62 protein-coding genes (2 of these 62 cut by a window edge) are annotated in these 56,200 nt (G+C 58.1%); 18 read left to right on the top strand and 44 right to left on the bottom strand.

The window, feature by feature from the left end; genetic code table 11:
* A protein-coding gene (locus ACA071_RS28130; protein ID WP_497642043.1) for an OmpW/AlkL family protein crosses the window boundary here: on the top strand, positions 1-628 show its 3' portion. 71 nt of this gene lie to the left of the window's left edge; 628 of the gene's 699 nt are visible here — the last part of the coding sequence; its start codon lies off the left edge, out of view; the stop codon is at positions 626-628.
* Between the two features lie 97 nt (positions 629-725).
* Here the strand turns inward: ACA071_RS28130 and ltrA are convergent, their stop codons facing one another.
* From ltrA to ACA071_RS28145, 3 genes are all read right to left on the bottom strand, one after another.
* A complete protein-coding gene (ltrA, locus tag ACA071_RS28135; protein ID WP_497642044.1) occupies positions 726-2,042 on the bottom strand; it encodes a group II intron reverse transcriptase/maturase in 1,317 nt (438 codons plus the stop codon).
* Between the two features lie 566 nt (positions 2,043-2,608).
* Positions 2,609-3,538 carry a UDP-N-acetylglucosamine epimerase PgnE gene (gene pgnE / locus ACA071_RS28140; protein ID WP_497642046.1) on the bottom strand — a complete coding sequence of 310 codons (930 nt, stop codon included), beginning with the start codon at positions 3,536-3,538 and terminating at the stop codon, positions 2,609-2,611.
* Positions 3,531-4,415, bottom strand: a complete 885-nt coding sequence (locus ACA071_RS28145) for a sugar nucleotide-binding protein (RefSeq protein WP_133837495.1) — start codon at positions 4,413-4,415, stop codon at positions 3,531-3,533. Before ACA071_RS28145 ends, pgnE begins: the two co-directional genes overlap by 8 nt.
* Positions 4,416-4,643: 228 nt before the next feature.
* Between ACA071_RS28145 and ACA071_RS28150 the strand changes: the two genes are divergently transcribed.
* Complete coding sequence (locus tag ACA071_RS28150; RefSeq protein ID WP_497642047.1) at positions 4,644-8,960, top strand: DEAD/DEAH box helicase; 4,317 nt, start codon at positions 4,644-4,646, stop codon at positions 8,958-8,960.
* Positions 8,961-9,077: 117 nt separating this feature from the next.
* On the opposite strand, the gene ACA071_RS28155 is transcribed toward ACA071_RS28150, so the two are convergent.
* The gene (locus ACA071_RS28155) at positions 9,078-11,198 is read right to left on the bottom strand and encodes a mechanosensitive ion channel family protein (RefSeq protein WP_497642049.1); all 2,121 of its coding nucleotides are present in this window, start codon (positions 11,196-11,198) and stop codon (positions 9,078-9,080) included.
* Between the two features lie 283 nt (positions 11,199-11,481).
* Between ACA071_RS28155 and ACA071_RS28160 the strand changes: the two genes are divergently transcribed.
* The 5 genes from ACA071_RS28160 (at position 11,482) to ACA071_RS28180 (ending at position 16,853) form a co-directional block, all read left to right on the top strand.
* Positions 11,482-12,684, top strand: coding sequence for an MFS transporter (locus ACA071_RS28160; protein ID WP_497642051.1), 1,203 nt, complete (start codon positions 11,482-11,484; stop codon positions 12,682-12,684).
* Positions 12,685-12,867: 183 nt separating this feature from the next.
* Positions 12,868-13,794 (top strand): DUF72 domain-containing protein, encoded by a 927-nt coding sequence (locus ACA071_RS28165; protein ID WP_497642052.1) that lies wholly within the window; start codon positions 12,868-12,870, stop codon positions 13,792-13,794.
* Positions 13,791-14,588, top strand: coding sequence for an endonuclease/exonuclease/phosphatase family protein (locus ACA071_RS28170; RefSeq protein WP_497642053.1), 798 nt, complete (start codon positions 13,791-13,793; stop codon positions 14,586-14,588). The genes ACA071_RS28165 and ACA071_RS28170 overlap by 4 nt, the downstream gene beginning before the upstream one ends.
* Positions 14,585-15,877, top strand: coding sequence for a cardiolipin synthase ClsB (gene clsB, locus ACA071_RS28175; RefSeq protein ID WP_497642055.1), 1,293 nt, complete (start codon positions 14,585-14,587; stop codon positions 15,875-15,877). The genes ACA071_RS28170 and clsB overlap by 4 nt, the downstream gene beginning before the upstream one ends.
* Entirely contained in the window at positions 15,864-16,853 is a 990-nt protein-coding gene (locus tag ACA071_RS28180; protein ID WP_497642057.1) for a lysylphosphatidylglycerol synthase domain-containing protein, read from the top strand. Before clsB ends, ACA071_RS28180 begins: the two co-directional genes overlap by 14 nt.
* A gap of 91 nt (positions 16,854-16,944) precedes the next feature.
* On the opposite strand, the gene ACA071_RS28185 is transcribed toward ACA071_RS28180, so the two are convergent.
* The 3 genes from ACA071_RS28185 to ACA071_RS28195 form a co-directional block, all read right to left on the bottom strand.
* A complete protein-coding gene (locus ACA071_RS28185; RefSeq protein WP_497642059.1) occupies positions 16,945-17,703 on the bottom strand; it encodes an alpha/beta hydrolase family protein in 759 nt (252 codons plus the stop codon).
* Positions 17,693-18,802 (bottom strand): DUF3182 family protein, encoded by a 1,110-nt coding sequence (locus tag ACA071_RS28190; protein ID WP_497642060.1) that lies wholly within the window; start codon positions 18,800-18,802, stop codon positions 17,693-17,695. Before ACA071_RS28190 ends, ACA071_RS28185 begins: the two co-directional genes overlap by 11 nt.
* A gap of 272 nt (positions 18,803-19,074) precedes the next feature.
* Entirely contained in the window at positions 19,075-20,070 is a 996-nt protein-coding gene (locus tag ACA071_RS28195) for a GlxA family transcriptional regulator (RefSeq protein ID WP_497642061.1), read from the bottom strand.
* A 101-nt stretch (positions 20,071-20,171) separates the two neighbouring features.
* Here ACA071_RS28195 and ACA071_RS28200 point away from each other — a divergent pair, with 101 nt between their 5' ends.
* The 10 genes from ACA071_RS28200 to ACA071_RS28245 all read left to right on the top strand — a co-directional run bounded on the left by ACA071_RS28200 (position 20,172) and on the right by ACA071_RS28245 (position 29,489).
* Positions 20,172-20,720 (top strand): cysteine hydrolase family protein, encoded by a 549-nt coding sequence (locus ACA071_RS28200; protein WP_497642063.1) that lies wholly within the window; start codon positions 20,172-20,174, stop codon positions 20,718-20,720.
* Positions 20,721-20,989: 269 nt separating this feature from the next.
* A complete protein-coding gene (locus ACA071_RS28205; RefSeq protein WP_497642065.1) occupies positions 20,990-21,571 on the top strand; it encodes a YjfI family protein in 582 nt (193 codons plus the stop codon).
* Positions 21,572-21,595: 24 nt separating this feature from the next.
* Entirely contained in the window at positions 21,596-22,294 is a 699-nt protein-coding gene (locus tag ACA071_RS28210; protein WP_497642066.1) for a PspA/IM30 family protein, read from the top strand.
* 173 nt (positions 22,295-22,467) lie between these two features.
* The gene (locus ACA071_RS28215) at positions 22,468-23,031 is read left to right on the top strand and encodes a rhomboid family intramembrane serine protease (RefSeq protein WP_497642067.1); all 564 of its coding nucleotides are present in this window, start codon (positions 22,468-22,470) and stop codon (positions 23,029-23,031) included.
* Between the two features lie 46 nt (positions 23,032-23,077).
* On the top strand, positions 23,078-24,112 hold the full coding sequence (locus ACA071_RS28220; RefSeq protein WP_497642068.1) for an ion channel: 1,035 nt from the start codon (positions 23,078-23,080) through the stop codon (positions 24,110-24,112).
* Complete coding sequence (locus tag ACA071_RS28225) at positions 24,099-24,773, top strand: DUF2491 family protein (RefSeq protein ID WP_497642070.1); 675 nt, start codon at positions 24,099-24,101, stop codon at positions 24,771-24,773. The genes ACA071_RS28220 and ACA071_RS28225 overlap by 14 nt, the downstream gene beginning before the upstream one ends.
* A 14-nt stretch (positions 24,774-24,787) precedes the next feature.
* The gene (locus ACA071_RS28230; RefSeq protein ID WP_497642072.1) at positions 24,788-25,216 is read left to right on the top strand and encodes a DUF350 domain-containing protein; all 429 of its coding nucleotides are present in this window, start codon (positions 24,788-24,790) and stop codon (positions 25,214-25,216) included.
* Positions 25,217-25,236: 20 nt separating this feature from the next.
* Complete coding sequence (locus ACA071_RS28235) at positions 25,237-25,968, top strand: DUF1190 domain-containing protein (RefSeq protein ID WP_497642073.1); 732 nt, start codon at positions 25,237-25,239, stop codon at positions 25,966-25,968.
* Positions 25,969-25,980: 12 nt separating this feature from the next.
* The gene (locus ACA071_RS28240) at positions 25,981-27,138 is read left to right on the top strand and encodes a glutathionylspermidine synthase family protein (protein WP_497642074.1); all 1,158 of its coding nucleotides are present in this window, start codon (positions 25,981-25,983) and stop codon (positions 27,136-27,138) included.
* A gap of 146 nt (positions 27,139-27,284) precedes the next feature.
* Complete coding sequence (locus ACA071_RS28245) at positions 27,285-29,489, top strand: OsmC domain/YcaO domain-containing protein (RefSeq protein ID WP_497642075.1); 2,205 nt, start codon at positions 27,285-27,287, stop codon at positions 29,487-29,489.
* 70 nt (positions 29,490-29,559) lie between these two features.
* Here the strand turns inward: ACA071_RS28245 and ACA071_RS28250 are convergent, their stop codons facing one another.
* Both ACA071_RS28250 and ACA071_RS28255 read right to left on the bottom strand, forming a co-directional pair.
* The gene (locus ACA071_RS28250) at positions 29,560-30,093 is read right to left on the bottom strand and encodes a single-stranded DNA-binding protein (RefSeq protein WP_497642076.1); all 534 of its coding nucleotides are present in this window, start codon (positions 30,091-30,093) and stop codon (positions 29,560-29,562) included.
* 9 nt (positions 30,094-30,102) lie between these two features.
* Positions 30,103-31,500 carry an MFS transporter gene (locus tag ACA071_RS28255; RefSeq protein WP_497642077.1) on the bottom strand — a complete coding sequence of 466 codons (1,398 nt, stop codon included), beginning with the start codon at positions 31,498-31,500 and terminating at the stop codon, positions 30,103-30,105.
* A gap of 191 nt (positions 31,501-31,691) precedes the next feature.
* Between ACA071_RS28255 and uvrA the strand changes: the two genes are divergently transcribed.
* Entirely contained in the window at positions 31,692-34,526 is a 2,835-nt protein-coding gene (uvrA, locus tag ACA071_RS28260) for an excinuclease ABC subunit UvrA (protein ID WP_497642078.1), read from the top strand.
* Positions 34,527-34,601: 75 nt separating this feature from the next.
* On the opposite strand, the gene bfr is transcribed toward uvrA, so the two are convergent.
* The 35 genes from bfr to rpoC all read right to left on the bottom strand — a co-directional run.
* Positions 34,602-35,066 (bottom strand): bacterioferritin, encoded by a 465-nt coding sequence (gene bfr, locus ACA071_RS28265; protein ID WP_497642079.1) that lies wholly within the window; start codon positions 35,064-35,066, stop codon positions 34,602-34,604.
* A gap of 155 nt (positions 35,067-35,221) precedes the next feature.
* Positions 35,222-36,670 carry a catalase gene (locus tag ACA071_RS28270; protein ID WP_497642080.1) on the bottom strand — a complete coding sequence of 483 codons (1,449 nt, stop codon included), beginning with the start codon at positions 36,668-36,670 and terminating at the stop codon, positions 35,222-35,224.
* 241 nt (positions 36,671-36,911) lie between these two features.
* Positions 36,912-37,298, bottom strand: coding sequence for a 50S ribosomal protein L17 (gene rplQ / locus ACA071_RS28275; protein WP_007896790.1), 387 nt, complete (start codon positions 37,296-37,298; stop codon positions 36,912-36,914).
* 42 nt (positions 37,299-37,340) lie between these two features.
* The gene (locus ACA071_RS28280; RefSeq protein WP_003186012.1) at positions 37,341-38,342 is read right to left on the bottom strand and encodes a DNA-directed RNA polymerase subunit alpha; all 1,002 of its coding nucleotides are present in this window, start codon (positions 38,340-38,342) and stop codon (positions 37,341-37,343) included.
* A 22-nt stretch (positions 38,343-38,364) separates the two neighbouring features.
* The gene (gene rpsD / locus ACA071_RS28285; protein WP_003210056.1) at positions 38,365-38,985 is read right to left on the bottom strand and encodes a 30S ribosomal protein S4; all 621 of its coding nucleotides are present in this window, start codon (positions 38,983-38,985) and stop codon (positions 38,365-38,367) included.
* A gap of 18 nt (positions 38,986-39,003) precedes the next feature.
* A complete protein-coding gene (gene rpsK / locus ACA071_RS28290; protein ID WP_002555466.1) occupies positions 39,004-39,393 on the bottom strand; it encodes a 30S ribosomal protein S11 in 390 nt (129 codons plus the stop codon).
* Between the two features lie 30 nt (positions 39,394-39,423).
* Entirely contained in the window at positions 39,424-39,780 is a 357-nt protein-coding gene (gene rpsM / locus ACA071_RS28295) for a 30S ribosomal protein S13 (RefSeq protein WP_003186020.1), read from the bottom strand.
* A 130-nt stretch (positions 39,781-39,910) separates the two neighbouring features.
* Complete coding sequence (rpmJ, locus tag ACA071_RS28300) at positions 39,911-40,027, bottom strand: 50S ribosomal protein L36 (protein ID WP_002555468.1); 117 nt, start codon at positions 40,025-40,027, stop codon at positions 39,911-39,913.
* Positions 40,028-40,054: 27 nt separating this feature from the next.
* Complete coding sequence (gene secY / locus ACA071_RS28305; protein WP_077574735.1) at positions 40,055-41,383, bottom strand: preprotein translocase subunit SecY; 1,329 nt, start codon at positions 41,381-41,383, stop codon at positions 40,055-40,057.
* Positions 41,384-41,821: a 50S ribosomal protein L15 gene (gene rplO, locus ACA071_RS28310; protein ID WP_007896782.1), complete on the bottom strand. Its 438-nt coding sequence runs from the start codon at positions 41,819-41,821 to the stop codon at positions 41,384-41,386.
* A gap of 3 nt (positions 41,822-41,824) precedes the next feature.
* Positions 41,825-42,001 (bottom strand): 50S ribosomal protein L30, encoded by a 177-nt coding sequence (gene rpmD / locus ACA071_RS28315; protein WP_003186033.1) that lies wholly within the window; start codon positions 41,999-42,001, stop codon positions 41,825-41,827.
* A 2-nt stretch (positions 42,002-42,003) separates the two neighbouring features.
* Positions 42,004-42,504 carry a 30S ribosomal protein S5 gene (gene rpsE / locus ACA071_RS28320; RefSeq protein WP_007943782.1) on the bottom strand — a complete coding sequence of 167 codons (501 nt, stop codon included), beginning with the start codon at positions 42,502-42,504 and terminating at the stop codon, positions 42,004-42,006.
* 3 nt (positions 42,505-42,507) lie between these two features.
* Complete coding sequence (gene rplR / locus ACA071_RS28325; protein ID WP_003186037.1) at positions 42,508-42,858, bottom strand: 50S ribosomal protein L18; 351 nt, start codon at positions 42,856-42,858, stop codon at positions 42,508-42,510.
* A gap of 10 nt (positions 42,859-42,868) precedes the next feature.
* Positions 42,869-43,402 carry a 50S ribosomal protein L6 gene (gene rplF, locus ACA071_RS28330; protein ID WP_003176412.1) on the bottom strand — a complete coding sequence of 178 codons (534 nt, stop codon included), beginning with the start codon at positions 43,400-43,402 and terminating at the stop codon, positions 42,869-42,871.
* Positions 43,403-43,414: 12 nt separating this feature from the next.
* The gene (gene rpsH / locus ACA071_RS28335) at positions 43,415-43,807 is read right to left on the bottom strand and encodes a 30S ribosomal protein S8 (RefSeq protein WP_003186040.1); all 393 of its coding nucleotides are present in this window, start codon (positions 43,805-43,807) and stop codon (positions 43,415-43,417) included.
* 209 nt (positions 43,808-44,016) lie between these two features.
* Complete coding sequence (rpsN, locus tag ACA071_RS28340) at positions 44,017-44,322, bottom strand: 30S ribosomal protein S14 (RefSeq protein WP_003176414.1); 306 nt, start codon at positions 44,320-44,322, stop codon at positions 44,017-44,019.
* A 13-nt stretch (positions 44,323-44,335) separates the two neighbouring features.
* A complete protein-coding gene (gene rplE, locus ACA071_RS28345; protein ID WP_003176415.1) occupies positions 44,336-44,875 on the bottom strand; it encodes a 50S ribosomal protein L5 in 540 nt (179 codons plus the stop codon).
* A 20-nt stretch (positions 44,876-44,895) separates the two neighbouring features.
* On the bottom strand, positions 44,896-45,210 hold the full coding sequence (gene rplX / locus ACA071_RS28350; protein ID WP_003176416.1) for a 50S ribosomal protein L24: 315 nt from the start codon (positions 45,208-45,210) through the stop codon (positions 44,896-44,898).
* Between the two features lie 11 nt (positions 45,211-45,221).
* Complete coding sequence (rplN, locus tag ACA071_RS28355; RefSeq protein ID WP_002555479.1) at positions 45,222-45,590, bottom strand: 50S ribosomal protein L14; 369 nt, start codon at positions 45,588-45,590, stop codon at positions 45,222-45,224.
* A 23-nt stretch (positions 45,591-45,613) separates the two neighbouring features.
* On the bottom strand, positions 45,614-45,880 hold the full coding sequence (rpsQ, locus tag ACA071_RS28360; RefSeq protein ID WP_003176419.1) for a 30S ribosomal protein S17: 267 nt from the start codon (positions 45,878-45,880) through the stop codon (positions 45,614-45,616).
* 2 nt (positions 45,881-45,882) lie between these two features.
* Positions 45,883-46,074: a 50S ribosomal protein L29 gene (rpmC, locus tag ACA071_RS28365; protein WP_008030901.1), complete on the bottom strand. Its 192-nt coding sequence runs from the start codon at positions 46,072-46,074 to the stop codon at positions 45,883-45,885.
* Positions 46,074-46,487: a 50S ribosomal protein L16 gene (gene rplP, locus ACA071_RS28370; protein ID WP_045057467.1), complete on the bottom strand. Its 414-nt coding sequence runs from the start codon at positions 46,485-46,487 to the stop codon at positions 46,074-46,076. The genes rpmC and rplP overlap by 1 nt, the downstream gene beginning before the upstream one ends.
* A gap of 12 nt (positions 46,488-46,499) precedes the next feature.
* Positions 46,500-47,186, bottom strand: coding sequence for a 30S ribosomal protein S3 (gene rpsC, locus ACA071_RS28375; protein WP_003176422.1), 687 nt, complete (start codon positions 47,184-47,186; stop codon positions 46,500-46,502).
* Positions 47,187-47,199: 13 nt separating this feature from the next.
* Entirely contained in the window at positions 47,200-47,532 is a 333-nt protein-coding gene (gene rplV, locus ACA071_RS28380; protein ID WP_003103908.1) for a 50S ribosomal protein L22, read from the bottom strand.
* A 13-nt stretch (positions 47,533-47,545) separates the two neighbouring features.
* On the bottom strand, positions 47,546-47,821 hold the full coding sequence (gene rpsS, locus ACA071_RS28385) for a 30S ribosomal protein S19 (RefSeq protein WP_002555486.1): 276 nt from the start codon (positions 47,819-47,821) through the stop codon (positions 47,546-47,548).
* A 16-nt stretch (positions 47,822-47,837) separates the two neighbouring features.
* A complete protein-coding gene (rplB, locus tag ACA071_RS28390) occupies positions 47,838-48,662 on the bottom strand; it encodes a 50S ribosomal protein L2 (protein WP_003210080.1) in 825 nt (274 codons plus the stop codon).
* Between the two features lie 14 nt (positions 48,663-48,676).
* Positions 48,677-48,976, bottom strand: a complete 300-nt coding sequence (rplW, locus tag ACA071_RS28395) for a 50S ribosomal protein L23 (RefSeq protein WP_002555488.1) — start codon at positions 48,974-48,976, stop codon at positions 48,677-48,679.
* A complete protein-coding gene (rplD, locus tag ACA071_RS28400; RefSeq protein WP_007896707.1) occupies positions 48,973-49,575 on the bottom strand; it encodes a 50S ribosomal protein L4 in 603 nt (200 codons plus the stop codon). The genes rplW and rplD overlap by 4 nt, the downstream gene beginning before the upstream one ends.
* 12 nt (positions 49,576-49,587) lie before the next feature.
* Positions 49,588-50,223: a 50S ribosomal protein L3 gene (gene rplC / locus ACA071_RS28405; RefSeq protein ID WP_003186059.1), complete on the bottom strand. Its 636-nt coding sequence runs from the start codon at positions 50,221-50,223 to the stop codon at positions 49,588-49,590.
* 80 nt (positions 50,224-50,303) lie between these two features.
* Positions 50,304-50,615, bottom strand: coding sequence for a 30S ribosomal protein S10 (gene rpsJ, locus ACA071_RS28410; protein ID WP_003186070.1), 312 nt, complete (start codon positions 50,613-50,615; stop codon positions 50,304-50,306).
* Positions 50,616-50,756: 141 nt separating this feature from the next.
* Complete coding sequence (gene tuf / locus ACA071_RS28415; RefSeq protein WP_008145495.1) at positions 50,757-51,950, bottom strand: elongation factor Tu; 1,194 nt, start codon at positions 51,948-51,950, stop codon at positions 50,757-50,759.
* Between the two features lie 31 nt (positions 51,951-51,981).
* On the bottom strand, positions 51,982-54,087 hold the full coding sequence (fusA, locus tag ACA071_RS28420) for an elongation factor G (RefSeq protein ID WP_497642081.1): 2,106 nt from the start codon (positions 54,085-54,087) through the stop codon (positions 51,982-51,984).
* 30 nt (positions 54,088-54,117) lie between these two features.
* Positions 54,118-54,588, bottom strand: coding sequence for a 30S ribosomal protein S7 (gene rpsG, locus ACA071_RS28425; RefSeq protein ID WP_002555493.1), 471 nt, complete (start codon positions 54,586-54,588; stop codon positions 54,118-54,120).
* A 118-nt stretch (positions 54,589-54,706) separates the two neighbouring features.
* Positions 54,707-55,078 (bottom strand): 30S ribosomal protein S12, encoded by a 372-nt coding sequence (rpsL, locus tag ACA071_RS28430; RefSeq protein ID WP_002555494.1) that lies wholly within the window; start codon positions 55,076-55,078, stop codon positions 54,707-54,709.
* 216 nt (positions 55,079-55,294) lie between these two features.
* On the bottom strand, positions 55,295-56,200 hold the end of the coding sequence (gene rpoC / locus ACA071_RS28435) for a DNA-directed RNA polymerase subunit beta' (protein ID WP_497642082.1). The gene runs 3,294 nt beyond the window's last position; the window shows 906 of its 4,200 coding nt (coding positions 3,295-4,200); its start codon lies off the right edge, out of view; its stop codon occupies positions 55,295-55,297.

The raw sequence follows: 56,200 nt of genomic DNA on the forward strand, positions 1-56,200 counted from the left end.
GGCCGGCGACATCATCGTTCGCGCCGGTGCGATCACCGTCAACCCGAAAGCCGACAGCTCCAGCGTCAAGGTCGATCAAGGCCCGTTGGCAGGTACCAATCTGGGCGGCAAGGCGACCATGAGCAGCGACACGCAGCTGGGTTTGAACTTCGCCTACATGCTCACCAACAACTGGGGGATCGAGCTGCTCGCGGCCTCGCCGTTCGAGCATGACGTGAAAATCAAAGGCACTGCCCTGGGCGCGGCCAACGGCAAACTCGGTACTCTCAAGCACCTGCCGCCGACCCTCAGCGTTGTGTACTACCCGCTGGATGGCAAGTCCGCATTCCAACCGTATGTCGGCGCCGGCATCAACTACACCTGGATCTACGACGAACACGTCGGCAGCGAAGCCCAAGCGAACGGCTTCAGCAACTTCAAGGCGAAAAACTCCTGGGGCATGGCGTTCCAGCTCGGCGCCGATTACATGATCACCGACAACATCATGATCAACGCCCAGGTGCGCTACATCGACATCGATACCCGTGCGACCGTGGAAAACAACGCCGTGGCGCCGGGCACTCGGGCCAAGGTCAATGTGGATGTGGATCCGTTTATTTACATGGTCGGGTTGGGTTACAAGTTCTAAAACGTCCGCATCGGCATAGGTGGCGGCCTTCTCAGGCCGCTCCCCTGCCACACCACCCGGCATGCGGGTCCGCACCGGGCGGTTCGAGAGATTGAGGTTATGAGAGACGTACCAATCCCAGCCTGTCGAACCATGCAATATTCAGCACACGGTTTAACTCAAAACGGCTATTACGCCACCAGCGATGAGAGTTGCTGGCCACCCTGACTGCCACCTGTTGACTCGCTCCCAGCGTTCGAAGCTCGCGATATATCTTAGGGCCCCGTTTCCACTGCCTGAGTTGGATTGCTCTTAATCGATGTCGTATCCACTCATCCAGCTTGCGCCAGACCGCAGGTGTTTGCGACAACGTGAAGTAAGCTTTCCAACCCAGAAGATAGGGCCGAAGATTATCTGCGATCTGTTGCAAGCTGCGACCGCACGATCGTCGAGTGAGCCAGCGGATACGCTGCTTGAACTGCTTTTGCGCCTTGTAAGAGACTGCGCGCCTGACTTCGCCTCGGACCGTCCATAACTCATAGCCCAAGAACTTACGACCAAGCGCACTCGTCCCTGCACTCTTGCTCTCGTTGACGCTCAAGTGCAGCTTTTCGTACAACCGCCTCAGCAGGGCCATCACTCGCTGCCCGGCCTTCTGGCTACGAACATACACATTCGCATCGTCGGCATAGCGCACGAAACAATGACCTCGACGCTCAAGCTCTCGATCCACTTCATCCAGCAGCACGTTCGCCAGTAACGGCGACAGCGGGCCGCCTTGCGGCGCCCCGCAGCGGCTTTTCTCGATCACTCCATTGATCAGCGTCCCCGCGTCCAGATAAGTCCGAATCAGTCGGATAACCGCCCGATCCGTGATCCGTTTGCGTAAACGATCAATCAAAATGTCGTGATCAACCCGGTCGAAGAACTTTTCCAGGTCTACATCCACGACCACTTTTCGGCCTGAGGATACGTAACGCTGAGCCGCCAAAACGGCGTCCTGCCCACGACGCCCCGGACGAAAGCCGTAGCTGTGTTCACTGAAAGTTGGATCAAGTAATGGCTGCAAGACTTGCAGCAACGCTTGTTGAATCAGCCGATCGGTAACCGTCGGGATACCCAACTCGCGTTCACCGCCGTCAGGTTTGGGAATGACTACGCGCTTTACCGGGCTGGGCCGGTAGGCGCCTGAAAGAAGCTGCTCACAAATCCTCGGCCATTGGCTCAACAAATATTCGGCGGTCTGTTCAATATCCAGACCATCGATACCTGCTGCCCCTTTGTTGGCTTTGACCCGCTTCCACGCCCGTTTCAAGTTCTCTTTCGCAAAGGCCCGCTTCAGCAGCCCTTGCCCTGCGTTGTCGGTTTCATTTTGCGGGCGATTGACCTCGTCGCTGACGGAGCTTCTCACGGCTTCACCGTTCGCAGTCTCCATCCGCCCCGCGTTTGGCAGGCATCTGACTTCCGGTTTCTCGCATCAACATGGCCTATAACGCTTTCTCTCGTTTGGCCCTTCGTCAAAAAAAAGATGACTACTACGACCTCTGCTGACTTCTCGCTCCGATTCGCACCGTCGCCCTTTCAGGCGCAAGGCGAGATCTCCCCAGGTAAGGACGCAATCCTTCACCACACAACCGCCGGATTTACGCAGCCTGATCCTTGACCACAAGAGCTTCGCGGTTTTATGCCCGCTCGCCCTGATCGGCTTCGCCTTGTATCCGATTCTTGTCCATCGGCTCATGGCTTCGATTCACGCTTCCTCCCCACACTCGGTCGCCCTCATGCAGTTGCGCTTCACTTCGTTCGCTGTGGTCAGCTTACGGCGGGACTTTCACCCACAAGATTGCGCCCATGCTGGGCGCACATAAAAAAGGCGCCTCGAAAGGCGCCTTGATCGTTCCCACGCTCCGCGCGGGAATGCAGCCAGGGACGCTCCGCGTCCCAACAACAGCCGAACGCGGAGCGTCCGTTGAGGCATTCCCACGCAGAGCGTGGGAACGATCAGCGACCCAGCAACCGCGCCAGGCCAACGCTCATCGGCGTTTGCTCCGGGTAGGTAAAGCGCTCCAGCAAACGCCGATTGTTCGCCCGCGAATGACGGATATCACCGGAACGCGCCGGGCCGTAGCTCACCGGTGGCAACTCTCCCACCACTTGCGCCAGGGCTTCGAGCATCTGCTTGAGCGTAGTCGCCTGATTCCAGCCTACGTTCACCGCGCCGACTTCGATCTGCGGTTTCTCAACCGCCTGCACCAGCAAATCCACCAGATCTTCAACGTAGACAAAATCACGCGTCTGCTCGCCATCGCCAAACACGGTGATCGGCAGGCCTTTCTGCGCGCGTTCGCTGAAAATGCTGATCACCCCGGAGTACGGCGAGGACGGGTCCTGACGTGGGCCGAAGATGTTGAAGAAACGGAACACCACCGGTTCCAGTCCATGCTGGCGGCGGTAGAAATCGAAGTAATACTCGCCGGCCAGTTTGTCCGAAGCGTAAGGCGTCAGCGGTGCCTTGGCCGTTTCTTCGTCAATCGACTCGCCTTCGCCGTTGTTGCCATACACCGCCGCACTGGAGGCGAACAGCACCCGTTTGACGCCGGCCTGGCGCATGGCCTCGCAGACATTCAGGGTGCCGATGAAATTGCTCTGGTGAGTCTTGACCGGATCGTCCACCGAAGCCTGCACCGATGCCACGGCAGCCAGATGCGCCACGGCGCTGCAACCGATCATCGAACGGGCGACCAGTGCCGCATCGGCGACGTCGCCGACAATCAGTTCGACCTTGGGGTTGTCCAGCGGCAGGTTGCTGCGTTTGCCAGTGGACAGGTCATCGAGGATGCGCACCGAATGGCCCTTGGCGAGCAAGGCGTCGGTCAGGTGCGAACCGATGAAACCGGCGCCGCCGGTGATTAAAACTGGGCCGTCAGCCATGGCGATAGAACCTATCCAGTAAGCCCGGGAGCGCCGCGCGCCAGGCGCGGGGCTTGATCCCGAAGGTGTGCAGAATTTTCTTGCAGGCCAGCACCGCGTGCTGCGGCTCTTCGGCAGCGTCAGGCCGCGCGGCGTGAGCCTGGGCGGTCGGCGCTTCGATGGCCAGCTCGTGCAGGTTGCGTGCTTCAGTGATGATCGCTTGCCCCAATGCCAGCGGCGTAGTCGCCTCATGCCCGGCGTAATGATAGGTGCCCCACAGCGGCGCTGCACAATCGAGTTGCTTGAGCACCGAAATGATCACCCGGGCGGCGTCATCCACCGGCGTCGGATTGCCTCGGCGGTCGTCGGCCATCAGCAATTCTTCCGGAGTCTCGGCCCGGGCGAGGAAGCGCCCGAGGGTGCCATCGGCGCTGTCATCAAGCAGCCAGCCGAAGCGCAACAACACGTGTTGCGGGCAGGTGGCACGTACGCTTTGCTCAATCCGCCACAACGCTTGACCGCGCAGGCCCAGGGGCACCGGCTCGTCTTTTTCGCTGTAGGCCGTAGCGCGCGAGCCGTCGAACACGCGATAGCTCGACGGTTGCAGCAGCACGATGTTGTGGTGCTGGCACAATTCGGCCAGACGCTCGACCGCCCGTTCCTGCCCGGCCAGACGCTGCTCGCTGACGGTCTCCGCCTGGAACCAGTCGAAGTAATAGGCGAGGTTGATCAGCGCGTCCGGGCGGGTGTCGTCGAGCAGTTGCGTCAGGCTCGCGGCGTCCCAGCCGTCTTGTGGTGGGCGGGGGGCGAGGAAACCGATGTCTTCCTCCGCACCGAGGCGAATCAGCGCCTGCCCAAGGGCATTCCCGCCACCCAATAACATAAGGCGCATTCGCATAGAGTCAGCAGGCCCAGTCTGATTGGAACAATGGCTTAATCGACAGCGCCCGCAGGCAATGTCGTCGATAGATGCCGGAATCGTTGCATTTTGCGGGTTTAGTGCGCAACCGTCATCCGTAAAGTGTAGTTCCTGCAGTTTTGTGCAAGCCCGCAGGGCCTCATCGCGGTCGCTGCAGATCCCCAGCGGTACTTGCATCTTCCCCACCCCGCCCGCATAAATTACTGCATGAACCTGCCCATCCCCGCAGACCGCGCCCTGACCGGCTTCCACCCCGCCGTCAGCGCCTGGTTCCGCAACACCTTCCCGACGGTGACCGCCGCCCAAGCCCGGGCGTGGCCGTTGATTCGTCAGCGCCGTTCCACGTTAATCGCCGCGCCCACCGGTTCCGGCAAAACCCTCACGGCATTCCTTGCAGTACTTGATGATCTTTTCCACCAAGGCCTGGAGAACGGCGGTCATCTACCGGACGAAACACTGGTGGTCTACGTCTCGCCGCTCAAGGCTTTATCCAACGACATCCAGATCAACCTGCAAAACCCGCTGGCCGGGATCACTGAGCAACTGCGTGTCATGGGCCTGCCCGAGTTGCAGATCAACACCGCCGTGCGCACTGGCGACACCCCGCAAAAAGATCGCTCGGCGATGCGCAAAAGCGCGCCGCACATCCTGGTGACCACCCCGGAATCCCTTTACGTGCTGCTCGGCTCCGACTCCGGGCGAAAAATGCTCGGCACCACGCGCACGGTGATCGTCGATGAAATCCACGCCATTGCGGCCAGCAAACGCGGCAGCCATTTGGCGTTGAGCCTGGAACGTCTGCAGGCGCTATGTCCTGAGCCGTTGATGCGCATCGGACTGTCCGCCACGCAGAAACCCATCGAAGCTGTATCGCGCTTCCTGGTCGGCCGCGACCGCCCCTGCGAAATCATCGACATCGGCCACGCCCGCCCCCGCGACCTAGACATCGAAGTACCGCCGGTGCCGCTCTCGGCGGTAATGGCCAACGACGTCTGGGAACTGGTCTACGATCGCCTCGCCGTCCTCGCTCGTGAACACCGCACCACACTGATTTTCGTCAACACCCGGCGTTTAGCCGAACGCCTGAGCCGGCACTTGAGCGAACGCCTGGGCAAAGAAGCGGTGGCCGCGCACCACGGCAGCCTGGCCAAGGAGTTTCGTCTCGACGCCGAACAGCGGCTCAAGCGCGGCGAGCTGCAAGTGTTGATCGCTACCGCCTCGCTGGAGTTGGGCATCGATATCGGCGATGTCGATCTGGTCTGCCAGATCGCCTCGCCGCGCTCGATTGCCGGGTTCTTGCAACGGGTCGGTCGCTCCGGGCACCAGGTCGGCGGCACGCCCAAGGGCCGCTTGTTTGCCACCACCCGCGACGATTTGATCGAGTGCACCGCCCTGCTCGATTGCGTGCGCCGGGGCGAACTCGACACCTTGCTGATCCCGGTCGCACCGCTGGACGTACTGGCCCAGCAAATCATCTCCGAGGTCAGTTGCCAGGAATGGCAGGAAGACGCGCTGCTGGAACTGTTCCGCCAGGCCTCGCCCTACGCCAGTCTCGATGAAAAACACTACCAGGCGCTGCTGCAAATGCTCGCCGAGGGCTACAACGGGCGCCAGGGCATCCGCAGCGCTTACCTGCATCGCGACGCCGTCAGTCGCACTTTGCGCGGGCGCCGGGGCGCCAAACTGACGGCCGTGACCAGCGGCGGCACCATTCCGGACAACGCCGACTACAGCGTGTTGCTGGAGCCGCAGGGGCTGAACATCGGCAGCGTCAACGAAGACTTCGCCGTGGAAAGCATTGCCGGCGACGTGTTCCAACTCGGCAATACGTCGTACCGAATCCTGCGGGTCGAAACCGGCAAAGTCCGGGTCGAGGACGCCCAGGGCCAGCCGCCGACCATTCCGTTCTGGCTCGGCGAAGCGCCGGGGCGTAGCGCGGAATTGTCGTATGCGGTGGCGCGCCTGCAAGCGCAACTGGATGAACTGCTCGGCGCCACGCCCGGCAACTTACAGCCTGCAATGGACTGGCTGACCGACACCCTCGGGCTCAACCTCGCCAGCGCCGAACAACTGGTGGACTACCTCGCCCGCGCACGGCTGACTCTAGGCGCCCTGCCGTCCCAGGACACGTTGCTGATGGAGCGGTTTTTCGACGAGTCCGGCGGCACGCAACTGATCATCCACACGCCGTTTGGCAGCCGCATCAACCGCGCCTGGGGCCTGGCGTTGCGCAAGCGATTCTGCCGCACCTTCAACTTCGAATTGCAGGCCGCCGCCAGTGAAGACGCGATCGTGCTGTCGCTGTCCACCAGCCACAGTTTTGAACTCGATGACGTCTGGCGCTACCTACACAGCAACAGCGCCGAGCACATCCTGATTCAAGCGGTGCTCGAAGCGCCGTTGTTTGGCGTGCGCTGGCGCTGGAATGCCGGGGTCGCCCTGGCGCTGCCGCGCTACAGCGGCGGGCGCAAAGTCGCGCCGCAAATCCAACGGATGAAAAGCGAAGACCTGATCGCCAGCGTGTTCCCCGATCAGATCGCCTGCGTGGAAAACCTCGCCGGCGAACGGGAGATTCCCGAGCATCCGCTGGTGGAACAAACCCTCGACGATTGCCTGCATGAGGCAATGGACACCGAAGGCTGGCTGGCGTTGTTGCGGCGCATGGAACAGGGCGATATTCGCCTGATCAGCCGCGACCTGCCAGCGCCCTCGCCGCTGGCGGCGGAAATTCTCAGCGCCCGGCCCTATACCTTTCTCGACGATGCGCCACTGGAGGAACGCCGGACCCAGGCGGTGCTCAATCGGCGCTGGAGCGATCCGCAGTCCACCGACGACCTCGGCGCTCTGGATACCGAGGCCATTCAAGCAGTGTGCGACGAAGCCTGGCCCGCGCCCACCGGCGTCGATGAAATGCATGAGGCGTTGATGAGTTTGGCGTGCATTTCCAACACCGAAGCGCAGGCCAATCCGCATTGGCTCGATTGGCTGAACACCCTTGCCGAAAGCGGTCGCGCCAGCCGTTTGCAGATCAACGCCGGGCAATCGCTGTGGCTGGCTCTGGAACGGCTGACTTGCCTGCGAGCAATTTATCCACAGGCGATTTTGCTGCCACCCCTGGAGGCGCTGCCCGGTTTCGATGAAGTCTGGGAAACCGACGAAGCGGTGCTGGAAGTGATTCGCGCAAGACTCAGCGCGTTTGGCCCGTTGCCGCTGAAGGCGATTGCCGAGCCGCTGGGCTTGCCGGCGACTGAAGTCATCCAGGCCCTGGCGCAACTGGAGCGCGAAGGTTACGTGCTGCGCGGTCAGTTCACGCCCGGCATCGATCAAGACGAATGGTGCGAACGGCATCTGCTGGCGCGGATTCATCGCTACACGGTCAAACGTCTGCGCCGGGAAATCGAGCCGGTGACGTTGCAGGATTTCATGCGTTTCCTGTTCGACTGGCAGCACCTGTCGCCGGCGACCCAAGGCCAGGGCAGCGCCGTATTGCCGGTGATCATCAGTCAATTCGAAGGCTACCCCGCCGCTGCCTCGGCGTGGGACAGCGACCTCCTGCCGGCGCGGCTCAAGGACTATTCGGCGAGTTGGCTGGATGACCTGTGCCGCAGCGGAAAACTAGTGTGGACGCGCCTGACCGCGCGCAACAAAAGCACGAGCACGGCGCTGCGCAGTACGCCGATTGTGCTGTTGCCGCGCAGCCAGGTCGGGTTGTGGAGCGGCTTGACCGAACAAACACCAGTCAGCGAACTGTCGCCGAAGACGCAAAAAGTCTTCGAGGCGCTGAGCCAACATGGCGCGTTGTTTTTCGATGAGCTGATTCATGAAGCGCACCTGCTGCGCACGGAATTGGAAATCGCCTTGCAGGAACTGGTGGGCGCCGGGCTGGTAAACGCCGACAGCTTCGCCGGGCTGCGCGCGCTGATTACGCCAGCGAGCAAACGCCAGCAACGCAGCAGTCGTCGCGGGCGCGGGGCCTTCGTCGGCGGCATGGACGACGCCGGACGCTGGGCCCTGCTGCGACGCGGGCCGCCGGCGCCGGTTGTGGATAACAAACGTCCGGTGCCCACGCCCGCCGATACCCTGGAACACATCGCCATGACCTTGCTGCGCCGCTACGGCGTGGTGTTCTGGCGTTTACTGGAACGGGAGGCGGACTGGTTGCCGAGCTGGCGCGAATTGCTGCGCACCTTTCATCGGCTGGAGGCCCGGGGCGAGATTCGTGGAGGGCGGTTTGTCAGTGGTCTGGCCGGTGAACAATTTGCGCTGCCGGAGGCGATTCCCCTGCTGCGCGAAGTGCGGCGCCGACCCCATGACGGGAGTCTGGTGGCAGTGTGCGGGGTGGATCCGCTGAACCTGGCCGGGACGTTGTTGCCGGGGGCGAAAGTGCCGGCGTTGGCGAGTAATCGGTTGGTGTACCGGGATGGGCTTCCCGCCGCTGCAGAGATTGCTGGAAGACAGGTTTTTTGGTTGGCGTTGGATCAGTCGGCGTCTGCCGAACTACACAAAAAACTCACCCGACACTGATCGTTCCCACGCTCCGCGTGGGAATGCAGCCAGGGACGCTCTGCGTCCCACAAGCGGACGCGGAGCGTCCGGGGAGGCATTCCCACGCGGAGCGTGGGAACGATCAGTTGAGTGGAGTTATTGGGTGCGCGGTTGATCCGGCAGCAATACCGGCGAATTCTCCGGTGCCGGCCCCTCCTCTTCCGATGCAGCCACTCCATGCCTGGGCACCAAAACCTGCTGTGGATAAGTCTGCGCGAAATGCACCCACGGACTGTTATCCACAAGCTTTTTCAGCCGCTGGTTAAACGCCCGGCTCACCGCATATTGCCCGCCCGACACCGTGCGGAACTGCGCCGTCAGCACCACGCCGTTAAGATCCATCTTGTCGACGCCGAACACATCCAGCGGACCTTGCAGGTTGTACTTGAGGAACGCATCGTCGCGAATCGAATCCCCCGCCTCGCGAATCAGCTCAATGGCCTTGTCCACATCGGTGTCGTAGGTGAATTGCACCGAGAAAAACGCATAGGCGAATTGTCGTGATTGGTTGGTCACCGCTTTGATCTGACCGAACGGCACCGAGTGCACGAAACCCTTGCCGTCGCGCAGGCGCAAGGTGCGGATGGTCAGGCCTTCGACGGTGCCGGCGTGGCCGGAATCGAGCACCACCCAATCACCGATCGACAGCGTGTCTTCGATGATGATGAACAACCCGGTAATCACATCCTGCACCAGTTGCTGGGAACCGAAACCGATGGCCAGACCGACCACCCCGGCACCCGCCAGCAGTGGCGCGACGTTGATCCCCAGATTGGCCATGGTGGTGATCGCGCAAATCACCACCAGGATTATTTTGATCGCGTTGCGCAGCAGCGGCAGGATGGTTTTGACCCGCGTGCTGGGTTGGCGCGCCGAGCGTTTGCTGACCGGTGGCTTCAGCGCTTCCTGAATCGCCGTGTCGAGCACCACCCACAGCAGCCAGGTCACCAGGAAGATCAAACCGATGCTGCTCAGCGAATTGCTGATCGCACGCCCCACCGAATTTTGCTCGGCGAATTCGAACAGCGAAACACCCCAGATGCGCCCAAGAATTTCGATGAACGCCACGGCCATGACGATCCGCAGCAAGGCGTGCAACAAGCTGAGAAAGCGATCCTTGTAGGCGCTGCTGCGCTGGAATCTTTCGACTTTCCGGGATTTGAACAGATGCTGGAAAATCGTGCTCAGGAACACCGTGGCGATCAGCAAAATCGTGGTGAACAACGCGCAACGCAGCGCTTTTTGATTGTCCTCGCCGACGCCGATCAGGTTGATCGCCGAGACCATCACCATCAACAGGATCGGCCAGTACCAGAGCCCGGAAAAGATCCGCAGGGATTCCTGCAGCGACGGTTGCTTGAGGCGCTGGGCCAAGGGGCGGTTGCGGATCAGATGCGCCACCGGTCGTCGCAGACGGATGACCAGATAACCGAAGATGATCGAGGCAAACAACCCGGTGAATACCGCGACGCTGCTGGTGATATTGCCGCCCAGTTGCCGGGCGATCTGTGGGCTGGTCAAGGCATCGCTGAGCGCCGCGAGGAAGCCGATCAGGAACAGCGGTTTAGGGCAGTAGTCACGGATGATCTGCACCGCCGGACGCTTGTGGCCGGTGTTGAACATGACGATCACGCAGAGCAGCATCGAGGTCGAGAAAATGCCGCTACTGGTGGCGTAGGCGAAACACAGCGCCAGCGCCCTCCCCGCCGAGGCTTGCAGGAAATGGCTGACGTAGAGGGTCAGTGGCAGGCTGGCGATCGCCGGCAGTGTGTACGGCATCAGGTAACCGAGCAGGTCTTGACTGCGTTGGCGGGTGCTTAGCCAACGGCCCAGGATCAGGCGTTTGGCCGCCAGACCACCGAGGACCGTGAGCAAGGCAAAGGTGCCGAGCCAGACGCCAGACAGCATCAGGAAATCGCCGGCCACGCTCCAGCCGGAACGCGCCGAGGGCTGGTTGACCAGTTTGTCGACTTCATCCGCCGCCCGATCCGCCCGCACTCGCCAGGCGTCCACCAGGTTATCGTTGAGATCGAGCTTGTCCTGCACGTCGTCGATGCTGGAACTGATGGCCCCGAGCAGGCCGCCCTGGACCAGTGGCTCAGGCTTGGCCGGCGCTTCGGCGGTGGCGGGAACACCCGGCAGCGTCACGGCTTCCAACTCGCCGCTGCCCAGAATCAGCAACGCCCCCAGTAGTATCGCGGTCTTGAACTTGAACAAAACGCGGAGTTCCTTGCGAAGGGTCTGTAAGGAACTGATCGGCAAATGGCGGGCAAGTTCGGTTTTGGACGCGAGATAACTCCACAACGCTCTGCGTGGTAACACCTCCCCGGACGCTCTGCGTCCGTTTTGGGACGCGGAGTGTCCCGGGCTGCATTCCCACGCAGAGCGTGGGAACGATCTTTGCGCACAAGGCAAATATCAAATGCCTATCCCTGTATTTTTCCGCACCACCCAAACCCCGACACTGCGCTCCATCAAATAACCCACCGGAGTCGCAGCCATGCCCATTGCCTTGCTCGCGCTGACCCTCAGCGCCTTCGCCATCGGGACGACCGAGTTCGTCATCGTTGGCCTGTTACCCACCATCGGCGCCGATCTCGGGGTCAGCCTGCCGTCCGCCGGCCTGCTGGTCAGCCTCTACGCCCTGGGTGTGGCCATCGGTGCGCCGGTGCTGACCGCCCTCACCGGCAAAGTCCCGCGCAAATTGCTGCTGTTGTCGCTGATGGTGCTGTTTACCCTCGGCAACCTGCTGGCCTGGAAAGCCCCGAGTTACGAATCGCTGATCATTGCGCGGATCGTCACCGGCCTGGCCCACGGGGTGTTTTTCTCAATTGGCTCGACCATCGCCACCAGCCTGGTGCCGAAGGAAAAAGCCGCCAGCGCCATCGCGATCATGTTCACCGGCCTGACCGTGGCGCTGGTCACCGGCGTGCCGTTGGGGACCTTTATCGGCCAGCATTTCGGCTGGCGTGAAACCTTCCTCGCTGTGTCGGCATTGGGTGTAATCGCCTTTATCGGCAGCCTGATCTACGTGCCGAAAAACATCGCCCACAGCAAACCCGCTTCCCTGTTGCAGCAATTGCAGGTGCTCAAACAACCGCGCCTGCTGTTGGTGTACGCCATGACCGCTGTCGGTTACGGCGGCTCGTTCATCGCCTTCACCTTTCTGGCCCCGATTCTTCAGGACATCTCGGGTTTCAGCGCCAGCACCGTCAGCCTGGTATTGCTGGTGTACGGCATTTCGGTGGCGGTCGGGAACATCTGGGGCGGCAAACTGGCGGACAAACGCGGCCCGATCAGCGCCCTGAAAATCATCTTCGCCCTGCTCGCTGCCGTGTTGTTCGTCCTGACCTTCACCGCCAGCAATCCATGGCTGGCCCTGGCCACCGTGCTGGTCTGGGGTGCGGTGGCATTCGGCAACGTGCCGGGGTTGCAGGTTTACGTAGTGCGTCAGGCCGAGCATCACACCCCGCATGCGGTGGACGTGGCATCAGGGCTGAACATCGCAGCGTTTAACCTCGGGATTGCCGGTGGTGCGTGGGGCGGCGGGCTGATCGTCGCGCACATGGGGCTGATTCACACGGCGTGGATTGGTGGCTTGGTGGTGTTGGTGGCGCTGGTGCTGACGATGTGGAGTGGTCGTCTTGATCGTCTCGGGCCGGTGTATGCCGAGTCTTCAACGCGGGTCGTTGCCGGTCACTAACCCCCTGTAGGAGCTGCCGAAGGCTGCGATCTTTTGATCTTGATTTTTTAAGATCAAAAGATCGCAGCCTTCGGCAGCTCCTACGGTTGCAATCGCGACGCACACACCGTCCGTAGCCTCGTCGAAACTTTCTCGTTTGCCCGGCAGTCATCAAAAGATGGAGGGTATTCGACGGGAGGACACATGGCGGCGATTCATATCGGTATTTCCGGCTGGCGCTACACACCGTGGCGCGGGGGGTTCTATCCAAAAGGCTTGACCCAGAAGCGCGAATTGCAATTTGCCTCGCGGGCGGTCAACAGCATCGAAATCAATGGCTCGTTCTACGCCCTGCAACGGCCCGAACGCTATCTGCAGTGGTACGACGAAACCCCGCAGGGCTTCGTCTTCAGCGTTAAAGCCCCGCGCTTCATCACCCACATCAAGCGCCTGCGGGACATCCACAAACCCCTGGCGAATTTCTTCGCTTCCGGGGTGCTGGAGCTCAAGGAAAAACTCGGCCCAATCCTCTGGCAATTCCCGCCCAGCTTTAAATTCGATGCCGAACTGTTTGAAAATTTCCTCGAACAACTGCCGCACAACACTGAACAGGCTGCCGCCCTGGCCCGCCAGCACGATGCCCATGTGAACGGCCACGCCAGCCTGAAGGCCCACGGCAAAAAACCGTTGCGCCACGCCGTGGAAATTCGCCATGACAGCTTCGTCGACCCGGCCTTCACCCGTCTGCTGCGACGCTACAACACCGCCCTGGTGATCGCCGACACCGCCGGCAAATGGCCGTACCGCGAAGACCTGACCAGCGATTTCGTCTATTTGCGCCTGCACGGCGCCGAAGAACTCTACGCCAGCGGCTACACACCCCAGGCGCTGAAACGCTGGGGCGACCGGATCGATGCCTGGAATCACGGCCAACAACCAACAGACCCGCAACTGATAGCGCCGCGACAAAAACCCAAGGTACGCAAATCCCGGGAAGTGTTCTGCTATTTCGATAACGACATCAAAGTCCGCGCGCCTTTCGACGCCCGCAGCCTGCTGGAACGCTTCCATCTCGACCAAGATCTCGCCACCCGCCCCGGCGAGCCCGCCGCCGAAGGAGTGCTGCCATGAGCATCTCCGAACCGGTCGGCACCACCGACGAGCAACAGACCATCATTACCGAGGTGCGCCGTTTTACCGTGCTGACGGTCAACACCCACAAGGGTTTCACCGCCCTGAACCGGCGCTTCATCCTGCCCGAACTGCGCGAAGCGGTGCGCAGTGTCTCCGCCGACGTGGTGTTTTTGCAGGAAGTTCACGGCACTCACGAGCAGCATCCCCAGCGCTACAGCAACTGGCCGACGATGCCGCAATACGAATTTCTCGCCGACACCCTGTGGCCGCAATTCGCCTATGGCCGCAACGCGGTGTACCCGGCGGGCGATCACGGCAATGCGTTGCTGTCGAAATTCCAGATCATCCGCCACGACAACCTCGACGTGTCCATCAGCGGCCACGAGAACCGCGGCATCCTGCATTGTGTGTTGCGCCTGCCCGGTGATGGCCAGGAAGTCCACGCGATTTGCGTCCACCTCGGCCTGCATGAAGCTCATCGCACAGAACAATTGAAACTGCTGGCCCACCGCCTCGCAGAGCTGCCAGACGACGCGCCGGTGATCGTCGCCGGGGACTTCAACGATTGGCGCCAGCGCGCCGATGCCTTGCTCAAACCCTGCGGTTTGCGCGAAGTGTTCGCTGAACACCACGGCAAACCGGCGCGCAGTTTTCCGGCGCGCTGGCCGACGCTGCGCCTGGACCGCATCTACGTGCGCAACCTCAAGGCCAGCCATCCGCAGGTGTTGGCGGCGCGGCCCTGGTCACACCTTTCCGACCACGCACCGCTGTCGGTGGAGATCGAGCTATGAGCAGCCCACTGATGGAGAAAACCAGCGTGGAACAGATTGCCGCGCCACCGATGGGCGAGCCGGCCGCGGTCGACGTCGAGTATGGTTGGCAAGGTAACAATCGCGTCGACCTGTTGGAAAACGGTGAAGCCTATTTCCCTCGGGTGTTCGAGGTCATGCGCCAGGCCAAGACCGAAATCCTCCTGGAAACCTTCATCGTGTTTGAAGACAAGGTCGGCAATGAGCTCAAGCAAGTGCTCATCGACGCCGCTCAGCGGGGTGTACGCGTTACGGCCAGCCTCGACGGTTTTGGTTGTGGCGAGCTGACCACCGCCTATCTCGCCGCCTTGAATGAAGCCGGCGTACACATCCAGATTTTCGATCCGGCGCCCAAGCATCTGGGCATCCGCACCAACTGGTTCCGACGCCTGCACCGCAAGATCGTGGTGGTCGACGGCACGATTGCGTTCCTCGGCGGGATCAATTTTTCCGCTGACCATCTGGCCGACTTCGGCCCCGAGGCCAAGCAGGATTATTCCGTTGAAGTACAAGGCCCGGCAGTGGCCGACATCCATCACTTCGCGCTGCTGCAAAGCGGTCGCCCCGCCCGGGCCAAATATTGGTGGCAGCGCCGCCGGCAGCGACGCTCGGAACTGGCGATCAGCAACCATGACGGCCAGGTGCGACTGGTGTTCCGCGACAACAGCGACCATCAAACGGATATCGAAGAGGTATACCGGCAGGTACTGCGCAGCGCCCAGCGCCGCGTGGTGATCGCCAATGCCTACTTCTTCCCCGGTTATCGCCTGCTGCGCGAAATCCGCAACGCCGCGCGCCGTGGCGTTGATGTGCGGCTGATTCTGCAAGGTCAGCCGGACATGCTGGTGGCCAAGCTTGCGGCGCGCATGACCTATGACTATCTGCTCAAGGCCGGCGTGCAGATCTACGAATATTGCGACCGACCGCTGCACGGCAAAGTGGCGCTGGTGGACGAGGACTGGAGCACCGTCGGGTCGAGCAACCTTGACCCGTTGAGCCTGTCGATGAACCTGGAAGCCAACGTGTTGATCCGCGACCGGGCCTTCAATCGCGAACTGTTCGAACGCCTGGAAGAGTTGAGCAATGACCACTGCAAGGCCATGTCCCCGGACAAGGCGCCGCGCGGGCGGGTCTGGCACATGACCGTCGGTTTCCTGGTGTTCCACTTCCTGCGGCACTTCCCCGCGTGGGCCGGTTGGCTGCCGGCGCATAAGCCGCGGCTCAAACCCTTCATTCATCCGGCCGGGAGCGACCACCATGAGCCACACTGATGCCCCCTCCGCCGCTCATGCCGAGAGCCCTGCAAAATCCCGCTGGAGCCGCTGGAAAAAACCGCTGACGATGCTGTTTTTCCTGGCGCTGATCGTGCTGTTCACCATGCTCGCGCAGCGTATCGAATGGAATGAAGTATTCGACACCCTGGCCGATTTCAAGGTGCGCACGCTGATCATTGCCTCTGCGATAACCCTGGTCAGCTTCCTGGTCTACGCCTGCTTCGATCTGATCGGACGCACCTACATCCGCCAGGACCTGACCTGGAAACAGATCCTGCCGGTGGGGATCATCAGCTACGCCTTCAACCTCAACCTGAGCGCCTGGGTCGGCGGCATCGCCATGCGCTATCGGCTGTATTCACGGCTCGGCGTGAGCAAAAGCAACATCGCGAAAATCCTTGGGCTGAGCCTGGCGACGAACTGGTTTGGCTACATGGTGATTGCTGGTGCCATCTTCAGCAGCGGACTGGTCAGAATGCCACCGGGCTGGAAGCTGAGCAGCGATGCGTTGCAAGGCGTCGGCGTTTTGTTGCTGGTGGTGAGCGCGGGATATCTGGCGGCGTGCCGCTTTTCCAAGCGCCGGGAGTGGGCGATTCGCGGGGTGGAAATCGACTTGCCGTCGCTGCGCATGGCGCTGCTGCAACTGGCGCTCGGAGCGTTGAACTGGTCGTTGATGGCGGCGGTGATTTTCACCCTGTTGCCGAGCAAGCTCGACTATCCGCTGGTGCTGGGGGTGTTGTTGATCAGCGCGATTGCCGGGGTCATCACGCACATTCCGGCGGGGCTTGGGGTGCTGGAGGCAGTGTTCGTGGCGCTGCTGCAACATGAGGTGTCACGGGGCAGCCTGGTGGCGGGGTTGCTGGCTTATCGAGCGATTTATTTCATATTGCCGTTGTTGATTGCGTTGGTGATGTATCTGGTGGTGGAGGCCAAGGCGAAGGCGTTGCGGATCCCGAAGAAACCGCAGAATTGAAAGGCAAAATCAACAGATCGTAGCCTTCGGCAGCTCCTACAGGTGCCGCATTTCAATGTAGGAGTTGCCGAAGGCTGCGATCTTTTGATCTTCACGAAGATTGAATAATGCTCAACCGCTCACCCACCACCATTTCCGTGATCCAGCCCACAAGAATCGAGGTGTAGGCCTGTTGTGAAACGGGGTCGTTCAGGGCGTGATCGGCGCCATCAATGATGCGGTGAGTCAGGGAGTGAGTCTGTTGACACGCCGCCCGGTAACTCATGATCGTCGCATGGGGAATGTGGTCGTCAGTCTCCGATTCCACCAGCAACACATCCCCGGTAAACGCCGCACAGGCATGCAACGCCCGATTGTTGGCGGCATGTACTAGCGTGCTGCGGTAATCGAGTAAATCCACCTTGTCCAATTCCCGCTTGGGCGTGTGCCATTGCTCGTCGCGATACAGCGCCGGCACCCGCAGCGCCAGCCAGCGCACCGGGCGCAAGGACGTGAGGATCGCCGCCAGGTAACCGCCATAACTGGTGCCGACCACGGCAATCGCCGAGGTGTCGAGGGCCGGGTGCGCAAGCAAGCGGTCGTAAGCCGCCAGCAAGTCGCGCAAGTTGTCTTCCCGAGTCACCTGGGACAACGCAATGCCCGTGCCGCCGGTATGCCCGCGCAGGTCGAAGGTCAAACAGACACAACCCAGACCGGCGATGCCTTTGGCCCGTTCCAGATCCCGCTCCTGACTGCCGCCCCAGCCGTGTACAAACAACACGCCGGGGACTTTCGATTTGGGGCTGAGGAAATGCCCGGTCATCTGTTCGCCGTCGATGTCGATTTCAATGGTTTCGCTTCTAGCCGTCATAGGATTTAACCGTTACGTACTTGAGAAGAAAGTCGCTGTTTTGCGCCGGGCCGCGGTACACCTCGATGGCGTCCGCCGGCAGCGGCTGGTCGATGTAGGTTTCTACCGACGACACGCGAATCGCGCGCATCCCCGGATCGTTGACGAAGCTTTGCAACGCGGCGATTTCAGCGCTGCTGGCACCGCCCATGCGCCAGGATTGTTCGAGCACGCCGCTGCGCTGTTTGCCGCTACTGTCCAGGCCCTGGGCGATGTCGTAGTTGCGTCGCGAGGCGTAGAAACCGGGGTAAGCCTCATCCGCCGCGCTGTCGAACACTTGGGCTTGCTGTATCGCCAGGCGCACATCCTCGGGCAGTTCCAGCTCCAGCAGATCCTCGTAGTAACCCTGGACCACCAGCAGATTGGAGCCTCCATAAACCTGCTCGCCCTGACCGTCTTCGGTCAAGTATTGATCACCGCAGTAACTGAGCACCTTGTCGCCGATAAACGCCTGGCCGACGCTGTGGGTGATGACCTGGTCGAGGTCCTGCTCCAGCACCACGCCTTCGGTGAACAATCGCTCGGCGTCGGACCGGGCGAGGATGGCATCGAACTGGTCGAGGCTCTTGATCACTTCCTGACCGCGCCCGGCGCAGGCATGAATGGGTTTGAGGCGGATCGGGCCGTTGTAGAGCAAGTGCTCCGCCGCTGGCCGCGCATCCTCCAGGGAAAACACGCTGAGGCCATCGAGCACGACACTGCGCACCCGTTCGGAAAACAGTGGCGACCAGCCTTCGGGAGCGAACGCATTGCGGTTGAGTAAACCGTGGCTGATGGCTTTGGTGCAGATAAAGTCGTGGTCGACATAACCGCCCCACAGATCTTCCGGTCCTTTGACACCGAACTGCAGCGCTGCGGCGGCACCGACCAGCGTCTGGGTCGGCAGCAGGTACAGGTCACGGCCGTTGTGCAATTCGGCGTCGTAGCTGCCGCCGTATTTGAGCCCGAGGATCTGCGCCAGCCAACGGGCCAGCGCGCGATTGGTTTCGACTTCGTGCAGCGGGGCTTCAGGCCGCACGGAATGAGCGACGACGAGTTTTTTGCGATTTGTTGGGGTCATGCGTCCCCCTTCAATCTGCGCTTGATGAATGTTGCTTGATGGGTGCAGAGATCAGGCCAACGGCGACTGAAAAGAAATGGCTTTCAGATCAATCGTTTGCCCAGCCCGTGATGGCGTTAGGCCTGTTTGATTCTGCACGACCCCTTACCGGATCCCGGCATTTTGCACGACGATCCCCTGTAGGAGCATAGCTTGCTCGCGATGGCGGCCTGATCAGTCACATCAATGTGAATGTGCCGATGTCATCGCGAGCAGGCTTTGCTCCTACAGGTTCAGCGAGTCAGTGCAACGGGCGGCGTCACCCCAAACCGCACCCGATAATCACTCGGCGCCAGCCCGGTGATTTTCTTGAACGTGGCGCGAAATGCGCTCGGGTCCTGGTAACCCACGGTCCAGGCGATGTGGTCGATGGTGCCGTTGGTGAACTCCAGCATTTCCCGGGCCTTGCCGACCCGCAGGTGCTGGCAGTACTCGGTGGGTTTCAAACCGGTAGCCGAGCGGAACCGGCGCAGAAAGGTGCGCTCCTCCAGCCCTGCCCGTTCGGCCATCGCCGTCAGCGACACGTCGGTCGCACCGGTGCTTTGCAGCCAATGCTGGGCCTTGAGAATCGATGCATCGCCATGGCTGAGGATCGGCGCAAAGTTGCTGCCGCACTGGCTCGCACTGTCGCTGTGCTCGATCACCAGAAACCGTGCAGTACTGGCGGCGATGCTTGGCCCGAGCAAGCGGTCGACCATGCGCAAACCCAGCTCGGACCAGGCCATCAACCCGGCGGTGGTGATCAAGTCGCCGTCATCGACGATCGGCGTATCGGCCAGGAGCTTGATCGCCGGGTAACGTTCGGCAAAGGCTTTGGCCGAGGTCCAGTGAGTAGTGGCGCTACGACCGTCGAGCAAGCCGCTTTCGGCCAGCAGGATCGAACCCACGCAAACGCCGCCCAGCGTCGCGCCTTGCGCATGTTGCTGACGAATCCAGCGCAGCAGCTCTTGGGGTGCCTGGCTTTCGGAAAAGCCGCCAATCGATGGCGGGATCATCACCGCCACCAATGCGTTGTCCGGGCTTGGATGACTGTCATACACGCGCTCGGGCGTCTGTTCGCCCTCCACCCGCCAGTGACTGACCCGCAGCAACGGCAACTGCGCCGCCTGATGCTCGGCGGCGATCCGGTTGGCGACCCCGAACAAGTCCGTCAACCCATGCACCGCCGCCATCTGCGCGCCGGGATAGATCAGCACACCCAGTTCGGCGACTGCCCTTTCTACGTCCATTGTCAGTTTTCCCCCTTCTATTGTCGGTGCAGCCAATCCTCGGATGGTCGGCCAGCGCCAATACTTCATTCCACACCAACACACTCTTCGAGGAAACACCCATGGCCAAGCAAGCGCTCATCGTAGTTGATATCCAGAACGACTACTTCCCCCAGGGCAAGTGGCCGTTGGTCGGCGCCGACGCCGCAGCGGATAACGCCGTACGCCTGATCAAAGCCTTTCGCGATGCCGGTGATCCGGTGGTGCACATCCGCCATGAATTCAGCTCCGACGCCGCGCCCTTCTTCACCCCGGGCTCCGAAGGCGCGAAGCTGCACCCCAAAGTCCTCAACCGCGCCGACGAACCGGTAGTGCTCAAGCACTTCGTCAATTCGTTCCGCGAAACCGAACTGGAGGCCATCCTCGATGAACAAGGCATCGAGAACCTGGTGGTCGTCGGCAGCATGAGCCACATGTGCGTCGACGGCATCACCCGCGCCGCTGCCGACCTTGGCTACGCCGTAACGGTGATCCACGACGCCTGCGCCACCCGCGACCTGGAGTTCAATGGTGTGACGGTGCCGGCCGCCCATGTTCACGCCGCGTTCATGTCGGCCCTGGGTTTTGCCTATGCCAGCGTGGTGTCCGCCGACGAATTCCTCGCAAGCTGACCTCATCGAAACAACTGGATAAACAAAAAGGCCCGCAGCGTTCTCGCGCTGCGGGCCTTTGTATTTCCGTTGGTAAAAAATCTCACGCGTGAGCTATTGAGAGGTGCAAAAAATCACTGTAGTGTTTCTCACGCGTGAGATTTCACAACGGAGCCACCAGTATGAAAAGCAGCTCTCCATCAGGTCCGCCTGCCGAGCCTGTTACCGATACAGCGAGCCGCAAGGGAGAGCGCTCGAAACCGTCCGCGAAAAAACCATCAAGCTTTTACATGAAGCAGATGCGCGCGGGCCTGGGTGCCGCCGGTTATGTGAAACACGAAACTTGGGTGCTTCCCGAAAACCGAAGCCTGCTCAAGCAGATGGAGAAACAGCTACGCCAACCGATCCTGGCTGGCTCATTCATGTCGGAGAATTTCATGAGCGCAGGTAACAACTGGAACATCGACCGCCTCTTCAGTGCCCTCCAGGCCCTTGATGAAGTGGTTTCCAACGACATCACCCTTTCCCTCGTTCAAGGCTCCGAATCCAGCATCAAACTGGAAATGAACGACTTTGGCGGTTTGCCGATTTACATCGCGGTCGTGGGCGAGCAAATCATCGTCGACACCGTGCTGGTGGACGTCGAATCGATCAAGGACGTGCCGGCCTTCAACGACGCCGTGCTGCGCAGCCGCGAACTGTTCCCGCTGTCCTCGATCGGTATCGAGTCGATGCCGAACGGGCAGGTCGTCTACAACATGTTCGGCGCACTGAGCTCCGATTCGAGCCTGACCAACGTCGTGACCGAGGTCAAAACCCTCGTCGACAATGTGCAGCGCGCCAGCGAAGCCTTTGAACGGTTCTTCCATTAATTATTCAGCAATAGGGCATATCCAATGACTCAGTCCATCTGGAGCAAATTGTTCACCGCGCTGCGCGGCGGCGCCAGTGAAGTCGGCGAAGCCATCGTCGACCAACAGGCCCTGCGCATCCTCGACCAGGAAATTCGCGATGCTGACAGCGCCCTGGCCAACGCCAAGCGTGAACTGGTCACCATCATGGCCAAGCACAAACTGTCGGCTGATCGCGTGGCCGAGTACAACGCCAAGATCAAGGACCTGGAAACCAAGGCCATGGCCGCGATCCAGGCCAACCGCGAAGACCTGGCGATGGAAGTGGCCGAAGCCATTTCGACCCTGACCAACGAACTCGATGTCGAGCAGAAGCAAGCCACCGAATTCGGCGGTTACGCGGACAACATGCGCAAAGACATCACCAAGGCCGAAAACCGCATCAAAAGCCTGCGCCAGCAAGTGGACATGGCCAAGGCTCGCGAAAGCGTACAGAAAGCCCAGGTCAGCGCTTCGATCGCCAGTGGCGGCGCCAACGGCAAGCTGGAAACCGCCGTCGGTACCCTGAACCGTTTGCAGGCCAAGCAACAACAACGCGCAGCAGAACTGGAAGCCCAGGATGAACTGGCCGACGCATCGACCGGCACTGATCTGGAGCGCAAACTGCGCGAAGCCGGTATCACCCCGGACACGGGCAGCGCCAACGCGATCCTGGAACGTCTAAAGCAAAAATCGGCCGAGTAACCGGCCCTGCGCATAACCTGTGGGAGCGGGCTTGCTCGCGAAGAGGGAGTGTCAGTTAACAGAAATGTTGCCTGACACACCGCCTTCGCCAGCAAGCCCGCTCCCACATGGATTGTGGTGTTCCCTTCACTAATTCGTTGCCGTCCCTTTTTTTTGTCGAGTCGAGGTCAAGGATGGATGCCCTGAAGGGTTTCAAGATAATCGCAGGCTTGGCGATCTTCATGGTTGCGCTGCAAGTGCTCAATGTCGTGTCCGGCTACAGCCTGCTTTCATTCGGCCTGGTACCGAGAACACTCTACGGACTGCCCGGCATCCTCACCTCGCCTTTTCTCCATGCGTCTTTCGCGCACCTGAGCGCCAACCTGATTCCCTTTTTGATTCTTGGCACCCTGGTCATCGTCGATGGGCTCAACCGGTTCCTGGCCGTCAGCGCGATCATCATTGGGCTGGGCGGCTTGCTGGTCTGGCTGTTCGGCTTTTCCGGCCTGCATATTGGCGCCAGCGGCTGGGTGTTCGGGTTGTGGGCGTACATCCTGTCCCGCGCCTGGTTCCAGCACAGTTGGGGCAACCTGATAACGGCTGCGGTCGTCGCCTTGCTGTATGGCGGGCTGGTCTTTGGCTTCCTGCCGCGCCAGGGGGTTTCCTTCGAAGGCCATATCGCCGGAGCGTTCGCCGGATTTATTGCAGCAAAGGTACTTCTCTCGGCGCCCGGCAACAGGTTTAATGCCGCCCGGTAATGCCAGCATTACCTGGAACGAGTCTTCCCACGGAGTCAGGGACGCCATGTCGATTTTTCTTTTGTTACGCGTGTATGCCGCGACCTTCTTCCACCGCTTCGGCTGGGCAGGACTGGCGATTGCCTTGGGCATACACATGAGCACGGCTTATATCGGCCTGGTGCTTCTGGGCGAGCAACACCTCACCGCCCCCGCTACGTTTACCTACTTCTATCTCACCACCACGCTGACGGTCGGCTACGGCGATCTCGCGCCACAAACAGCGGCGGGACGCGTGTTCGTGGCCACCTGGATCATGCTCGGCGGCATTGCGCTGCTGACGGCAGCCATCGGCAAAACCACCAGCAGCGTCATCGATGTATGGAGAAAAGGCATGAAGGGCAAAGGCGATTTCACCGGCAAGTCCGGCCATACGGTGCTCATTGGCTGGGAGGGTTCGTCCAGCGAGCGGGTCATCGAGTTGCTGCTGGAGGATGAAACCTCCAACGACAACCTGATCGTCATTTGCGATTGCGACCTCGAAGAAAACCCCATGCCGGGCAAAGCCGCCTTCATCAAAGGTGAAAGCCTGTCCTCCAGCGCGCTATTAGTGCGGGCCGGCGTGCCCGGCGCCGAACGCGTGCTGGTGCGCACCCATTCCGACGACCTGACCTTGGCCACCGTGCTGGCGGTCAATCAACTGGGCCCGGTCGGACATGTGGTGGCGCACTTCAATGAGAGCGAAATCGCTGCGCTCGCCAGCTCTTACGCGCCCAGCCTGGAATGCACGTCGAGCATGGCCATCGAGATGCTGGTGCGCGCGTCTCAGGATCCAGGCTCGTCCGTGGTCATCAACGAGTTGTTGTGCGTGGGCCAGGGCGCCACTCAATACTTGATGAAACTGCCGCAGGACTATGTGGCAACATTCGGCGAGCTGTATGCACGAATGAAAGAACACCACAACGCGACCCTTATCGGCTATCGCGCCAAGGGTGCTCAGCAGCCGTCGATCAATCCGCCCAACGCCACGCGCATTGAGGGCGGTGAACTCTTCTATATCGCCTCCACTCGCCTCAAGGAAATCTCCAATGGGATGGTTTAAACAGTTGATGGGGCTTGAGGCCCCGGCCCCGAAAGCGGACTCGACGTGGACAGCCAATGACAGCCAGCAAGTGGTCGGCCCGCTGGGCCTGGCGCTGGGCAAAGGCGTGATGTTCGACAGCATGCTTAAATTGCTGCTCGACGAAAAAACCGCCGTGACCATCCCCGACTCCCAGCAGATCTGGTGCGTCGGCACTGTCGATCTCGGGCAGTCGAACTGGCTGTCGCGTTATTACATGAACGATGAAGACTACTGGTTGCAAGTGCACACCACCGGCGACGTCGCCGGGCAGGTCGAGTCGGTCATCCTGTTCAACTACCTCACCTACGTGACCATCAACAGTGAAGCGGAGTTGAGTCGTCTGGCCGGCCCGCAAAGCCTGATCGGGCTACCGTTCTACGCCCATAAGGGCGTCGAATTCACCCGCGAATGGGGCACCGAAAACGGACAAACAGAGCTGGTAGCCCTGAGCGAACACCTGAAAAATCCGAATGAGTCCTACACCATCGAGCACCGTTCAATGCTGTACGCCCGCGAAACCGGCCTGACCGATCGACGGGAGTTCCTGCTGTTTTCCGTCGAAGAGGACGCCGAAGGCACCATCAGCTTGAGCACATCGCTGGGCATTTCGCTGTACACATCCGACCTGAACTCTCTTTAAAAAGGAAGAATTCCATGCTTGAAGCGCTCTCTATCTCCCTGAACAAGCCCGCCGTGCTTGGGTTTGTCACCTATATCATCGGCGCTGCCGTGATATTCGCGCTGTTCCAGTTCATCTATACCCGCATTACCCCGCACAAAGAGTTCGAACTGATCCGCGCGGGCAACGTCGCGGCCGCGATTGCCTTGGGTGGCGCGATCATCGGCTTCGCCATTCCGGCCAGTAACGTGATTGCCTACTCGATCAGCATCCTCGATTTCGTGGTCTGGGCAGTCATCGCCGCCTTCGTCCAGTTGCTGGCATTCCTGATGACCAGCCTGGTACTCAAGGGCACTTCCGAGCGCATCCGCAATGGTGAAATCGCTGCCGGCATCTACGTGGCAGCCGTGGCCATCAGCGTCGGCATGCTAAACGCCGCGTGCATGACCCCGTCCCAGAACTGATCGCGCAAACGGAGATTGTGATGAAACGAAGCAAGTACGTTCAGCTCTCGCTGGCCGCGTCGGTGGCCATGGCGATCTCAGGCTGCGGGCCAACGGAACAAACCTACGAGATACACAAGAAGTACAACTTCCAGTCCGTTCAGCAGTGCGCCGATGAAAAGCTCCCGGTCGACATCTGTTCTGACGCCTACATGAAGGCCATGACCCAGCATCGAAGCATTGCGCCGGTGTACGACAACAAGGCCGATTGCGATGCCGACTTTGTCGCCGACTGGTGCCAACAGGATTCCGCCGGCAAGTTCATCCCCAAGCTCGGCGGTTTCGAACTCAGCGCCGATGGCGAAGTGACGCAATCCGAAGTAGACGCGGCCAAGGCTAAACTGCCGGCGTCGGAAGCGAGCGCCGCCAGTGGTTCCGGGTTCTCCGGCAGCAGCCTGCTGACCGGATTGCTGATCGGCAACATGCTCAGCAGCAACCGCAACAGCTACTACTCGGAGCCGGTCTACCGCTACCGCGATGATCGTGGCAGCTACTCGAACTCAACACTCAGCCAGCGGGTCTCGAGCGGTTCGACCTTTAACAGGTCCAATCAGGCGCGGTACGGCAGCAGTAGCAGTTACACCGACACCATCACTCGCAGCAAACCGGTGTCTGTCGCCTCCTCCACTTCCCGCGGCGGCTTCGGCAGCCAGGCCAGTGCACGCAGTGGCTGGGGCGGATCGAGCAAGGGTTCTGGCGGTTCGAGCAGCTAAGGGAACAGGGCCATGAAGAAAATCCTCTGCGCAGAACGTTATGACTGGAAACAGACCGCCGAAAGCCTCGGTTTTATGTTCCATACCATCGACGACGAACCCTACTGGGACGAGAGCGCGTATTACCAGTTCACGCTCAAGCAGATCGAGAACGATCTGGAAGACCCGACCACCGAGCTCCATGAAATGTGCATGGACATGGTGGCCCGCGTGGTGCAAAGCGAGGAGTTGCTGGAGCGCCTGAGCATTCCGGCGCCGTTCTTCGACCTGGTCCGCACTTCATGGCTCGAAGGCCACCCGCATTTGTACGGGCGCATGGATTTTTCCTATAACGGCAGCGGCCCGGCCAAGTTGCTGGAACTGAACTACGACACGCCGACCAGCCTGTATGAAGCGGCGGCGTTTCAGTGGGGCTGGCTGGAGCAATGCATCGAACGCGGCCTGCTGCCCAAGCACGCCGACCAGTTCAACAGCATCGACACCAAGCTGCATCAGGCCTTTGCGCAACTGCAACTCAAGCAGCCGTTCTATTTCGCCTCGATGAAAGGCTCGGTCGAAGACAAAGGCACCACGGACTACCTGCGGCTGATCGCGGAAAAGGTCGGCATCGAATCACGCCACATCGACCTTGAAGACATCGGCCTCACCAGTGACGGGCGTTTCGTCGACCTCGAAGATCACTGGATTCCGCACCTGTTCAAGTTGCATGCCTGGGAGTTCATCTTCCACGAACCGTTTGGTGCTGCAATCGCCCAGAGCGATACGCAGTTTTTCGAACCGGCCTGGAAATCGATCATCTCCAACAAAGGCATCCTGCCGCTGTTGTGGGAGTTCAACAAAGGTCACCCGAACCTGCTCGCGGCGCACGTCGATACCGACCCGAATAAAGCCGTGCCGAAAGGTTGGGTGCGCAAACCCTACTTCTCCCGGGAAGGCGCCAACATCGAGTTGCAAACTGCCGACGGTCTGATCGTGAAAGAAGACGGTCCCTACACGGATGCGCCGTTTATCCTTCAGGAATTTGCCCCATTGCCTCAGTTTGGCGACAGCTTCACGCTGGTGGGCTCCTGGGTGATTGGCGACCAAGCGGCCGGCATCGGTGTGCGGGAAGACAACAGCTTGATCACCAAGGATTCGAGCCGGTTTTTGCCGCATCTGATCCTCGATTGACCGATCCACTGCCCAAAAAAACGCCCGGTGCCGTGCATCGGGCTTTAGGGTGAAACGGGTGTAAACCAGGCACAGGACGAGACTTACGACTGAAAAGCCGGATAATGGCGGCCAATTCGTCTATCCCGTTATTCTGGTAATCCCCCATGGAAATCAAGGTCAACTTTCTCGACAACCTTCGGCTTGAAGCAAAGTTCGATGACTTCACGGTGGTGGCCGATCAACCTATCCGCTACAAGGGCGATGGCTCGGCACCTGGCCCGTTCGATTACTTTCTGGCTTCATCAGCTTTGTGTGCGGCTTATTTCGTGAAGTTGTATTGCGACACTCGCAGTATTCCTACCGAGAACATCCGCCTGTCGCAGAACAACATTGTTGATCCGGAAAACCGCTACAACCAGATTTTCAAGATTCAGGTCGAGTTGCCGGCGGATATCTCCGACAAGGACCGCCAGGGCATCCTGCGTTCCATCGACCGCTGCACCGTGAAAAAAGTGGTGCAAGCCGGGCCTGAGTTTGTGATCGAAGAAGTGGAAAACCTCGACGCCGATGCCCAGGCATTGTTGATGCCGGCTTCCAGTTCAGAGGCGAGCACTTTTATTGCCGGCAAGGACCTGCCGCTGGAGCAGACCATCGCCAATATGTCCGCCATTCTGGCTGACCTGGGCATGAAGATTGAAATCGCTTCGTGGCGCAACATCGTTCCCAATGTGTGGTCGCTGCACATCCGCGATGCGCACTCGCCGATGTGTTTTACCAATGGCAAGGGCGCAACCAAGGAAGGCGCGCTGGCGTCGGCGTTGGGCGAGTTTATCGAACGACTCAACTGCAACTTCTTCTACAACGACCAGTTCTGGGGCGAAGACATCGCCCATGCGGCGTTTGTGCACTACCCGGACGAACGCTGGTTCAAGCCTGGCCGCAAAGATGCACTGCCGAGCGAAATTCTCGACGAGTACTGCCTGAAAATTTATAACCGCGAGGGCGAGCTGCGTGGTTCCCACCTGATCGATACCAACTCCGGTAACGAAGAACGCGGCATCTGCTCGCTGCCGTACGTGCGCCAGTCGGACGGCGAGGTGGTGTACTTCCCGTCCAACCTGATCGAAAACCTGTTCCTGAGCAACGGCATGAGTGCCGGCAACACGCTGGCCGAAGCCCAGGTGCAATGCCTGTCGGAAATCTTCGAGCGCGCGGTCAAACGCGAAATCATCGAAGGCGAATTTGCACTGCCGGATGTACCGGCTGATGTGCTGGCGAAGTACCCCGGGATCCTGGCCGGTATTCAGGCGCTGGAAGAACAAGGGTTCCCGGTGTTGGTGAAGGATGCTTCCCTGGGCGGTGAGTTCCCGGTGATGTGCGTCACGTTGATGAACCCGCGCACTGGCGGTGTGTTCGCCTCGTTCGGCGCGCACCCGAGCCTGGAAGTGGCGCTGGAACGCAGCCTCACCGAATTGTTGCAGGGCCGCAGCTTCGAAGGCCTCAACGACCTGCCCCAGCCGACGTTTGAAGGCCACGCGGTGACCGAGCCGAATAACTTCGTCGAGCACTTTATCGACTCCAGCGGCGTGGTGTCGTGGCGCTTCTTCAGTGCCAAGTCGGATTACGAATTCGTGGAGTGGGACTTCTCCGGCCAGGGTGAAAACTCGAATGCCGAGGAAGCCGCAACCTTGTTCGGCATTCTTAAAGGCATGGGCAAAGAATCGTACATGGCGGTCTACGAGCATATCGGCGCAACGGCGTGCCGCATCCTGGTGCCGGACTATTCGGAAATCTATCCTGCGGACGATCTGATCTGGGATAACACCAACAAAGCACTGTTCTTCCGCGCCGATATCCTGAACCTGCATCGCCTGGACGAAGAAGAACTGCAAGCGCTGGTTGAGCGTCTGGTGGAAAGTGAGCTGGACGACTACACCGACATCGCCAGCTTGATCGGCATCGAATTTGATGACAATACGGCTTGGGGTCAGCTGACCATCCTGGAATTGAAGCTACTGATTTATCTCGCCTTGCAGCAATTTGAAGAGGCGAAAGAGGCAGTAGAAATGTTCCTGCAGTACAACGACAACACGGTTGAGCGCGGTTTGTTCTACCAAGCCGTCAATGTGGTGCTGGAGATGAAACTGGACGAAGACCTGGAACTGGAAGACTACGAGGCCAATTTCCGCCGGATGTTTGGCACTGAGCGCACGGATGCCGCGATCGGCTCGGTGGACGGCAGCGTACGCTTCTATGGCTTGACGCCGACCAGCATGAAACTGGAGGGGCTCGACCGGCACCTGCGGTTGATCGAGAGCTACAAGAAACTGCACTCGGCACGGGCCAATGTGACCGCTTTATCCCGTTAAACAACGCCCACAAAAAAGCGAAGCCATATGGCTTCGCTTTTTTTGTTTACGGTTCTGAAAAAGCTGCGGATCAGAACGGGATATCGTCATCAAAACTGTCGAAATCCGGAGCCGGTTGCGGCGCTGCCTGCTGTGGAGCTGGCGCCTGGCGCGACTGTTGCGGTGCCGACGACTGCTGCGGGCGCGGAGCCTGCTGCTGGCGTGGGGCTGGAGCGGACTGCTGGTAGTTATTGCCCCCTCCTTGTTGGTCGCCCTGTTGTGGACGGCCGCCCAGCAGTTGCATGGTGCCTTGCATGTCGACCACGATTTCAGTGGTGTAACGCTTGATACCGTCTTTTTCCCACTCGCGGGTTTGCAGCTTGCCTTCGATGTAGACCTGCGAACCTTTACGCAGGTACTCGCCGGCGATCTCGGCAACCTTGCCGAACATCGACACACGGTGCCATTCGGTCTTTTCGACCTTCTGACCGGTTTGCTTGTCGGTCCACTGTTCGCTGGTCGCCAGACTCAGGTTGGTCACGGCGTTACCGTTAGGCAAGTAGCGAACTTCGGGATCCTGGCCGCAAGTGCCGACCAATATGACTTTGTTAACCCCACGGGCCATAACGTTCTCCTAGGCTACGCACGCTGCCTCGGCCGGGTTGTTCACCAGGCGCTCAAGGGTCGTGCGATCCAATAGTTCTGTGTCCAATTTGATGTAAATCGCCGCTTCGTCTGCGACGACCACTGCATCTGTTACCCCTACGACGGCCTTCAGGCGCTCGACCAGACCCGCTTCGCGGATCGCCTCGGGCGACAGCGGCAAGCGCAAGCTCGTCACGTAAGGTGGTTCGCGCATGGTAACAGCAAAGGCCAACCAGAGGGCAGCCAGGCCGGCGCATCCGAGGAAGACAACCGACAAACCGCCATGCTGGAACATCCAGCCGCCGAGGATCCCGCCCAGCGCCGAACCGAGGAACTGACTGGTGGAGTAAACCCCCATTGCCGTGCCTTTGCCGCCCGCCGGTGAAACCTTGCTGATCAGCGATGGCAAGGAAGCTTCCAGCAGATTGAACGCGGTAAAGAACACCACCGTCCCGATCACCAGAGCCCGCAAGCTGTCACCGAACTGCCAGAAGAATAGCTCAGTGAGCATCAGCGTCGCGACGGCGCCCAATAAAACTCGTTTCATTTTGCGTTTCTTCTCGCCGTAGATGATGAACGGGATCATGGCGAAGAAGGAAATCAGCAATGCGGTCAGGTAGACCCACCAGTGCTGCTCTTTAGGCAGCCCGGCTTTTTCGACCAGGGCCAGGGGCAATGCAACGAAGCTCGACATCAACATCGCATGTAACACAAAAATGCCGAGGTCCAGGCGCAGCAGGTCCGGGTGCTTGAGCGTCGGGATCAGCGCCTGGCGCGCAACGCCGGATTCGCGGTGCTGCAACGGCCCGGTGGCGCGCGGCACCATGAACATCACGATGACGATGCCGAACAGTGCCATTCCGCCCGTCGCCAGGAACAGCCCGGACAGGCCGAAGGCACGGGTCAGCAAGGGGCCGACCACCATGGCCACGGCGAACGACAGACCGATCGTCATCCCGATCATGGCCATGGCTTTGGTCCGATGCTGTTCCCGGGTCAGGTCCGACAGCAACGCCATGACCGCTGCGGAAATCGCCCCGGCGCCTTGCAGGACGCGCCCGGCGATGACGCCCCAGATCGAATCGGCATTGGCTGCCAGCACGCTGCCGAGGGCGAAAACGATCAGCCCCAGGTAAATTACCGGGCGTCGACCGATACGGTCGGAAATGAAACCGAACGGAATCTGGAACAGCGCCTGGGTCAGGCCGTAAGCGCCAATCGCCAGCCCGATCAGGGCCGGGGTCGCTCCCGCCAGGTCCATGCCATAGGTCGCCAGTACCGGCAACACCATAAACATGCCAAGCATACGGAAGGCGAACACCAGGGCCAGACCGCTGGCTGCGCGAGTCTCGCTGCCACTCATGCGTTCGCTGTGGGGATCGTGCATGGAAAAACCTCATGTGAACCGGCGGCGATTCTACCAGTCCCATCGATTGACGGGGTATATCGCGACGCTATGACGCGCATAGATGACGCAGTCTTCATGTAAGCCTGCGCGACCCGCATTTGATAGTGTGCATCCATCCAGTATTTGGCCGTATACTCCTACGTTTTCGACGCCCGCCGAGCGAGGCCACTTTGGACAAGATCCTGATTCGTGGGGCCCGAACCCACAACCTGAAGAACATCGACCTGACCCTGCCACGGGACAAACTGATCGTCATCACCGGCCTGTCCGGATCCGGCAAGTCGTCCCTGGCATTCGACACGCTGTACGCCGAAGGCCAGCGCCGCTATGTCGAATCGCTGTCGGCCTACGCCCGGCAATTCCTGTCGATGATGGAAAAGCCTGACGTCGACACCATCGAAGGCCTGTCGCCGGCGATCTCCATCGAACAGAAGTCGACCTCGCATAACCCGCGCTCGACGGTCGGCACCATCACCGAAATCTACGACTACTTGCGCCTGCTTTACGCTCGCGTGGGTATTCCGCGCTGCCCGGATCACGATATTCCGCTGGAAGCCCAGACCGTCAGCCAGATGGTCGACCTGGTCCTTGCTCAGCCGGAAGGCAGCAAATTGATGCTGCTGGCGCCGGTGATTCGCGAGCGCAAAGGCGAACATCTGTCGGTTTTCGAAGAACTGCGCGCCCAGGGGTTTGTGCGTGCGCGGGTCAACGGCCGGCTCTGCGAGCTGGACGAGTTGCCGAAGCTGGATAAACAGAAGAAGCATTCGATCGATGTCGTGGTCGACCGTTTCAAGGTCCGTGCTGACTTGCAACAGCGTCTGGCCGAGTCGTTCGAGACTGCGCTGAAGCTGGCAGACGGTATCGCCCTGGTGGCGCCGATGGACGACGAGCCTGGCGAAGAAATCATCTTCTCTGCACGCTTCGCCTGTCCAATTTGTGGCCACGCGATCAGCGAACTGGAACCCAAGCTGTTCTCCTTCAACAACCCGGCCGGCGCCTGCCCGACTTGCGATGGCCTGGGCGTTAAGCAGTTCTTCGACATCAAGCGACTGGTAAACGGTGAACTGACCCTGGCCGAAGGCGCGATTCGCGGCTGGGACAGGCGCAACGTCTATTACTTCCAGATGCTCGGGTCACTGGCGTCCCACTACAAGTTCAGCCTGGAAGTACCGTTCAACGACCTGCCGGCCGATCAGCAGAAGTTCATCCTGCACGGCAGCGGTTCGCAGAATGTCGACTTTAAATACCTGAACGACCGTGGCGACATCGTTAAACGCTCGCACCCGTTCGAAGGCATCGTGCCGAACCTGGAACGCCGCTACCGCGAAACCGAGTCCGCCTCGGTCCGTGAAGAACTGGCCAAGTTCCTCAGCACCCAGCCTTGCCCGGATTGCCGTGGCACGCGTCTGCGTCGCGAGGCGCGGCACGTGTGGGTCGGCGAGAAGACCTTGCCGGCGGTGACCAATCTGCCGATTGGCGATGCGTGTGAGTATTTCGGCGTGCTGAAACTCACCGGCCGTCGTGGCGAAATTGCCGACAAGATTCTCAAGGAAATCCGTGAGCGTCTGCAGTTCCTGGTTAACGTCGGTCTCGACTATCTGTCACTGGATCGCAGTGCCGACACGTTGTCTGGCGGTGAGGCTCAGCGTATTCGCTTGGCCAGTCAGATCGGCGCAGGTTTGGTGGGGGTTTTGTATATCCTCGATGAACCGTCGATTGGCTTGCACCAGCGGGACAACGATCGGTTGCTTGGCACGCTCAAGCACCTGCGAGACATCGGCAACACCGTAATTGTGGTCGAGCACGACGAAGATGCGATTCGTCTGGCGGACTATGTTGTGGACATCGGCCCTGGCGCCGGCGTGCACGGCGGGCATATCGTCGCGGAAGGCACTCCGGCCGAAGTCATGGCGCACCCGGACTCGCTGACTGGGAAGTACCTGTCGGGCCGCGTGAAGATCGCAGTGCCGGCCAAGCGCACCCCGCGTAACAAGAAGCTGACTCTGTCGCTTAAGGGTGCTCGTGGCAACAACCTGCGCAATGTCGATCTGGAGATTCCGCTGGGTCTGCTGACGTGTGTGACTGGCGTGTCCGGCTCCGGCAAATCGACGCTGATCAACAACACCCTGTTCCCGTTGAGCGCTACGGCACTCAATGGCGCGACGACGCTTGAAGCTGCCGCTCACGACAGCATCAAGGGCCTTGAGCACCTGGACAAAGTTGTAGACATCGACCAGAGCCCGATCGGTCGTACACCACGCTCCAACCCGGCGACTTACACCGGGTTGTTCACGCCGATTCGTGAATTGTTCGCTGGCGTGCCCGAGTCTCGCTCCCGTGGTTACGGCCCGGGGCGTTTTTCCTTCAACGTGAAGGGCGGACGCTGCGAAGCTTGTCAGGGCGATGGCCTGATCAAGGTGGAAATGCACTTCCTGCCAGACATCTATGTCCCGTGCGACGTCTGCAAGAGCAAGCGTTACAACCGCGAAACCCTGGAGATCAAGTACAAGGGCAAGAACATCCACGAAACCCTCGAGATGACCATCGAGGAAGCGCGAGTGTTCTTCGACGCGGTGCCAGCGCTGGCGCGCAAGCTGCAGACGCTGATGGACGTCGGCCTGTCGTACATCAAGCTCGGGCAGTCGGCTACGACGTTGTCTGGCGGTGAAGCCCAGCGGGTGAAATTGTCCCGTGAGCTGTCCAAGCGCGATACCGGCAAGACCCTGTATATCCTCGACGAGCCGACTACCGGCCTGCACTTCGCGGATATCCAGCAATTGCTCGACGTACTGCATCGCTTGCGTGACCACGGCAACACCGTGGTGGTGATCGAACACAACCTGGACGTGATCAAGACCGCCGACTGGTTGGTGGACCTTGGGCCGGAAGGTGGCTCCAAAGGCGGGCAGATCATTGCCGTCGGTACGCCGGAGGAAGTGTCGGAGATGAAGCAATCTCACACCGGCTTCTACCTCAAGCCGCTGCTGGCTCGCGACAAGGCCTGATCAAGGCCCATGAAAAAGCCCCTGTCACTTCATCAGTGACAGGGGCTTTTTTGTATCCGCGTTTTTATCCGGGAATCAGCACTGCGATTGCAGGTAATTTTCCAGACCGATCAACTTGATCAGACCCAACTGCTTCTCCAGCCAGTAGGTGTGATCCTCTTCAGTGTCGGCCAGTTGAATACGCAGGATCTCACGGCTGACGTAGTCTTTGTGCAGCTCGCAGAGCTCGATGCCCTTGCAGAGTGCGGCGCGGACTTTGTATTCCAGTCGCAGGTCGGCAGCGAGCATGTCAGGCACTGTGGTGCCCACATCCAGGTCGTCCGGACGCATGCGTGGCGTGCCTTCGAGCATCAGGATGCGACGCATCAGGGCGTCAGCGTGCTGCGCCTCTTCTTCCATCTCGTGGTTGATACGTTCGTAGAGCTCGGTGAAACCCCAGTCCTCATACATCCGCGAATGAACGAAATATTGATCACGTGCGGCCAGCTCGCCGGTCAGCAACGTGTTGAGGTAATCGATTACGTCTGGGTGGCCTTGCATCGCCCTACATCTCCCTGCTTGAAAGTCTGTAGTTTGAACCAAGCCGACTGTTTGGTCACGCCGGTTGCGCGATAAAAGCGAAGATATTCTGAGAAAAGTAGTTTAAATAACGCAAAAACCGCCCAAATGAGGGCGGTTCTGCTTATCGTTTAGACTTAGTTAAGCTGTACGCCCAACGCCTTTGCGATTGCTTCTCCGTACGCCGGGTCAGCTTTGTAGAAGTGCTGCAACTGACGATCAACTACATCGCCGGAAACCCCGGCCATGGCACCGGCAATGTTGTTGATCAGCAGGGTTTTCTGCTCATCATTCATCAGGCGAAACAGTGCGCCGGCGTGGCTGTAGTAATCGGTATCTTCGCGGTGATCATAACGATCAGCCGCACCGCTCAAGGCCAGCGCAGGCTCGGCGTAACGCGGCGCCTGTTTCGGCGACTCTACGTAGCTGTTCGGCTCGTAGTTGGGTGCAGCGCCACCGTTGCTGCCCAACGCCATGGAACCATCACGCTGATAGCTGTTGACCTGATTGCGCGGCGCATTCACCGGCAGTTGCTGGTGGTTGGTGCCTACACGGTAACGGTGGGCATCAGCGTAAGCGAACACACGACCTTGCAACATGCGGTCCGGCGAAAGGCCAACACCCGGGACCATGTTGCTCGGGCCGAAGGCGGCTTGCTCCACTTCAGCGAAGTAGTTCTGCGGATTGCGGTTGAGTTCCAGTTCACCGACTTCGATCAGCGGGAACTCTTTCTGGGACCAGGTTTTGGTGACGTCGAATGGGTTCTCATAGTGCGCATTGGCCTGGGCCTCGGTCATGATCTGGATGCACACGCGCCATTTCGGGAAGTCACCACGCTCGATCGCACCGAACAGATCGCGCTGAGCGTAATCCGGATCGGTACCGGCCAGGCGTGCAGCGTCTGCCGGTGCCAGGTTCTTGATCCCCTGCTGGGTCTTGTAGTGCCATTTCACCCAGTGACGCTCGCCTGTGGCGTTGATCAAGCTGTAGGTGTGGCTGCCGAAGCCGTGCATGTGACGATAACCGTCGGGAATACCGCGATCCGAAAACAGAATGGTGACCTGGTGCAGCGCTTCTGGAGAGTGCGACCAGAAGTCCCACATCATCTGTGCGCTTTTCAGGTTGCTTTGCGGCAGGCGCTTTTGCGTGTGGATAAAGTCAGGGAATTTCAGCGGATCACGAATGAAGAACACCGGGGTGTTGTTGCCAACGATGTCCCAGTTACCTTCTTCGGTATAGAACTTGAGGGCGAAGCCCCGTGGATCGCGCTCGGTATCCGCCGAGCCGCGCTCGCCGCCCACGGTAGAAAACCGCAGGAATGTCGGAGTTTGTTTACCGACGGACTCGAACAGTTTGGCACTGGTGTACTCGGTGATGTCGCGGGTCACGGTGAACGTGCCGTAAGCACCCGAGCCTTTGGCATGCACGCGACGCTCTGGGATGTTTTCACGGTTGAAGTGGGCAAGCTTCTCGATCAGGTGAAAATCGTCGAGCAGCAGCGGGCCGCGAGGGCCGGCGGAGCGGGAATTCTGGTTGTCGGCGACAGGAGCGCCACTGGCGGTCGTAAGCGTTTTGTTTTGGCTCATGCGATCTTCTTCCTCTGTCAGTTCTGGAACTGCCGGCTAATCGGCTTGGGACGGAGTATTGACCATTGATCAGGAAGGCTACAAATTCATTAATTTGTAGGGATCAATAGAAAAATACTACCAACGAATCCCGTTCGCATCATGACGGCGTGAACCGCAGGGAAGCTTGTATAAACAGCGCGTTTCTTACAGGCACAAAAAACCGGGCACTAGGCCCGGTTCTTCGTTTCAGACTGACGTCTTACTCAGCGGATACAGCTTCACCGCCAACTGGACGATCAACCAACTCAACGTACGCCATAGGCGCGTTGTCACCAGTGCGGAAGCCGCACTTGAGGATGCGCAGGTAGCCACCCTCACGGGTAGCGTAACGCTTGCCCAGGTCGTTGAAGAGCTTACCAACGATAGCTTTCGAACGAGTACGGTCGAAAGCCAGACGGCGGTTAGCCAGGCTGTCTGTCTTGGCCAAAGTGATCAGCGGCTCAGCAACGCGACGCAGTTCTTTAGCTTTCGGCAGTGTAGTTTTGATCAGCTCGTGCTCGAACAGCGACACTGCCATGTTTTGAAACATGGCCTTGCGGTGCGAGCTAGTGCGGCTCAGGTGACGACCACTTTTACGATGACGCATGGTTCATTCCTTACCAAACACAACGTTCGGTGATTACGACGATCAGGCAGTCGCCTTGTCGTCCTTCTTAAGACTTGCAGGCGGCCAGTTGTCGAGGCGCATGCCGAGGGACAGACCGCGGGAGGCCAGAACGTCCTTGATTTCAGTCAAGGATTTCTTGCCAAGGTTCGGAGTCTTCAACAGCTCTACTTCGGTACGCTGAATCAGGTCACCGATGTAGTAGATGTTTTCCGCCTTAAGGCAGTTAGCCGAACGTACAGTCAGTTCCAGATCGTCAACCGGGCGAAGCAGGATCGGATCGATCTCGTCTTCCTGCTCGACAACCACTGGCTCACTGTCACCTTTGAGGTCGACGAACGCAGCCAACTGCTGTTGCAGGATGGTTGCAGCGCGACGGATAGCCTCTTCAGGATCCAGGGTACCGTTGGTTTCCAGATCAATAACCAGCTTGTCCAGGTTAGTACGCTGCTCGACACGGGCGTTTTCCACCACGTATGCGATACGGCGAACCGGGCTGAACGAAGAGTCAAGCTGCAAGCGACCAATGCTGCGGCTTTCGTCTTCATCGCTCTGACGCGAGTCTGCCGGTTCATAACCACGACCACGAGCTACGGTGAGCTTCATGTTCAGGGCGCCGTTAGACGCCAGGTTAGCGATTACGTGATCGGGGTTAACGATCTCGACATCATGATCCAGCTGAATATCGGCAGCGGTAACCACCCCCGAACCCTTCTTCGACAAGGTCAGCGTAACTTCGTCACGGCCGTGCAGCTTGATAGCCAGACCTTTAAGGTTCAACAGGATTTCAATTACGTCTTCCTGTACACCTTCGATGGCGCTGTACTCGTGGAGCACACCGTCAATCTCGGCCTCGACTACTGCACAGCCGGGCATTGAGGACAACAGGATGCGTCGCAGCGCGTTGCCCAGGGTGTGGCCAAAACCACGCTCGAGAGGCTCGAGAGTGATCTTGGCGCGGGTTGGACTGACAACCTGCACATCAATATGGCGGGGTGTCAGGAACTCATTTACCGAAATCTGCATGGATGCACCTATTTTCTAGCCCTTACTTGGAGTAGAGCTCGACAATCAGGCTTTCGTTGATGTCGGCGGACAGATCACTGCGAGCAGGAACGTTCTTGAAAACGCCCGACTTCTTCTCAGTGTCTACTTCTACCCATTCTACGCGGCCACGTTGGGCACACAGATCGAGAGCTTGGACAATGCGAAGTTGGTTCTTTGCTTTCTCGCGAATCGCGACCACGTCACCAGCACGAACCTGGTACGACGGTACGTTTACGGTTTGACCGTTAACGCTGACGGATTTGTGCGATACCAGCTGACGGGATTCGGCACGAGTAGAGCCAAAACCCATACGGTATACAACGTTGTCCAGACGGCATTCGAGCAGCTGCAACAGGTTTTCGCCAGTTGCGCCTTTCTTGCCAGCAGCTTCTTTGTAGTAGCCGCTGAATTGACGCTCGAGAACGCCGTAAATACGACGGACCTTCTGCTTTTCACGCAGTTGGGTGCCGTAATCGGACTGGCGACCGCGGCGTTGGCCGTGGATACCAGGTGCTGCTTCAATGTTGCACTTCGATTCGATCGCGCGCACGCCGCTCTTCAGAAAGAGATCGGTGCCTTCACGACGAGCGAGTTTGCATTTTGGACCAATGTAACGAGCCATTCTTTACAATCTCCTGGATTACACGCGGCGCTTCTTCGGCGGACGGCACCCGTTGTGCGGGATTGGCGTCACGTCGGTGATGCTGGCGATCTTGTAGCCACAGCCGTTCAAAGCGCGGACTGCGGATTCACGACCTGGGCCTGGACCTTTGACGTTAACGTCGAGGTTTTTCAGACCGTATTCCAGCGCAGCTTGACCAGCACGTTCAGCAGCTACTTGAGCAGCAAACGGGGTGGACTTGCGGGAACCGCGGAAACCCGAACCACCGGAGGTAGCCCAGGAAAGAGCGTTGCCTTGACGGTCGGTGATGGTCACGATTGTGTTGTTAAACGACGCGTGGATGTGGGCGATGCCATCAACCACTGTCTTTTTAACTTTTTTACGAGGACGAGCAGCAGGTTTAGCCATGATTAATTTCCTGTCGATTCGCTGGGGCGATTACTTGCGGATCGGCTTACGCGGACCTTTACGGGTACGCGCGTTAGTCTTGGTACGCTGACCGCGCACTGGAAGACCACGACGATGACGCAGACCGCGATAGCAACCGAGGTCCATCAAACGCTTGATTTTCATGTTGATTTCGCGACGCAGGTCACCTTCAGTGGTGAACTTCGCCACTTCGCCACGCAGCTGTTCAATCTGCTCGTCGCTCAGATCTTTGATCTTTGCGGCTGGGTTTACCCCAGTCACTGCACAAATCTTCTGTGCAGTAGTGCGACCAACACCATAGATGTAGGTCAGCGAGATAACAGTATGCTTGTTATCTGGAATGTTAACGCCTGCAATACGGGCCATTCAGTGGGACTCCAATTGACAGCTACCTACGCCCCGGAAGCCAAGAAATAGGGCGCGAGATAATATCGCTGTAATAACAAATAATCAACCCGGCAGCGCACTAGCTGCCGGGCTTGAAGCACAATCACACTCAGCCTTGGCGCTGTTTGTGACGCGGTTCCGCGCTGCAAATTACTCGAACAACACCTTCGCGGCGAATAATCTTGCAGTTACGGCACAGCTTTTTCACCGATGCACGAACTTTCATCACCAACTCCTCGAACCTTATGGGTACTCAGCGCAACATGCCGCTGCCGTAACCCTTCAGGTTGGCTTTCTTCATCAGGGATTCGTACTGGTGCGAAACGAGGTGCGATTGTACTTGGGACATGAAGTCCATCACAACCACGACGACGATCAGCAACGAGGTCCCGCCAAGGTAGAACGGTACGTTTGCTGCAACCACCAGGAACTGGGGCAGCAGACACACGGCCGTCATGTAAAGAGCACCGAACATGGTCAAACGAGTCAGAACGCCATCAATGTAGCGCGCAGACTGCTCGCCTGGACGGATGCCCGGAATAAAGGCACCGGACTTCTTCAGGTTTTCCGCTACGTCTTTCGGATTGAACATCAACGCCGTATAGAAGAAGCAGAAGAAAATAATCCCTGCACTAAACAGCAGAATATTCAACGGCTGACCAGGAGCGATCGACTGCGAGATGTCCTGCAACCAGCCCATACCTTCAGACTGACCGAACCAGGCACCCAACGAAGCCGGGAACAGCAAAATGCTGCTCGCGAAAATAGCCGGAATAACACCGGCCATGTTCACCTTCAGCGGCAAGTGGCTAGTCTGCGCAGCAAAAACCTTGCGGCCCTGCTGACGCTTGGCGTAGTGAACAGCAATACGACGCTGACCACGCTCAATGAACACCACAAAACCGATAATCGCTACTGCCAGCAAACCGATGGCTACCAGGGCGAAGATGTTGATATCACCCTGACGTGCAGACTCGAAAGACTGCCCGATCGCTCTCGGAAGACCGGCGACGATACCCGAAAAAATCAACATCGAGATACCGTTGCCAACACCACGCTCAGTAATCTGCTCACCCAGCCACATCATAAACATCGCACCAGCCACAAAAGTGGATACCGCGACGAAATGGAAGCCAAAGTCACCAGTGAACGCAACACCCTGCCCCGCCAGACCAATGGACATGCCAATAGCCTGAACGAGAGCGAGGATGACAGTGCCGTAGCGGGTGTACTGGCTGATCTTGCGACGGCCAGCCTCACCTTCCTTCTTCAACTGCTCCAGCTGCGGGCTGACGGCGGTCATCAGTTGCATGATAATCGATGCCGAAATGTACGGCATGATCCCCAGTGCAAAGATGCTCATCCGCTCCAGCGCGCCGCCGGAAAACATGTTGAACAAGCTAAGAATGGTCCCCTCATTCTGTCGAAACAGGTCCGCGAGTCGGTCCGGGTTGATACCTGGAACCGGGATGTGTGCGCCTATTCGGTAGACGATAATCGCCAGGAACAGAAAACGCAGACGAGCCCAGAGTTCAGACATACCGCCTTTGCCGAGCGCAGAGAGAGCACCTTGCTTAGCCATTTATTCCTCGAACTTGCCGCCAGCTGCTTCGATAGCCGCACGCGCACCTTTGGTGGCGCCGATTCCCTTTCCGATGGTGACAGCGCGAGTAACTTCGCCGGACAGCATGATTTTCACACGCTGTACGTTGACGTTAATCACGTTGGCATCTTTCAGGGACTGCACGGTGACGATGTCGCCTTCCACTTTGGCCAGCTCGGACAAACGCACTTCTGCGCGATCCATGGCTTTCAGGGAAACGAAACCGAACTTCGGCAGGCGACGATGCAGCGGCTGTTGACCGCCTTCAAAGCCTGGAGCAATGGTGCCACCGGAGCGGGAGGACTGACCTTTGTGGCCACGGCCACCGGTCTTGCCCAAACCACTACCGATACCACGGCCCGGACGATGCTTTTCGCGACGGGAACCCGGCGCTGGACTCAGATCATTGAGTTTCATCGATTAACCCTCGACACGCAGCATGTAGTAAGCCTTGTTGATCATCCCGCGATTCTCGGGAGTATCAAGTACTTCTACAGTGTGACCGATGCGACGCAGACCCAGACCCTTAACGCACAGTTTGTGGTTAGGGATGCGGCCGGTCATGCTTTTGATCAGCGTAACTTTAACGGTAGCCATGATCAGAAGATCTCCTTGACGCTTTTGCCACGCTTGGCGGCAATGGATTCAGGAGACTGCATAGCCTTCAAACCTTTAAAAGTGGCGTGAACCACGTTTACCGGGTTAGTCGAGCCGTAGCACTTGGCCAGAACGTTCTGAACGCCAGCAACTTCGAGGACAGCACGCATAGCGCCGCCAGCGATGATACCGGTACCTTCAGAAGCAGGCTGCATGTACACCTTCGAAGCGCCGTGACCGGACTTCATTGCGTACTGCAGAGTGGTGCCGTTCAGATCAACTTGGATCATGTTGCGACGAGCAGCTTCCATTGCCTTCTGGATCGCAGCAGGCACTTCACGTGACTTGCCACGGCCGAAGCCAACACGCCCTTTACCATCACCAACCACGGTCAACGCGGTGAAAGTGAAGATACGGCCGCCTTTTACGGTTTTGGCTACGCGGTTAACTTGAACCAGCTTCTCAATGTAGCCTTCGTCGCGCTTTTGGTCGTTATTTGACATAACTTAGAACTCCAGCCCAGCTTCACGAGCAGCATCAGCCAGCGCCTTGACGCGACCGTGGTACTTGAAGCCAGAGCGGTCGAAAGCCACCTGCGAGACGCCAGCGGCTTTAGCACGCGTAGCGACCAGCTGGCCAACCTTAGTGGCCGCGTCGATGTTGCCAGTGGCGCCATCACGCAGTTCTTTATCCAAAGTCGAGGCAGATGCCAGGACTTTGTTGCCGTCGGCCGAAATGACCTGGGCGTAGATGTGCTGCGACGAGCGGAACACGCAGAGACGCACGACTTCGAGTTCGTGCATTTTCAGGCGTGCTTTGCGAGCGCGACGCAGTCGAGTAACTTTTTTGTCGGTCATTTGCTATGCCCTACTTCTTCTTGGCTTCTTTACGACGGACGACTTCGTCCGCGTAGCGCACACCTTTGCCTTTGTACGGCTCTGGTGGACGGAAGTCGCGGATCTCGGCGGCCACTTGACCTACCAGCTGCTTATCGATGCCCTTGATCAGGATATCGGTCTGGCTAGGAGTCTCAGCGGTGATGCCTTCCGGCAGTTCATAATCCACTGGGTGCGAGAAGCCAAGAGCCAGGTTCAGCACTGTGCCTTTTGCTTGCGCTTTGTAACCAACACCGACCAGCTGGAGCTTGCGCTCGAAGCCTTGGCTTACGCCTTGGACCATGTTGTTTACCAACGCACGAGTGGTACCAGCCATTGCGCGAGTTTGTTGATCGCCATTGCGAGCAGCGAAACGCAGCTCACCAGCTTCTTCAACGATCTCAACGGACGAATGGATGTTCAGTTCGAGAGTGCCCTTGGCACCCTTCACCGAAAGCTGTTGGCCTGCGAATTTTACTTCGACACCGGCTGGCAGCTTAACGGGGTTCTTAGCGACGCGTGACATGCTTATCCCCCCTTAGAACACAGTGCAAAGAACTTCGCCGCCGACACCGGCAGCGCGCGCAGCACGATCCGTCATCACACCTTTGTTGGTGGAGACGATAGACACACCGAGACCGCCACGAACTTTTGGCAGATCATCGACGGACTTGTACTGACGCAGGCCTGGACGGCTAACGCGCTTCACTTCCTCGATGACCGGACGGCCTTCGAAGTACTTCAGCTCGATGGACAGCAGTGGTTTGATTTCGCTGCTGATCTGATAACCCGCAATGTAACCTTCGTCCTTCAGGACTTTGGCAACAGCTACCTTCAAAGTAGAAGATGGCATGCTTACGACGGACTTTTCAGCCATCTGGGCATTACGGATTCGAGTTAGCATGTCCGCTAACGGGTCCTGCATACTCATGGGCTAGACGCTCCTAATACAAAAAAATTAGCCTTGCGGCTACTACTTGTCGCCGAGCTCATCCGTGCGGAAAAAGCACGGGCTCAGGCGAGCCGGGTATTCTAGACACACCCCACAAATGAATCAAGCCCCAAAAGGGGCTTGATTCAAGTTCAAGGTCACCGATGGTCAGGATCTTGCGATCCCGAGCACCGAGACTTTGACAGTGCTTACCAGCTGGCTTTAACCAGACCAGGTACGTCACCACGCATTGCAGCTTCACGCAATTTGTTACGGCCAAGGCCGAACTTGCGGTAAACGCCGTGTGGACGACCGGTCAGGCGGCAGCGGTTACGCATGCGCGAAGCGCTTGCGTCACGTGGCTGCTTCTGCAGAGCTACTGTAGCTTCCCAACGCGCTTCTGGACTTGCGTTCAGATCAACGATGATAGCTTTCAGTGCTGCACGCTTTTTGGCGTACTTGGCAACCGTGAGCTGACGCTTCAGCTCGCGGTTTTTCATGCTCATCTTGGCCATTTTCCTACTCCAATCAGTTGCGGAACGGGAATTTGAAAGCACGCAGCAGCGCGCGACCTTCATCATCGTTCTTGGCAGTGGTGGTCAGGGTAATGTCCAGACCGCGGAGAGCATCGATCTTGTCGTAGTCGATTTCCGGGAAGATGATCTGCTCTTTAACGCCCATGCTGTAGTTACCACGACCATCGAAGGACTTGGCATTCAGGCCGCGGAAGTCGCGAACCCGAGGCAGGGAGATCGACAGCAGACGATCCAGGAATTCGTACATACGCTCACGGCGCAGAGTCACTTTGACGCCGATCGGCCAACCTTCACGGACTTTAAAGCCAGCGATGGATTTCCGAGCGTAAGTCACAACAACTTTCTGACCGGTGATCTTTTCCAGGTCGGCAACAGCGTGCTCGATGACTTTCTTGTCACCGACGGCTTCGCCCAGACCCATGTTCAGGGTGATTTTTGTTACGCGTGGAACTTCCATCACGTTCGAAAGCTTAAGTTCTTCCTTAAGCTTCGGTGCGATTTCCTTCCAGTAAATCTCTTTTAGTCGTGCCATGGTCTTCTACCTAGCAGTGTTCAAGCATCAACCGCTTTTTGGGTCGACTTGAAGACACGAATTTTCTTGCCGTCTTCTACTTTGAAACCAACGCGATCAGCTTTGTTGGTTTCGCCGTTGAAAATGGCGACGTTAGAAGCGTCCAGTGGAGCTTCTTTTTCGACGATACCGCCTTGTACGCCCGACATCGGGTTAGGCTTGGTATGACGCTTAACCAGGTTCAGACCACCAATAACCAGACGGTTATTAGCGAGAACCTTAAGCACCTTACCGCGCTTACCTTTGTCTTTGCCGGCGATCACGATGATCTCGTCGTCACGACGAATCTTTTGCATGTCGGATCTCCTTACAGCACTTCTGGGGCGAGCGAGACGATCTTCATGAACTTCTCAGTACGAAGTTCACGGGTCACTGGCCCAAAGATACGGGTGCCGATCGGCTCTTGCTTGTTGTTCAGAAGAACAGCAGCGTTGCCATCAAAGCGGATAATGGAGCCATCAGCACGACGTACGCCGTGACGAGTGCGGACTACAACAGCAGTCATCACTTGGCCTTTTTTCACTTTACCGCGAGGAATTGCTTCCTTCACGGTAACTTTGATGATGTCACCGATACCAGCGTAACGACGATGGGAGCCACCCAGCACCTTGATGCACATAACGCGGCGAGCGCCGCTGTTATCGGCCACATCGAGCATGGATTGAGTCTGAATCATATAATTTCTCCGACCCCTAGTCCTTAGACTTCCACAGCGCGTTCGAGAACATCAACCAATGCCCAAGACTTGGTCTTGGCCAGCGGACGAGTTTCACGAATAGTGACTTTGTCGCCGATGTGGCACTGATTGGTTTCGTCGTGCGCGTGCAGCTTAGTCGAACGCTTAACGTATTTACCGTAGATCGGGTGCTTTACGCGACGCTCGATCAGAACGGTGATGGTCTTGTCCATTTTGTCGCTGACAACACGGCCAGTCAGCGTACGGACGGTTTTTTCGGCTTCAGCCATGATTACTTACCTGCCTGCTGTTTGAGCACAGTCTTCACGCGAGCGATGTCACGCTTAACTTGCCGGAGCAGGTGAGACTGCCCCAACTGGCCAGTTGCTTTCTGCATGCGCAGATTGAACTGGTCGCGCAGCAGGCCGAGCAGTTGCTCGTTAAGCTGCGGCGCGTCTTTTTCACGAAGTTCATTCGCTTTCATCACATCACCGTCCGTTTAACAAAGGCGGTGGCGAGCGGCAGCTTTGCAGCAGCCAGGGCAAAAGCCTCACGCGCCAGCTCTTCAGTAACACCCTCGATTTCATACAGGACTTTGCCTGGCTGAATCTGGGCAACCCAGTATTCCACGCTACCTTTACCTTTACCCATCCGAACTTCGAGTGGCTTTTTGGAAATAGGCTTGTCCGGGAATACACGGATCCAGATCTTGCCGCCACGTTTAACGTGACGGGTCAGTGCACGACGCGCTGACTCGATCTGACGAGCGGTGAGACGACCACGAGCTACAGACTTCAGCGCATATTCGCCGAAGCTGACTTTGCTACCGCGCTGAGCCAAGCCACGGTTGTGGCCAGTCATCTGCTTGCGGAACTTCGTACGCTTTGGTTGCAACATTTGGCGTACCCCTTACTTAGCAGCTTTTTTACGAGGCGCTGGTGCTTGTGGTTTCAGTTCTTCTTGGCGACCACCAATTACTTCGCCTTTGAAGATCCAAACCTTTACACCGATCACACCATAAGTGGTGTGAGCTTCGTAGTTGGCATAGTCGATGTCGGCACGCAGGGTGTGCAGTGGCACACGACCTTCGCGATACCATTCAGTACGTGCGATTTCAGCACCGCCGAGACGACCGCTCACTTGGATTTTGATGCCTTTGGCACCAATGCGCATGGCGTTCTGTACAGCGCGCTTCATAGCGCGACGGAACATTACGCGACGCTCCAGCTGCTGAGCTACGCTCTGCGCAACCAACATACCGTCGAGTTCCGGCTTGCGGATTTCTTCGATATTGATGTGCACAGGCACACCCATTTGCTTGGTCAGGTCCTGACGCAGTTTCTCAACATCTTCACCTTTCTTCCCGATAACGATACCTGGACGAGCGGTGTGGATGGTGATACGTGCTGTTTGAGCCGGACGATGGATATCGATACGGCTTACGGACGCGCTTTTTAGTTTGTCTTGGAGATACTCACGCACCTTCAGATCAGCGAACAAATAGTCCGCATAAGTCCGACCGTCTGCGTACCAGACGGAGGTGTGCTCCTTGACGATTCCCAGGCGAATGCCAATGGGATGTACTTTCTGACCCATCTCTTCGACTCCGTTACTTGTCAGCAACCTTGACAGTGATATGGCAAGACCGCTTGACGATGCGATCAGCACGGCCTTTGGCACGTGGCATGATTCGCTTCAGCGAACGCCCTTCGTTGACGAAAACGGTGCTGACTTTAAGGTCATCAACGTCTGCGCCTTCGTTATGCTCGGCGTTGGCTACGGCCGACTCCAGCACTTTCTTCATGATCTCGGCGGCTTTCTTACTGCTGAAAGCCAACAGGTTGAGCGCTTCGCCCACCTTCTTCCCGCGGATCTGGTCGGCGACCAAGCGGGCTTTCTGGGCGGAGATTCGAGCGCCCGACAACTTAGCGGCTACTTCCATCGTTCCTTACCCCTTAACGCTTGGCTTTCTTGTCTGCCACGTGCCCACGATATGTGCGGGTACCGGCAAACTCGCCTAGTTTGTGGCCGACCATGTCTTCGTTCACGAGAACTGGAACATGTTGACGACCGTTATGCACAGCAATGGTCAAACCGACCATTTGTGGCAGGATCATAGAACGGCGCGACCAGGTCTTAACTGGTTTGCGATCGTTCTTTTCCGCCGCCACTTCGATCTTCTTCAGTAGGTGAAGATCAATAAAAGGACCTTTTTTCAGAGAACGTGGCACTGTCGTATCCCTCTATTTACTTGCGACGACGGACGATCATTTTGTCGGTACGCTTATTACCACGAGTCTTCGCGCCCTTAGTCGGGAAGCCCCATGGCGATACCGGATGACGACCACCAGAGGTACGACCTTCACCACCACCATGTGGGTGGTCAACCGGGTTCATGGCAACACCACGAACGGTTGGGCGAACGCCACGCCAGCGTTTGGCACCAGCTTTACCCAGCGAACGCAGGCTGTGCTCGGAGTTCGAGACTTCACCCAGGGTCGCGCGGCATTCAGCCAGCACTTTACGCATCTCACCAGAACGCAGACGCAGGGTCACGTAGACACCTTCACGAGCGATCAGCTGAGCCGAAGCACCAGCGGAACGAGCGATTTGCGCGCCTTTACCTGGCTTCAATTCGATGCCGTGTACGGTGCTACCAACTGGAATGTTACGCAGTTGCAGAGCGTTGCCCGGCTTGATCGGTGCCAAAGCACCTGCGATCAGCTGGTCGCCAGCACTCACGCCTTTAGGGGCGATGATGTAGCGACGCTCGCCATCTGCGTACAGCAGCAGAGCGATGTGAGCAGTACGGTTTGGATCGTATTCGATACGCTCGACAGTGGCAGCGATGCCATCTTTGTCGTTGCGACGGAAATCGACCAGACGATAATGCTGCTTATGGCCACCACCGATGTGACGAGTGGTAATACGACCATTGTTGTTACGACCACCAGTCTTCGATTTTTTCTCGAGCAGCGGTGCGTGAGGAGCGCCTTTATGCAGCTCCTGGTTGACCACCTTGACCACAAAACGGCGGCCAGGGGAAGTCGGTTTGCATTTAACGATTGCCATGATGCACCCCTTCCTTACTCAGCACTGCTGCTGAAATCGAGATCTTGGCCTGGCTGAAGGGAGATAACTGCCTTCTTCCAGTCATTACGCTTGCCCAGACCGCGAGCAGTGCGCTTGCTCTTACCCAGAACATTCAGGGTAGTAACACGCTCTACTTTCACGCTGAACAGGCTTTCGACGGCCTTCTTGATTTCCAGCTTGGTTGCGTCAGTTGCAACCTTGAAAACGAACTGGCCTTTCTTGTCAGCCAGAACCGTAGCCTTTTCGGAAACGTGCGGGCCAAGCAGAACTTTAAATACGCGTTCCTGGTTCATCCCAGCAGCTCCTCGAATTTCTTCACGGCCGACACGGTGATCAACACCTTGTCGTATGCGATCAGACTAACTGGATCGGAACCCTGAACGTCACGTACATCAACGTGTGGCAGGTTACGAGCAGCCAGGTACAGGTTCTGATCAACTACTTCAGACACGATCAAGACGTCAGTCAGGCCCATGCCAGTCAGCTTGTTCAGCAGATCTTTGGTCTTCGGTGCATCAACAGCGAAGTCCTGAACCACGACCAGACGATCAGTACGCACCAGCTCAGCAAGGATGGAACGCATTGCTGCGCGATACATCTTCTTGTTCAGCTTTTGGGTGTGATCCTGAGGACGAGCTGCGAAAGTGGTACCGCCGCCGCGCCAGATTGGGCTACGGATAGTACCGGCACGAGCACGGCCAGTACCTTTCTGACGCCAAGGGCGCTTACCGCCACCACGAACGTCGGAACGGGTCTTTTGCTGCTTGCTACCTTGACGGCCGCCGGCCATGTAGGCCACGACTGCTTGGTGAACCAGCGTCTCGTTGAATTCGCCGCCAAATGTCAGTTCGGAAACTTCGATCGCTTGAGCGTCATTTACATTTAATTGCATGTCAGCTTCCCCTTAACCGCGAGCCTTGGCTGCTGGACGTACAACCAAGTTGCCGCCAGTAGCGCCAGGAACAGCACCCTTGACCAACAACAGATTGCGTTCAGCGTCCACGCGCACTACTTCCAGGGACTGCACGGTCACGCGCTCAGCGCCCATATGACCGGACATTTTTTTGCCCTTGAATACACGACCAGGAGTCTGGCACTGGCCGATAGAGCCTGGAACGCGGTGGGACACGGAGTTACCGTGGGTATTATCTTGCCCGCGGAAGTTCCAACGCTTGATCGTACCCTGGAAGCCTTTACCCTTGGACTGACCGGTTACATCAACCAGTTGACCAGCAGCGAAGATTTCAGCGTTGATCAGATCGCCGGCCTGGTACTCGCCTTCTTCAAGGCGGAATTCCATTACGGTACGACCAGCGGCAACGTTCGCTTTAGCGAAGTGGCCAGCTTGAGCAGCTGTAACACGCGAAGCACGACGCTCGCCTACAGTGACTTGCACTGCACGATAGCCATCGGTCTCTTCAGTTTTGAACTGGGTGACGCGATTCGGTTCGATCTCAATGACCGTGACCGGAATGGAGACACCTTCTTCGGTGAAAATACGGGTCATACCGCATTTACGACCGACTACACCAATAGTCATGTTGTAAACCTCATGAGTGTACGGGGCTTTCACCCGCTATGGCCGCCCATTTCAGAGCGTTACACGACTAAGACCGAGTCTTAGCCGAGGCTGATCTGCACTTCCACACCGGCCGCAAGATCAAGCTTCATAAGAGCATCAACGGTTTTATCCGTTGGCTGGACGATGTCCAGAACGCGCTTATGAGTACGGATCTCGTACTGGTCACGCGCGTCTTTGTTGACGTGCGGGGAGACCAGAACGGTGAACCGCTCTTTACGGGTAGGCAGTGGAATTGGACCACGCACTTGAGCACCAGTACGTTTCGCGGTTTCCACGATTTCCTGGGTGGATTGGTCGATCAGGCGATGGTCAAAAGCCTTCAACCTGATACGGATTTGCTGATTTTGCATTGGATTTCAGACTCCGGCTGCTATTCCCAGCGAGCGCAATACGCCCGTTAAAAGGAGGCGCAATTCTATAGACGGGCTACTACAGTGTCAACCCAATAAAAAAGCCCCCGCTAGGCGGGGGCTTTTTCAAGTCATCACTTATTAAGCGATGATTTTGGCTACGACGCCAGCGCCGACGGTACGACCGCCTTCACGAATAGCGAAACGCAGACCATCTTCCATTGCGATGGTTTTGATCAGGGTGACAACCATTTTGATGTTGTCGCCTGGCATTACCATTTCAACGCCTTCCGGCAGTTCGCAGTTACCGGTCACGTCAGTGGTCCGGAAGTAGAACTGTGGACGGTAGCCTTTGAAGAAAGGAGTGTGGCGACCGCCTTCTTCTTTGCTCAACACGTACACTTCAGCTTCGAAGGTAGTGTGCGGCTTAACCGAACCTGGCTTGACCAGAACCTGGCCACGCTCAACGTCGTCACGCTTGGTGCCGCGCAGCAGCACGCCGCAGTTCTCGCCAGCACGACCTTCGTCGAGCAGCTTACGGAACATTTCAACACCGGTGCAGGTGGTGACGGTAGTGTCACGCAGACCAACGATTTCCAGTGGATCCTGAACCTTGACGATACCGCGCTCGATACGACCAGTTACAACAGTACCGCGACCGGAGATCGAGAATACGTCTTCGATTGGCATCAGGAACGGCTTGTCGATAACACGGACCGGATCTGGAATGTAGCTGTCCAGAGTCTCAACCAGTTTACGAACGGCAGTGGTGCCCATTTCGTTGTCGTCTTGGCCGTTCAGAGCCATCAGAGCCGAACCGATGATGATCGGAGTGTCGTCACCTGGGAAGTCGTAAGTGCTCAGCAGATCGCGCACTTCCATCTCAACCAGTTCCAGCAGCTCAGCGTCGTCAACCATGTCAGCCTTGTTCAGGAAGACAACGATGTACGGAACGCCAACCTGACGGGACAGCAGGATGTGCTCACGAGTTTGTGGCATCGGACCATCAGCGGCCGAGCAAACCAGGATAGCGCCGTCCATCTGAGCAGCACCGGTGATCATGTTCTTCACATAGTCAGCGTGACCTGGGCAGTCAACGTGAGCGTAGTGACGGATCAACGAGTTGTATTCAACGTGTGCGGTGTTGATGGTGATACCACGAGCCTTTTCTTCTGGAGCGCTGTCGATTTTATCGAAAGCAACAACAGCCGAACCGAAAACTTCGGAGCAGACGCGAGTCAGAGCAGCGGTCAGCGTGGTTTTACCGTGGTCGACGTGACCGATGGTGCCAACGTTGACGTGCGGGAGGGTACGGTCAAATTTTTCTTTAGCCACGACAATTAACTCCTAGCCTAAAGGGGCTGAATCAGCCTTGTTTTTTGGTAACAGTTTCGACGATATGCGACGGAGCTGTATTGTATTTTTTGAATTCCATAGAGTAGCTTGCGCGACCTTGGGACATGGAACGAACGTCGGTTGCGTAACCGAACATCTCACCCAACGGAACCTCGGCGCGAATCACTTTGCCGGAAACCGTGTCTTCCATACCCAGGATCATGCCGCGACGACGGTTAAGGTCGCCCATCACGTCACCCATATAGTCTTCAGGCGTAACAACCTCTACCGCCATGATCGGCTCAAGCAACTCACCACCGCCCTTCTGGGCCAGTTGCTTGGTCGCCATGGAAGCAGCCACCTTAAACGCCATCTCGTTGGAGTCGACGTCGTGGTAGGAACCATCAAACACGGTAGCCTTCAGGCCGATCAGCGGATAGCCGGCAACAACGCCGTTCTTCATCTGCTCTTCGATACCCTTCTGGATAGCCGGGATGTATTCCTTAGGAACCACACCACCTACCACTTCGTTCACGAATTGCAGACCTTCCTGACCTTCGTCAGCAGGAGCAAAACGAATCCAGCAGTGGCCGAACTGACCACGACCGCCGGATTGGCGAACGAACTTACCTTCGATTTCACAGTTCTTCGTGATGCGCTCACGATAGGAAACCTGAGGCTTACCGATGTTGGCTTCGACGTTGAACTCACGGCGCATCCGGTCAACCAGGATGTCCAGGTGCAACTCGCCCATACCGGAGATGATCGTTTGACCAGTCTCTTCATCAGTTTTGACGCGGAAAGATGGATCTTCCTGAGCAAGTTTGCCCAGAGCGATACCCATTTTTTCCTGGTCATCCTTGGTTTTAGGCTCAACGGCAACCGAGATAACCGGCTCCGGGAAGTCCATGCGAACCAGGATGATTGGCTTGTCAGCGGTGCACAAAGTTTCACCAGTGGTGACGTCCTTCATGCCGATCAAGGCCGCGATGTCGCCAGCGCGCACTTCCTTGATTTCTTCACGGGCGTTTGCGTGCATTTGCACCATACGACCCACGCGCTCTTTCTTGCCTTTAACCGAGTTGATCACGCCGTCGCCGGAGCTCAACACGCCCGAGTAAACTCGAACGAAGGTCAAGGTACCCACGAATGGGTCAGTAGCGATCTTGAACGCCAGAGCCGAGAACGGCTCGCTGTCGTCTGCATGACGCTCCAATTCGATAGTCTCGTCATCCGGGTCAGTACCCTTGATGGCAGGAATGTCGACTGGGGCCGGCAGGAAGTCGATAACAGCATCGAGAACCAGGGGAACACCCTTGTTCTTGAAAGACGAACCGCAGACAGCCAAGACGATCTCACCAGCGATAGTACGCTGACGCAGAGCGGCCTTGATTTCCGGGATGGTGATTTCTTCACCTTCCAGGTACTTGTCCATCAGCTCTTCGCTGGCTTCGGCTGCAGCCTGAACCATGTTGTCACGCCACTCTTCAGCCAATTCCTGCAATTCTGCAGGGATAGCTTCGCGACGCGGAACAGTGCCCTTGTCAGCATCGTTCCAGTAAACAGCTTCCATGTTGATCAGATCGATCTGACCCTGGAAGTTGTCTTCGGAACCGATTGCCAACTGGATTGGCACCGGGGTGTGACCCAGACGCTGCTTGATCTGACCGATCACGCGCAGGAAGTTCGCACCAGCACGGTCCATCTTGTTTACGTAAACAAGACGTGGAACGCCGTACTTGTTGGCTTGACGCCATACGGTTTCCGACTGAGGCTCAACGCCCGAGGTGCCGCAGAACACAACGACAGCGCCGTCGAGTACACGCAGGGAACGCTCAACTTCAATAGTGAAGTCAACGTGGCCTGGGGTATCGATGACGTTGAAGCGGTACTTGTCAGCGTATTGCTTCTCGGAACCCTGCCAGAAGGTGGTAATAGCAGCAGAAGTAATGGTAATACCACGCTCCTGCTCCTGCACCATCCAGTCCGTGGTCGCGGCGCCGTCATGCACCTCGCCCATCTTGTGGCTTTTGCCGGTGTAAAAAAGGACGCGCTCGGTGGTGGTGGTTTTACCAGCATCCACGTGAGCAACGATACCAATGTTACGGTAGCGGTTAATCGGTGTAGTACGAGCCATAAAGCCCTCGCAAAATTAGTGACGCTAAAATTAGAAGCGGTAGTGCGAGAAAGCCTTGTTGGCTTCAGCCATACGGTGCACGTCTTCACGCTTCTTAACTGCAGCACCTTTACCTTCAGCAGCATCCAACAGCTCGCCAGCCAAGCGCAGAGCCATAGACTTCTCGCCGCGCTTGCGGGCGAAGTCTACCAACCAGCGCATTGCCAGGGCGTTACGACGGGACGGGCGAACTTCGACCGGAACCTGGTAAGTAGCACCGCCTACACGGCGCGACTTCACTTCGACCAGCGGAGCGATGGCGTCGAGAGCTTTCTCGAAGATTTCCAGGGGATCGCTGTTCTTACGCTCTTTAACCTTTTCCAGCGCGCCATAAACGATACGCTCGGCAACGGCTTTCTTGCCGCTTTCCATCACGTGGTTCATGAACTTGGCCAGGATTTGGCTTCCGTATTTTGGATCGTCAAGCACTTCGCGCTTGGCTGCTACGCGTCTTCTTGGCATGGATAAGCCCTCAAACGGTCTTCAGGTTCGCTCGGAATCGGTGCCCTTTCGGGACGCCTCCGACCTTACTCTTATCGACTCAGAAAAATAAAAAATCAGTTTTTACAAAAAGCCACTACTACTTAGGCTTCTTGGTACCGTACTTCGAACGACCCTGGTTACGACCTTTAACGCCGGAAGTATCCAAAGAACCGCGTACGGTGTGGTAACGAACACCTGGCAAGTCTTTTACACGACCGCCGCGGATCAGTACCACGCTGTGCTCTTGCAGGTTGTGGCCTTCACCGCCGATGTACGAGGAAACCTCGAAACCGTTGGTCAGGCGCACACGGCATACTTTACGCAGTGCCGAGTTAGGTTTTTTCGGCGTGGTGGTATACACACGGGTGCATACGCCACGACGTTGCGGGCAGTTCTGCAGCGCAGGTACGTCGGATTTCTCGACGATACGCTTACGCGGCTGACGTACCAGCTGGTTGATAGTTGCCATCTACTAGCTCCACTGTTGTCTTGCGACGCTATTGTCTTGCAAGAAAAGCAAAATGGCAGGAACGAATTCCCGCCAAATTTAGGGGTACAAGAGTCTAAAGAGGATCTTGTCCCCAGTCAAGGCAAGGCCCCGACCTCCCCGCTCATCCAACCTCGACAAATTGTCTCGATTCGATGAGCGGGGCTGCCAGGGCCCCACGCTTATTTACTGCAGAACTCAGTTACCGCTCGAGTTCAATGCTTCGGTCAGTGCAGCTTCCACTTCACTGGCGCTTACGCGCAACGGTTTGTCAGCTTCACGGCGGCGTTTACGCTCGCTGTGATAAGCCAGACCCGTACCAGCCGGGATCAGACGACCCACGACCACGTTTTCTTTCAGGCCGCGCAGGTAATCGCGCTTGCCGGTTACCGCCGCTTCGGTCAGTACACGAGTGGTTTCCTGGAAGGAAGCCGCCGAGATGAACGATTCGGTGGACAACGACGCCTTGGTGATACCCAACAGCACGCGAGTGAACTTGGAAACGAATTTCTCGTCGCCCGCCAGACGCTCGTTCTCTACCAGAACGTGAGTCAATTCCATCTGGTCGCCCTTGATGAAAGTGGAATCGCCGGATTCAGCGATTTCAACTTTACGCAGCATCTGACGCAGGATGGTCTCGATGTGCTTATCGTTGATCTTCACGCCTTGCAGACGATAAACGTCCTGGATCTCGTTCACGATGTACTTGGCCAGCGCACTCACACCCAGCAGACGCAGGATGTCGTGTGGATCGCTCGGGCCGTCGGAGATAACTTCGCCGCGGTTTACCTGTTCGCCTTCGAAGACGTTCAGGTGACGCCACTTCGGAATCAGCTCTTCGTACGGATCGGTACCGTCGTTCGGGGTAATGACCAGACGGCGCTTGCCCTTAGTCTCTTTACCGAACGCGATGGTGCCGCTGACTTCAGCCAGAATCGAGGCTTCTTTCGGACGACGAGCTTCGAACAAGTCGGCAACACGCGGCAGACCACCGGTGATGTCGCGAGTTTTCGAAGTTTCTTGCGGGATACGGGCGATAACATCACCGATCGCAACCTGCACACCATCCGCTACACCGACCAGGGCGTTAGCCGGCAGGAAGTA

This window comes from Pseudomonas sp. LBUM1646, from assembly GCF_059716165.1.

Coding starts and splice junctions, on each gene's coding strand:
- rpsM (WP_003186020.1), bottom strand. CDS start 39,780: ATGGCCCGTATTGCAGGCGTTAACATTCCAGATAACAAGCATACTGTT.
- rplQ (WP_007896790.1), bottom strand. CDS start 37,298: ATGCGTCATCGTAAAAGTGGTCGTCACCTGAGCCGCACTAGCTCGCAC.
- ACA071_RS28160 (WP_497642051.1), top strand. CDS start 11,482: ATGCCCATTGCCTTGCTCGCGCTGACCCTCAGCGCCTTCGCCATCGGG.
- rpsK (WP_002555466.1), bottom strand. CDS start 39,393: ATGGCTAAACCTGCTGCTCGTCCTCGTAAAAAAGTTAAAAAGACAGTG.
- ACA071_RS28225 (WP_497642070.1), top strand. CDS start 24,099: ATGGGATGGTTTAAACAGTTGATGGGGCTTGAGGCCCCGGCCCCGAAA.
- fusA (WP_497642081.1), bottom strand. CDS start 54,087: ATGGCTCGTACTACACCGATTAACCGCTACCGTAACATTGGTATCGTT.
- rpmJ (WP_002555468.1), bottom strand. CDS start 40,027: ATGAAAGTTCGTGCATCGGTGAAAAAGCTGTGCCGTAACTGCAAGATT.
- rplW (WP_002555488.1), bottom strand. CDS start 48,976: ATGAACCAGGAACGCGTATTTAAAGTTCTGCTTGGCCCGCACGTTTCC.
- ACA071_RS28180 (WP_497642057.1), top strand. CDS start 15,864: ATGAGCCACACTGATGCCCCCTCCGCCGCTCATGCCGAGAGCCCTGCA.
- ACA071_RS28210 (WP_497642066.1), top strand. CDS start 21,596: ATGACTCAGTCCATCTGGAGCAAATTGTTCACCGCGCTGCGCGGCGGC.
- rpsJ (WP_003186070.1), bottom strand. CDS start 50,615: ATGCAAAATCAGCAAATCCGTATCAGGTTGAAGGCTTTTGACCATCGC.
- ACA071_RS28185 (WP_497642059.1), bottom strand. CDS start 17,703: ATGACGGCTAGAAGCGAAACCATTGAAATCGACATCGACGGCGAACAG.
- rpmD (WP_003186033.1), bottom strand. CDS start 42,001: ATGGCTACCGTTAAAGTTACGCTGATCAAAAGCATGACCGGCCGCATC.
- ACA071_RS28280 (WP_003186012.1), bottom strand. CDS start 38,342: ATGCAGATTTCGGTAAATGAGTTCCTGACACCCCGCCATATTGATGTG.
- rpsD (WP_003210056.1), bottom strand. CDS start 38,985: ATGGCTCGTTACATTGGTCCAAAATGCAAACTCGCTCGTCGTGAAGGC.
- rplN (WP_002555479.1), bottom strand. CDS start 45,590: ATGATTCAGACTCAATCCATGCTCGATGTGGCCGATAACAGCGGCGCT.
- secY (WP_077574735.1), bottom strand. CDS start 41,383: ATGGCTAAGCAAGGTGCTCTCTCTGCGCTCGGCAAAGGCGGTATGTCT.
- rplE (WP_003176415.1), bottom strand. CDS start 44,875: ATGGCACGACTAAAAGAGATTTACTGGAAGGAAATCGCACCGAAGCTT.
- ACA071_RS28165 (WP_497642052.1), top strand. CDS start 12,868: ATGGCGGCGATTCATATCGGTATTTCCGGCTGGCGCTACACACCGTGG.
- rpsL (WP_002555494.1), bottom strand. CDS start 55,078: ATGGCAACTATCAACCAGCTGGTACGTCAGCCGCGTAAGCGTATCGTC.
- rplX (WP_003176416.1), bottom strand. CDS start 45,210: ATGCAAAAGATTCGTCGTGACGACGAGATCATCGTGATCGCCGGCAAA.
- rplP (WP_045057467.1), bottom strand. CDS start 46,487: ATGTTGCAACCAAAGCGTACGAAGTTCCGCAAGCAGATGACTGGCCAC.
- rpsN (WP_003176414.1), bottom strand. CDS start 44,322: ATGGCCAAGATGAGCATGAAAAACCGCGAGCTGAAGCGTCAGCTCACG.
- ACA071_RS28215 (WP_497642067.1), top strand. CDS start 22,468: ATGGATGCCCTGAAGGGTTTCAAGATAATCGCAGGCTTGGCGATCTTC.
- ACA071_RS28270 (WP_497642080.1), bottom strand. CDS start 36,670: ATGAGCCAAAACAAAACGCTTACGACCGCCAGTGGCGCTCCTGTCGCC.
- bfr (WP_497642079.1), bottom strand. CDS start 35,066: ATGCAAGGCCACCCAGACGTAATCGATTACCTCAACACGTTGCTGACC.
- ACA071_RS28220 (WP_497642068.1), top strand. CDS start 23,078: ATGTCGATTTTTCTTTTGTTACGCGTGTATGCCGCGACCTTCTTCCAC.
- rplO (WP_007896782.1), bottom strand. CDS start 41,821: ATGAAACTCAATGATCTGAGTCCAGCGCCGGGTTCCCGTCGCGAAAAG.
- ACA071_RS28255 (WP_497642077.1), bottom strand. CDS start 31,500: ATGCACGATCCCCACAGCGAACGCATGAGTGGCAGCGAGACTCGCGCA.
- rplV (WP_003103908.1), bottom strand. CDS start 47,532: ATGGAAGTAGCCGCTAAGTTGTCGGGCGCTCGAATCTCCGCCCAGAAA.
- ACA071_RS28150 (WP_497642047.1), top strand. CDS start 4,644: ATGAACCTGCCCATCCCCGCAGACCGCGCCCTGACCGGCTTCCACCCC.
- rplF (WP_003176412.1), bottom strand. CDS start 43,402: ATGTCACGCGTCGCTAAGAACCCCGTTAAGCTGCCAGCCGGTGTCGAA.
- rpsQ (WP_003176419.1), bottom strand. CDS start 45,880: ATGGCTGAAGCCGAAAAAACCGTCCGTACGCTGACTGGCCGTGTTGTC.
- ACA071_RS28195 (WP_497642061.1), bottom strand. CDS start 20,070: ATGGACGTAGAAAGGGCAGTCGCCGAACTGGGTGTGCTGATCTATCCC.
- rplR (WP_003186037.1), bottom strand. CDS start 42,858: ATGACCGACAAAAAAGTTACTCGACTGCGTCGCGCTCGCAAAGCACGC.
- ACA071_RS28245 (WP_497642075.1), top strand. CDS start 27,285: ATGGAAATCAAGGTCAACTTTCTCGACAACCTTCGGCTTGAAGCAAAG.
- rpmC (WP_008030901.1), bottom strand. CDS start 46,074: ATGAAAGCGAATGAACTTCGTGAAAAAGACGCGCCGCAGCTTAACGAG.
- ACA071_RS28170 (WP_497642053.1), top strand. CDS start 13,791: ATGAGCATCTCCGAACCGGTCGGCACCACCGACGAGCAACAGACCATC.
- ACA071_RS28240 (WP_497642074.1), top strand. CDS start 25,981: ATGAAGAAAATCCTCTGCGCAGAACGTTATGACTGGAAACAGACCGCC.
- pgnE (WP_497642046.1), bottom strand. CDS start 3,538: ATGGCTGACGGCCCAGTTTTAATCACCGGCGGCGCCGGTTTCATCGGT.
- ACA071_RS28200 (WP_497642063.1), top strand. CDS start 20,172: ATGGCCAAGCAAGCGCTCATCGTAGTTGATATCCAGAACGACTACTTC.
- clsB (WP_497642055.1), top strand. CDS start 14,585: ATGAGCAGCCCACTGATGGAGAAAACCAGCGTGGAACAGATTGCCGCG.
- rpsC (WP_003176422.1), bottom strand. CDS start 47,186: ATGGGTCAGAAAGTACATCCCATTGGCATTCGCCTGGGAATCGTCAAG.
- ltrA (WP_497642044.1), bottom strand. CDS start 2,042: ATGGAGACTGCGAACGGTGAAGCCGTGAGAAGCTCCGTCAGCGACGAG.
- ACA071_RS28250 (WP_497642076.1), bottom strand. CDS start 30,093: ATGGCCCGTGGGGTTAACAAAGTCATATTGGTCGGCACTTGCGGCCAG.
- rpsG (WP_002555493.1), bottom strand. CDS start 54,588: ATGCCAAGAAGACGCGTAGCAGCCAAGCGCGAAGTGCTTGACGATCCA.
- ACA071_RS28145 (WP_133837495.1), bottom strand. CDS start 4,415: ATGCGAATGCGCCTTATGTTATTGGGTGGCGGGAATGCCCTTGGGCAG.
- rplB (WP_003210080.1), bottom strand. CDS start 48,662: ATGGCAATCGTTAAATGCAAACCGACTTCCCCTGGCCGCCGTTTTGTG.
- rplD (WP_007896707.1), bottom strand. CDS start 49,575: ATGCAATTAAATGTAAATGACGCTCAAGCGATCGAAGTTTCCGAACTG.
- ACA071_RS28190 (WP_497642060.1), bottom strand. CDS start 18,802: ATGACCCCAACAAATCGCAAAAAACTCGTCGTCGCTCATTCCGTGCGG.
- rplC (WP_003186059.1), bottom strand. CDS start 50,223: ATGACTATTGGTGTAGTCGGTCGTAAATGCGGTATGACCCGTATTTTC.
- ACA071_RS28235 (WP_497642073.1), top strand. CDS start 25,237: ATGAAACGAAGCAAGTACGTTCAGCTCTCGCTGGCCGCGTCGGTGGCC.
- rpsE (WP_007943782.1), bottom strand. CDS start 42,504: ATGTCAAATAACGACCAAAAGCGCGACGAAGGCTACATTGAGAAGCTG.
- ACA071_RS28230 (WP_497642072.1), top strand. CDS start 24,788: ATGCTTGAAGCGCTCTCTATCTCCCTGAACAAGCCCGCCGTGCTTGGG.
- rpsH (WP_003186040.1), bottom strand. CDS start 43,807: ATGAGTATGCAGGACCCGTTAGCGGACATGCTAACTCGAATCCGTAAT.
- ACA071_RS28205 (WP_497642065.1), top strand. CDS start 20,990: ATGAAGCAGATGCGCGCGGGCCTGGGTGCCGCCGGTTATGTGAAACAC.